The 55,726-nt window shown below is 68.0% G+C and carries 50 protein-coding genes (1 of these 50 only partly in view); 24 read left to right on the forward strand and 26 right to left on the reverse strand.

Annotated elements, in window-relative coordinates; all coding sequences use genetic code 11:
• The 7 genes from AC1Q7H_RS08240 to AC1Q7H_RS08270 all read right to left on the reverse strand — a co-directional run.
• On the reverse strand, window positions 1-15 hold the 5' end (the start) of the coding sequence (locus tag AC1Q7H_RS08240; protein ID WP_013953949.1) for a flagellar protein FliT. 327 nt of this gene lie to the left of the window's left edge; the window shows 15 of its 342 coding nt (coding positions 1-15); the start codon lies at window positions 13-15; the stop codon falls past the left edge of the window.
• A 1-nt stretch (window position 16) separates the two neighbouring features.
• Window positions 17-448 carry a flagellar export chaperone FliS gene (gene fliS / locus AC1Q7H_RS08245; RefSeq protein ID WP_492381112.1) on the reverse strand — a complete coding sequence of 144 codons (432 nt, stop codon included), beginning with the start codon at window positions 446-448 and terminating at the stop codon, window positions 17-19.
• Window positions 449-486: 38 nt separating this feature from the next.
• On the reverse strand, window positions 487-1,893 hold the full coding sequence (fliD, locus tag AC1Q7H_RS08250) for a flagellar filament capping protein FliD (RefSeq protein ID WP_013953947.1): 1,407 nt from the start codon (window positions 1,891-1,893) through the stop codon (window positions 487-489).
• A gap of 34 nt (window positions 1,894-1,927) precedes the next feature.
• Window positions 1,928-2,305 carry a flagellar protein FlaG gene (locus AC1Q7H_RS08255; RefSeq protein ID WP_211979458.1) on the reverse strand — a complete coding sequence of 126 codons (378 nt, stop codon included), beginning with the start codon at window positions 2,303-2,305 and terminating at the stop codon, window positions 1,928-1,930.
• A 137-nt stretch (window positions 2,306-2,442) separates the two neighbouring features.
• Window positions 2,443-3,750, reverse strand: coding sequence for a FliC/FljB family flagellin (locus tag AC1Q7H_RS08260; protein WP_211979457.1), 1,308 nt, complete (start codon window positions 3,748-3,750; stop codon window positions 2,443-2,445).
• 225 nt (window positions 3,751-3,975) lie between these two features.
• A complete protein-coding gene (locus AC1Q7H_RS08265; protein WP_211979456.1) occupies window positions 3,976-4,302 on the reverse strand; it encodes an RNA chaperone Hfq in 327 nt (108 codons plus the stop codon).
• A gap of 745 nt (window positions 4,303-5,047) precedes the next feature.
• Window positions 5,048-6,004, reverse strand: a complete 957-nt coding sequence (locus AC1Q7H_RS08270) for an oxygenase MpaB family protein (protein WP_371827363.1) — start codon at window positions 6,002-6,004, stop codon at window positions 5,048-5,050.
• Window positions 6,005-6,239: 235 nt separating this feature from the next.
• Between AC1Q7H_RS08270 and AC1Q7H_RS08275 the strand changes: the two genes are divergently transcribed.
• Both AC1Q7H_RS08275 and AC1Q7H_RS08280 read left to right on the forward strand, forming a co-directional pair.
• Window positions 6,240-6,488 carry a hypothetical protein gene (locus tag AC1Q7H_RS08275; RefSeq protein ID WP_194946805.1) on the forward strand — a complete coding sequence of 83 codons (249 nt, stop codon included), beginning with the start codon at window positions 6,240-6,242 and terminating at the stop codon, window positions 6,486-6,488.
• 287 nt (window positions 6,489-6,775) lie between these two features.
• A complete protein-coding gene (locus AC1Q7H_RS08280) occupies window positions 6,776-7,216 on the forward strand; it encodes a BON domain-containing protein (RefSeq protein WP_013953942.1) in 441 nt (146 codons plus the stop codon).
• A gap of 70 nt (window positions 7,217-7,286) precedes the next feature.
• Here AC1Q7H_RS08280 and ku read toward each other — a convergent pair whose 3' ends face one another.
• The 4 genes from ku to ligD all read right to left on the reverse strand — a co-directional run bounded on the left by ku (window position 7,287) and on the right by ligD (window position 14,120).
• Window positions 7,287-8,306 carry a non-homologous end joining protein Ku gene (ku, locus tag AC1Q7H_RS08285; RefSeq protein WP_211979455.1) on the reverse strand — a complete coding sequence of 340 codons (1,020 nt, stop codon included), beginning with the start codon at window positions 8,304-8,306 and terminating at the stop codon, window positions 7,287-7,289.
• 214 nt (window positions 8,307-8,520) lie between these two features.
• Window positions 8,521-10,530 carry a response regulator gene (locus AC1Q7H_RS08290; protein ID WP_492381113.1) on the reverse strand — a complete coding sequence of 670 codons (2,010 nt, stop codon included), beginning with the start codon at window positions 10,528-10,530 and terminating at the stop codon, window positions 8,521-8,523.
• A 311-nt stretch (window positions 10,531-10,841) separates the two neighbouring features.
• Complete coding sequence (locus AC1Q7H_RS08295; protein WP_153954115.1) at window positions 10,842-11,237, reverse strand: hypothetical protein; 396 nt, start codon at window positions 11,235-11,237, stop codon at window positions 10,842-10,844.
• A gap of 144 nt (window positions 11,238-11,381) precedes the next feature.
• A complete protein-coding gene (ligD, locus tag AC1Q7H_RS08300; protein ID WP_492381114.1) occupies window positions 11,382-14,120 on the reverse strand; it encodes a DNA ligase D in 2,739 nt (912 codons plus the stop codon).
• A 255-nt stretch (window positions 14,121-14,375) separates the two neighbouring features.
• Here ligD and AC1Q7H_RS08305 point away from each other — a divergent pair, with 255 nt between their 5' ends.
• A complete protein-coding gene (locus tag AC1Q7H_RS08305; RefSeq protein WP_013953937.1) occupies window positions 14,376-15,383 on the forward strand; it encodes an SDR family oxidoreductase in 1,008 nt (335 codons plus the stop codon).
• A 189-nt stretch (window positions 15,384-15,572) separates the two neighbouring features.
• Entirely contained in the window at window positions 15,573-17,579 is a 2,007-nt protein-coding gene (locus tag AC1Q7H_RS08310) for a hybrid sensor histidine kinase/response regulator (RefSeq protein ID WP_153954117.1), read from the forward strand.
• On the opposite strand, the gene AC1Q7H_RS08315 is transcribed toward AC1Q7H_RS08310, so the two are convergent.
• A complete protein-coding gene (locus AC1Q7H_RS08315) occupies window positions 17,564-18,625 on the reverse strand; it encodes a sigma-54 interaction domain-containing protein (protein WP_013953935.1) in 1,062 nt (353 codons plus the stop codon). The genes AC1Q7H_RS08310 and AC1Q7H_RS08315 overlap by 16 nt on opposite strands.
• 356 nt (window positions 18,626-18,981) lie before the next feature.
• Here AC1Q7H_RS08315 and AC1Q7H_RS08320 point away from each other — a divergent pair, with 356 nt between their 5' ends.
• From AC1Q7H_RS08320 to AC1Q7H_RS08350, 7 genes are all read left to right on the forward strand, one after another.
• Entirely contained in the window at window positions 18,982-20,382 is a 1,401-nt protein-coding gene (locus AC1Q7H_RS08320) for a sigma-54-dependent transcriptional regulator (RefSeq protein WP_013953934.1), read from the forward strand.
• 141 nt (window positions 20,383-20,523) lie between these two features.
• A complete protein-coding gene (locus tag AC1Q7H_RS08325) occupies window positions 20,524-21,330 on the forward strand; it encodes a sensor histidine kinase (RefSeq protein WP_041228732.1) in 807 nt (268 codons plus the stop codon).
• 200 nt (window positions 21,331-21,530) lie between these two features.
• Complete coding sequence (locus AC1Q7H_RS08330) at window positions 21,531-21,905, forward strand: hypothetical protein (RefSeq protein ID WP_013953932.1); 375 nt, start codon at window positions 21,531-21,533, stop codon at window positions 21,903-21,905.
• Window positions 21,906-21,990: 85 nt separating this feature from the next.
• Window positions 21,991-22,464, forward strand: coding sequence for a PRC-barrel domain-containing protein (locus AC1Q7H_RS08335; RefSeq protein WP_010810663.1), 474 nt, complete (start codon window positions 21,991-21,993; stop codon window positions 22,462-22,464).
• Between the two features lie 745 nt (window positions 22,465-23,209).
• Window positions 23,210-23,776, forward strand: coding sequence for a low affinity iron permease family protein (locus AC1Q7H_RS08340; protein ID WP_013953931.1), 567 nt, complete (start codon window positions 23,210-23,212; stop codon window positions 23,774-23,776).
• A 54-nt stretch (window positions 23,777-23,830) separates the two neighbouring features.
• A complete protein-coding gene (locus AC1Q7H_RS08345; RefSeq protein WP_492381115.1) occupies window positions 23,831-25,024 on the forward strand; it encodes a DUF3182 family protein in 1,194 nt (397 codons plus the stop codon).
• Window positions 25,011-25,865 (forward strand): alpha/beta hydrolase family protein, encoded by an 855-nt coding sequence (locus tag AC1Q7H_RS08350; RefSeq protein ID WP_013953929.1) that lies wholly within the window; start codon window positions 25,011-25,013, stop codon window positions 25,863-25,865. Before AC1Q7H_RS08345 ends, AC1Q7H_RS08350 begins: the two co-directional genes overlap by 14 nt.
• A 37-nt stretch (window positions 25,866-25,902) precedes the next feature.
• On the opposite strand, the gene AC1Q7H_RS08355 is transcribed toward AC1Q7H_RS08350, so the two are convergent.
• Both AC1Q7H_RS08355 and AC1Q7H_RS08360 read right to left on the reverse strand, forming a co-directional pair.
• Window positions 25,903-26,538, reverse strand: coding sequence for a ParB-like protein (locus tag AC1Q7H_RS08355; protein WP_492381116.1), 636 nt, complete (start codon window positions 26,536-26,538; stop codon window positions 25,903-25,905).
• 7 nt (window positions 26,539-26,545) lie between these two features.
• A complete protein-coding gene (locus AC1Q7H_RS08360; RefSeq protein WP_013953927.1) occupies window positions 26,546-27,598 on the reverse strand; it encodes a BON domain-containing protein in 1,053 nt (350 codons plus the stop codon).
• A 343-nt stretch (window positions 27,599-27,941) separates the two neighbouring features.
• On the opposite strand from AC1Q7H_RS08360, the gene AC1Q7H_RS08365 reads away from it, so the two are divergent.
• The 3 genes from AC1Q7H_RS08365 (at window position 27,942) to AC1Q7H_RS08375 (ending at window position 30,081) form a co-directional block, all read left to right on the forward strand.
• The gene (locus AC1Q7H_RS08365; RefSeq protein ID WP_492381117.1) at window positions 27,942-28,799 is read left to right on the forward strand and encodes an SDR family oxidoreductase; all 858 of its coding nucleotides are present in this window, start codon (window positions 27,942-27,944) and stop codon (window positions 28,797-28,799) included.
• A gap of 174 nt (window positions 28,800-28,973) precedes the next feature.
• Window positions 28,974-29,393: a hypothetical protein gene (locus tag AC1Q7H_RS08370; protein WP_041228949.1), complete on the forward strand. Its 420-nt coding sequence runs from the start codon at window positions 28,974-28,976 to the stop codon at window positions 29,391-29,393.
• Window positions 29,377-30,081, forward strand: coding sequence for a ParB-like protein (locus tag AC1Q7H_RS08375; RefSeq protein ID WP_041228731.1), 705 nt, complete (start codon window positions 29,377-29,379; stop codon window positions 30,079-30,081). The genes AC1Q7H_RS08370 and AC1Q7H_RS08375 overlap by 17 nt, the downstream gene beginning before the upstream one ends.
• Window positions 30,082-30,172: 91 nt before the next feature.
• On the opposite strand, the gene AC1Q7H_RS08380 is transcribed toward AC1Q7H_RS08375, so the two are convergent.
• The 4 genes from AC1Q7H_RS08380 to AC1Q7H_RS08395 form a co-directional block, all read right to left on the reverse strand.
• Window positions 30,173-30,361, reverse strand: coding sequence for a DUF3008 family protein (locus AC1Q7H_RS08380; RefSeq protein ID WP_010810654.1), 189 nt, complete (start codon window positions 30,359-30,361; stop codon window positions 30,173-30,175).
• A gap of 161 nt (window positions 30,362-30,522) precedes the next feature.
• Window positions 30,523-30,681, reverse strand: a complete 159-nt coding sequence (locus AC1Q7H_RS08385; RefSeq protein ID WP_013953922.1) for a DUF3309 family protein — start codon at window positions 30,679-30,681, stop codon at window positions 30,523-30,525.
• Window positions 30,682-30,881: 200 nt separating this feature from the next.
• Entirely contained in the window at window positions 30,882-31,538 is a 657-nt protein-coding gene (locus AC1Q7H_RS08390) for a response regulator (protein ID WP_013953921.1), read from the reverse strand.
• The gene (locus AC1Q7H_RS08395; RefSeq protein WP_153954120.1) at window positions 31,535-33,559 is read right to left on the reverse strand and encodes a type IV pili methyl-accepting chemotaxis transducer N-terminal domain-containing protein; all 2,025 of its coding nucleotides are present in this window, start codon (window positions 33,557-33,559) and stop codon (window positions 31,535-31,537) included. Before AC1Q7H_RS08395 ends, AC1Q7H_RS08390 begins: the two co-directional genes overlap by 4 nt.
• A 313-nt stretch (window positions 33,560-33,872) precedes the next feature.
• Between AC1Q7H_RS08395 and AC1Q7H_RS08400 the strand changes: the two genes are divergently transcribed.
• On the forward strand, window positions 33,873-35,267 hold the full coding sequence (locus AC1Q7H_RS08400; RefSeq protein ID WP_211979451.1) for a hypothetical protein: 1,395 nt from the start codon (window positions 33,873-33,875) through the stop codon (window positions 35,265-35,267).
• Window positions 35,268-35,361: 94 nt separating this feature from the next.
• On the opposite strand, the gene AC1Q7H_RS08405 is transcribed toward AC1Q7H_RS08400, so the two are convergent.
• Window positions 35,362-36,531 carry an NAD(P)H-dependent flavin oxidoreductase gene (locus AC1Q7H_RS08405; protein WP_013953918.1) on the reverse strand — a complete coding sequence of 390 codons (1,170 nt, stop codon included), beginning with the start codon at window positions 36,529-36,531 and terminating at the stop codon, window positions 35,362-35,364.
• A gap of 270 nt (window positions 36,532-36,801) precedes the next feature.
• Here AC1Q7H_RS08405 and ubiU point away from each other — a divergent pair, with 270 nt between their 5' ends.
• From ubiU to ubiT, 3 genes are read left to right on the forward strand one after another with little or no spacing between them, the layout of a single operon-like run.
• Window positions 36,802-37,848, forward strand: a complete 1,047-nt coding sequence (gene ubiU / locus AC1Q7H_RS08410; RefSeq protein WP_013953917.1) for a ubiquinone anaerobic biosynthesis protein UbiU — start codon at window positions 36,802-36,804, stop codon at window positions 37,846-37,848.
• A 47-nt stretch (window positions 37,849-37,895) separates the two neighbouring features.
• Window positions 37,896-38,828, forward strand: a complete 933-nt coding sequence (locus AC1Q7H_RS08415; RefSeq protein WP_013953916.1) for a U32 family peptidase — start codon at window positions 37,896-37,898, stop codon at window positions 38,826-38,828.
• The gene (gene ubiT / locus AC1Q7H_RS08420) at window positions 38,825-39,289 is read left to right on the forward strand and encodes a ubiquinone anaerobic biosynthesis accessory factor UbiT (protein ID WP_013953915.1); all 465 of its coding nucleotides are present in this window, start codon (window positions 38,825-38,827) and stop codon (window positions 39,287-39,289) included. The genes AC1Q7H_RS08415 and ubiT overlap by 4 nt, the downstream gene beginning before the upstream one ends.
• Before the next feature lie 9 nt (window positions 39,290-39,298).
• Here ubiT and AC1Q7H_RS08425 read toward each other — a convergent pair whose 3' ends face one another.
• The 3 genes from AC1Q7H_RS08425 to norR all read right to left on the reverse strand — a co-directional run bounded on the left by AC1Q7H_RS08425 (window position 39,299) and on the right by norR (window position 43,224).
• The gene (locus AC1Q7H_RS08425) at window positions 39,299-40,873 is read right to left on the reverse strand and encodes a histidine kinase N-terminal 7TM domain-containing protein (RefSeq protein WP_013953914.1); all 1,575 of its coding nucleotides are present in this window, start codon (window positions 40,871-40,873) and stop codon (window positions 39,299-39,301) included.
• Window positions 40,874-41,083: 210 nt separating this feature from the next.
• Complete coding sequence (locus tag AC1Q7H_RS08430; protein ID WP_013953913.1) at window positions 41,084-41,512, reverse strand: polyhydroxyalkanoate granule-associated phasin; 429 nt, start codon at window positions 41,510-41,512, stop codon at window positions 41,084-41,086.
• 146 nt (window positions 41,513-41,658) lie between these two features.
• Entirely contained in the window at window positions 41,659-43,224 is a 1,566-nt protein-coding gene (gene norR, locus AC1Q7H_RS08435) for a nitric oxide reductase transcriptional regulator NorR (RefSeq protein WP_041228948.1), read from the reverse strand.
• 150 nt (window positions 43,225-43,374) lie between these two features.
• On the opposite strand from norR, the gene ytfE reads away from it, so the two are divergent.
• Both ytfE and AC1Q7H_RS08445 read left to right on the forward strand, forming a co-directional pair.
• Complete coding sequence (gene ytfE / locus AC1Q7H_RS08440) at window positions 43,375-44,091, forward strand: iron-sulfur cluster repair protein YtfE (protein ID WP_013953911.1); 717 nt, start codon at window positions 43,375-43,377, stop codon at window positions 44,089-44,091.
• A gap of 34 nt (window positions 44,092-44,125) precedes the next feature.
• The gene (locus tag AC1Q7H_RS08445) at window positions 44,126-46,414 is read left to right on the forward strand and encodes a nitric-oxide reductase large subunit (protein WP_013953910.1); all 2,289 of its coding nucleotides are present in this window, start codon (window positions 44,126-44,128) and stop codon (window positions 46,412-46,414) included.
• Between the two features lie 72 nt (window positions 46,415-46,486).
• Here AC1Q7H_RS08445 and AC1Q7H_RS08450 read toward each other — a convergent pair whose 3' ends face one another.
• Window positions 46,487-47,395, reverse strand: a complete 909-nt coding sequence (locus tag AC1Q7H_RS08450; RefSeq protein WP_013953909.1) for a LysR family transcriptional regulator — start codon at window positions 47,393-47,395, stop codon at window positions 46,487-46,489.
• A gap of 51 nt (window positions 47,396-47,446) precedes the next feature.
• Here AC1Q7H_RS08450 and AC1Q7H_RS08455 point away from each other — a divergent pair, with 51 nt between their 5' ends.
• The 3 genes from AC1Q7H_RS08455 to AC1Q7H_RS08465 are packed head-to-tail and all read left to right on the forward strand — an operon-like array spanning window position 47,447 to window position 53,375.
• On the forward strand, window positions 47,447-50,920 hold the full coding sequence (locus tag AC1Q7H_RS08455) for a molybdopterin-dependent oxidoreductase (RefSeq protein ID WP_013953908.1): 3,474 nt from the start codon (window positions 47,447-47,449) through the stop codon (window positions 50,918-50,920).
• A gap of 30 nt (window positions 50,921-50,950) precedes the next feature.
• The gene (lhpI, locus tag AC1Q7H_RS08460) at window positions 50,951-51,895 is read left to right on the forward strand and encodes a bifunctional Delta(1)-pyrroline-2-carboxylate/Delta(1)-piperideine-2-carboxylate reductase (RefSeq protein ID WP_492381118.1); all 945 of its coding nucleotides are present in this window, start codon (window positions 50,951-50,953) and stop codon (window positions 51,893-51,895) included.
• A gap of 31 nt (window positions 51,896-51,926) precedes the next feature.
• The gene (locus AC1Q7H_RS08465; protein ID WP_013953906.1) at window positions 51,927-53,375 is read left to right on the forward strand and encodes a short-chain fatty acid transporter; all 1,449 of its coding nucleotides are present in this window, start codon (window positions 51,927-51,929) and stop codon (window positions 53,373-53,375) included.
• 57 nt (window positions 53,376-53,432) lie between these two features.
• Here AC1Q7H_RS08465 and AC1Q7H_RS08470 read toward each other — a convergent pair whose 3' ends face one another.
• Window positions 53,433-54,095, reverse strand: a complete 663-nt coding sequence (locus AC1Q7H_RS08470; RefSeq protein ID WP_211979448.1) for a DsbA family oxidoreductase — start codon at window positions 54,093-54,095, stop codon at window positions 53,433-53,435.
• A gap of 157 nt (window positions 54,096-54,252) precedes the next feature.
• Complete coding sequence (locus tag AC1Q7H_RS08475; protein WP_041228726.1) at window positions 54,253-54,654, reverse strand: hypothetical protein; 402 nt, start codon at window positions 54,652-54,654, stop codon at window positions 54,253-54,255.
• A gap of 178 nt (window positions 54,655-54,832) precedes the next feature.
• Between AC1Q7H_RS08475 and AC1Q7H_RS08480 the strand changes: the two genes are divergently transcribed.
• Entirely contained in the window at window positions 54,833-55,213 is a 381-nt protein-coding gene (locus AC1Q7H_RS08480; protein WP_153954123.1) for a c-type cytochrome, read from the forward strand.
• Here the strand turns inward: AC1Q7H_RS08480 and soxR are convergent.
• Window positions 55,176-55,691, reverse strand: coding sequence for a redox-sensitive transcriptional activator SoxR (gene soxR / locus AC1Q7H_RS08485; protein ID WP_049800654.1), 516 nt, complete (start codon window positions 55,689-55,691; stop codon window positions 55,176-55,178). The genes AC1Q7H_RS08480 and soxR overlap by 38 nt on opposite strands.
• Between the last annotated feature and the right edge of the window lie 35 nt (window positions 55,692-55,726).

Raw genomic sequence — 55,726 nt, forward strand, 5'->3', positions numbered from 1 at the left:
GGGAAGGGAAGCCATGTCAGTTGTCCTGCAAGGCGGGTTGCTGATCCGCGGCCGCGGCCGCGGCCGTGTCGTCGATCTGCGCCCAGGCCGAAGCCAGGCTTTCGAGCAGCGTGTCGACCTCGGCCAGCAGGGCTGCGTCGCTGCGCAGGTTGGCCAGCATCAGCCGGCGCACCATGTACTCGTACAGGGATTCGAGGTTGGCGGAGATCTCGCCGCCAGCCTCATGGTCGAGCACGGCGCGCAGGCCGTTGTCGATGATGTCGATGGCCTTGGAGATGGCGTTGCCGCGTTCGGCAATACTGCCGCCTTCCAGGTGGAACTTCGCCCGCGCAATCGCCGCGCGCGCGCCGTCGTACAGCAGGGTGATCAGCTTGTGCGGACTGGCGCTCATGGCACCGGTCTGGACGCCGACCTGGGCGTAGGCATTGGCGGATGCGCGGGCGAACATGGTTGGGTTCCTTCAGGCTGTGGGATGCGGCGGGACGGTTACTTTTTGGCGCTGTTGTTCAGCGCATTGAACTGCTGCGTCAGGTAGCTGCTTGTGCGGTTCATCTGCGCGACCACCAGGTCCAGTTGCGTGAACTGGGCCTTGTATCGAGCAACCGTGGCAGTAACGCGGTCCTGGACGCGGTCATAGTCGTCTTCCAGGTCCTTCAGCGTCTTGGTGATGCCATCCTGAGCCACCTTCAGCGCGCCATCGGTCTTGCTCAGGCCCTCGATATAGGTGCTGGCGCGCTTGCCGATTCCGCCGTCGCCGGTGGTGCTGGAAAACAGGGACGTGACGCGGCCCAGGTTGTCGTTTATCGCCTTGGTCAGCTTGGTGTCGTCCAGCTTCATCGTGCCGTCTTTGTCGAAACTGATGCCGACGTCGATCAGCGTGATCGTGCCGCCGTTGCCGTCATCCATGGCGCCGCCCAGCATCGACCGCAGGCCGGACTGGATCGTGCGCAGCGTGCCGTCGCCAGTCAATGCCGCGGACGTACCGGCCTTGGTATCGAATGCCGTCAGCGACTTGGCGGAACTCTGAATGTTGTTGTAGGCGGTGACAAAAGCCTGGACGGCGGCCTTGATTGCGACGTTGTCACGGGTCACCACCAGCGATGTCGTGCCTGGCTTGACAAGGTTCATGGTCACGCCCTGCGCTGCGTCCACCACTGAATTGCTCTGGCTGACCACGTCGATGCCGTTGATCTTCAGCGTCGCATTGGCAGGCGGCACCTTCTGTTCCATCTTGTTGGCGGCGGGCGCCGCGGCCGGGTCGAACGCAACCACGCTGTTCAGTGCAGCATCGGTCGACGACACGCGCATGGTGGCTTGCGTTCCGGTCTTGTCCGACGTCAATACCAGGCGGTATGGGCTGGCGCTGCCGTCATTGACGATGCTGGCGGTCACCCCGATGCCGGCCTTGTTGATGGCATCGCGCATCCCTTCGAGGGAAGAATCCGCGGGGATGGTGACCTTCTTGGTGGTAGTGGCGGCGCCACCGGTGGCCAGCGCTTCGCCGAAGTCGAACACGAGCTCGCCGCCGCCGATCGCGGCCTTCTGGTCGGCAACGTTGCTGCTCACCAGCGACTGCGCGGTGGCCAGCGTGTTGACAGTAATGCTGTAGCTGCCAGGCACGGCGTTGGCAGCGGTGGTGACGGTCATCACGTCCGTGTTGCCGACGCTGGCCTTTACGGCGCCGAAGGTGGCAGCATCGGACAGCTTCTTCGCCGCGCCCTGGTAGGCATCCAGCACGCTTTGCACCTGACTGTAGGCCGACAACTTGGTCTGGTAGCTCTTGGCCTGCGCATTGATGGCGTCAAGCGGTGCCTGCTCGGCCTTCTGCAGCTGGTCCAGCAGATCGCTCAGTTGCAGGTTGGAACCGATGCCGATGGAGGAGATCGTTGCCATATTATTGTCTCGTCTTCAACTGATATTCAGGGGCTCAGGCCGCGTGGTTGATGAACAACCCCTGCAGCTTGTCGATGGCGCGGGCAATGCGCAGCACCTCTTCGGTGGGCATCTGCCGGATCAGGTCGCCGGTTTCCTTGTCGATCACCTTGGTGATGACGCGGTGCGTGGCGTCGTCGATCTCGAAGCGCAGGCCGATGGTGGTGGTCTTGAGCGCGTCGACCAGCTCGCCGATGGCGGCGCTGGTTTCCAATCCCTGGGCGGCTTCTGTGTGGTCGCTGGTTACGGCACGATCCTGTCGCTGCGTAGCCTGGCTGGCCATGGTGGTGGCGCCGCCAGACGGCATGGCAACGGCTAAGCCTTCGGCTGGCATCCGCACGGTAAAGGGGTTCACTGTCGGGGGAGGCGCCATCGAATACTCCGTCCGGGTTGGGAGGGTTCAGTTCCAGGAGAAACGCTTTGCAGGCAGTCGGGCTGCCTGCGAAATGCTCCTCGGGCAAAAAGGCCGGGCCTTGCGGCCCAGCCTTCTTGCGCGTTTCGCCGACGCGATTAACGCAGCAGCGACAGCACGCCTTGGGTGGTCTGGTTGGCTTGCGCCAGGACCGACGTACCAGCCTGTTGCAGGATGTTCGCGCGGGTCATGTTCGACACTTCCGTTGCGTAGTCAGCGTCCTGGATGCGCGAGCGCGACGAGGACAGGTTGGTCACGGTGGTGCCCAGGTTCGAGATGACGGAGTCAAAACGGTTCTGGACTGCACCCAGCGAGCTGCGCAGGTCGTCGACTTGCTTCAGCGCGGCGTCGATCTTCTTCAGCGCGTTGCCGGTGGGAACGCCCGTGAATTCGGCCGTGGGGGTGGCGCCGCTCAGGGAGATCGTGCCAACGGCCACGTTGAGCGTGGGGGCTGCACCGCCGTCGACCAGCGTATTGGCAGCGACGTAGTTCTTGCCCTGCACGGTGACGTAGCCCGTGGCAGCGCCTGTAGCATCGTTGGCAACGCGCACCAGTTGGTCTTGCAGCGTGACGGCGGCGCTGATGCCATTGGCGGTGTCGTCGAACGCAACATCGGCTTCGTTGAGCTTCACGGCCCCGGTGGTACGGTCGACCGAAGCGGCAAAGTAGTCGTCACCAGCCTTCACGACGAACTGGCCCGAGTTCGCACCGGCAGCCGTCTTGACTTCGTGCAGTTCGAGGTCCGCTGCGGCGAAGGTCTTGCCGGTTGCGGCGTTGATCTTGGTGACGTCGCCTGCAGCGAAGCTCACGTTGAACGAACCGGTACCAGCGGCAGCGTTGATCGTGGTGATCTTCGGGCCAACGTCCAGCGAGTTCTTGGCCACCGAGAAGCCGCTCAGGCCCAGCGTGGTCCTGTCGATCTGCTTCAGATCGATGGAGATGGTTTCGCCGTCGTTGGCGCCAACCTGGACGGACAGCTTGTTGCTGCCGGCCAGAACCTTGACGCCGTTGAAGTCGGTCTGTTGCGACGTACGGTCGATTTCAGACAGGCGCTGGTTGATTTCATCCTGAATCGACTTCAGGTCAGACGACGAGTTCGAACCCGTGGCCGCCTGGACCGACAGTTCACGAATACGTTGCAGGTTGTTGTTGACTTCGGTCAGCGCGCCTTCCGTCGTTTGTGCCAGCGAGATGCCGTCGTTGGCGTTGCGCTGGGCTTGCGTCAGGCCGCGGATGTTCGAGGTAAAGCGGTTGGCGATGGCCTGGCCGGCGGCGTCGTCCTTGGCGCTGTTGATGCGCAGGCCCGACGACAGGCGCTGGATCGCCGTGTTCAGCGACGATTGCGACGTGTTCATGTTGTTCTGAGTCATCAGAGACAACGAATTGGTGTTAATGACTTGCGCCATGGTACGACTCCTATATGCAAAGTTTTGGGCATTCCGGCTAGTGCCGTAACGTTGGCGGCCTGCTTTGCAGGGCGTAGAGTGCCTCCGTTGCTTGGGTTATCGACCGGGCAAGGGAAAGGTTTAGAGTGATCTCCGCGATAGTTTCGCGGGGTGCCGGCAGGGCGGGCGGAGGCCCGGCGCGGCAGGGGGCGCCGGAGCGGGAAGGCGTGTGGGGCGGGCGTTGGCCTAGCGGCGCTTGCGGGTGCGGGGGATGTAGATCGGCAGGAAGTCCGGCGCCGGGGCCGGATCCGGTGCCACCACCGGCGCGTCCGGCGCATTGGCCAGCGTGACCAGGCAGATGGCCCGCTTGTAGACCACCGTGGGCCGGATGTCGTCCGGCTGCCGGCCAAGCAGCACCACGTAGTCGTCGGACGCCAGCACGAGGCCCTGCAGTCGCGCGCCGTTGGACAGGTGGACTATCACAGGCGCCTGGCTGGTGCTGTACGCTGCAAATTGCTGGTGCTGCAGTTGCTTTCGGCTCGGTGACCTGGGCCGGGTTTCCTTCTTCTTCACAACGACTCCGGAAGAGCCCACTAGGGTTCTGGCGGCTGATAATGGTCCGTTGGCCGGCGGCTTGGGGTGCGGCGCGGCCAGGGCGGCAGGGGAAACATCCGCTCTCGGTAGCTGCGGCGTCGCCGGTTGGTGCTGCCAGAAGAGAAGGGGAATACTTCGGGGCTGAGAGTAACAAAGTTCTACAAGCGTTGACGAACCGCGCGCCAATTCGGATCTAGAGTCTTTGCTCTATAAAATGTGTTGCTCTCGAAGCTTGGATATTGTAACAGATTGTGCGCTGCCGCATGCTGCGGCGAGGGATGCAGGCCGGCAGGCCCGGTGTGGACGGGGCCCGTGAGGAAATTGCCAGCCCATGCGAAAAATGCCCTGATGTAGCGTCAGGGCCCAAATTATCAAAAGTGCGCAAACGATCTCATATCGTCATGAGGGAATCCCCTGATAGAAGCGGGATTTACACCTCATGTAAGCGCGTTTATATTCTTGGCAAGAGCCTTTCGGCTCGAGCAGTCCTGGAAAGCCTACGAGCACCCCGCGCGTAGGCTTCTTTTTTGCCTGCGTCGTTTGAATCGCGCTCTGTGGCGCTGTGGCTGGTGCGGCTGGTAAATCCGACCGGCCGTTCGGAATGCCGAGGCAGATTTAACGCCACTTTCGCGGCGCGCAATCCTCCGAAATGCGAGGGTTTTTGCCGCCAATTCTCATTTCCCTTCAAGAAGTGTCCGCTGAACGCCGATAGCCGGCGCGGCCCTCAGCCGGCCGTGGTGGCGGTGCCGCGGGCCACGCGCCGCCGTGCACGCGCTGCCAGGCCGGCGCCCAGCACCCAGCGAAGCGCCGGTGCCAGCACATGCATGCCCGCGAGTGCGGCCGGGCGCCGTATCGAAGGGCCGTCCAGATCGAGCTGGTGCCGTGCCCACGGCGGCAGGAGGGCGATGCCGCCGTGGGCCATGATGCGCACCGCCGGCTGCAGCAGCGGGTTGGCCACCGGCATCTTCCGCACCAACCGCACCACTTCGCTGGTGCGTTCGCTGGCCAGCAGCGCAGGCCGCATGGCCTCAAGGTAGGCCGTGACTTCGGCGCGCGAGCGCGGCACGTCGGCCGCGCCCAGCATCTCGGCGATGCGCGCGACCTCGTCGTAGTAGCGATCCTGCTCGGCGCTGCTCAGTGGCCCGACATAGCGCAGGTAGCCAGCCAGGAAGCTCGAGACCTCGGCCACGTGCACCCACGTCAGCAACGCCGGATCGGAGGCTGCATAGTGCCGCCCGTCCGGAGCCACGCCAATCACGCCGGCATGGATGCGCCGTACGCGCCCGATCAGCGCCATGGCATCGGCACGGCTGCCGTAGGTGGTGCCGGCGATGAACTGCGCGGTGCGCCCCAGGCGCCCCTGCATGTCGGTGCGAAAGCTGGAGTGGTCCCAGACCCCGGCCAGCGCCAGCGGATGCAGCGTCTGCAGCAGCAGCGCGCTGACGCCGCCCGCGAGCATTGCCGGAAAGTCGGCGTGCACGCGCCAGCAGACCGCGTCGGGCCCGAACAGGCCGGGATCGCCCGGTGGGTTGTCGTAGTCGAGGGTCAGGCCGGAATTGCTGCGGGTCAGCGCGCGCACGTGCGCGCCAGCGCGCTCACGCAGCCTGGTGGAGAGATGGTTCAGCGGCCCGCGTCCTGGCTGCGCAGGGCGGCCGGCGGCGGGGTCGGTAAAGCTGGACAAGGCCGGTGGTGCCTGGATGGGGAAGTCAGGGCCAGCATACACGGGATGCGGGACGATGTGCGCGCGGTCATGCCGGTGCGCTTGCCGCAAAAAGGGCCGGAGCCCCCTTGCGGGAGTCCCGGCCTGCCAATCTCCGGCGTATGCCCCTGCGGCCGCACCGCATGTTGCTGCCGCACATACCCGGAAAGCTGCCTGTTGTCGTGGCTGTCGCTGGTTACGGCTGGCGTTGTCCGCCTTGCTGGCCACCCTGGCCGCTTTGCTGGCCGCTGCGTTGGCCACTTTGCTGGCCCGGTTGCGAGCTGCCGCGATCCTGCTGCTGTTGTTGGTCCTGCTTGCGGTCCTGGTTACCCATTTGACCGCCGCCTTGTTGTTGTCCCGGCTGTTGCTGGCTGCCGCGTTGGCCAGATTGTTCCTGCTGCTTCTGATCCTGCGGCTTCTGGCCCGACTGCGATTGACCCGGCTGTTGCTGCTGTCCCATTGCTAGCTCCTTGACGCGGCGAACTGCCGCGTTCCCTGATTCGCAATCGCCGTGCCAAGCATGGAAGGACCCGGGTGCCGCCGGCATCGGCCTGTAGCGCGCGATGCAGCACACCGTGCGGCGGGCGCTTTTACAACGGGCGGCCCGATTTACACACCCTGGGTCCCGTCAGGGACGCCTGGCGCGGCCTGGCCGGCAGGTATGGAGCTTGCTGAAAAATGGCTTACCAGTGGTTCCGCGTGCCAGGCAAGGCACGGCAGCGGATGCGCTGGTGACCCGAACAGGAGGCAGCCATGCGTTTTTCCCGAATCCCCGCGCGCACGGTGCGGATGGTCTGTGTTGCTGCGGCGCTGGCGGCGGCCGGCAGCGCGCTGGCGCTCGACAAGAGCGGCCTGATCTTGGTTGCGGCGGACAATACCCCTGCGGCGCCCGTCAATTCCGCGCCGGGCATGCCCGGCCGTGCCGACCCTGACCGGGGCGCCGCCTCGGACATGAGCGTCGACAAGACCAAGCGCGCCGTCGAGGACAGCGCCATCACCACCAAGATCAAGACCAAGCTGCTCACGACCAAGGACCTCAAGTCCACCGCCATCCATGTGAAGACCCAGCAGGGCACGGTCGACGTGAGCGGCACGGTGCCGAGCCAGCAGCAGCACGACATGGCGCTGGACGCGATCCGCAGCGTCGAGGGCGTGACGTCGGTCAATGACAACCTGAAGGTGTCGTCGCGCTGAGACATTGCTCCCTCTCCTGCAAGCGGGAGAGGGAGAACCCCATCGGGATTTGGCGAACCGCAGCGCCGGCCTAAGCCGCGTGCTTCCTGCGCGTAGTGCCTGCACTCTTGCGCGCGGCCGGCGCGTGCGACTCGCGCTTGGCCGGTGCGCGCTTGGTCTTGGCGGCAGTGCTGGCGCCCTTGGCAGGCGGGGTCGCAGCCCGCTTTGCAGCGGGCTGCTTACTGGCGGCGGCATGCCGCGCAGGGGTCTTGCGGCGCGCGGGCGCGGCGCCTTCCTTGTCTTCCTTGCCGCGCTGGCCCAGGCTCTGGCGCAGCAGCGCCACCATGTCGATGACCTTGGCGCCCTGGCGCGGCGCTTCTTCCTCTGCCGCAGGCGGGGTCAGCTGGTGGGTCTTGCCGGAATCGATCTTTTCTTCGATGCGCGCCATCAGGTCGTCACGATAGCTGTCGCGGTACTGTTCCGGCTCCCAGTCTTCGCTCATGTCGTCGACCAGCTTGGTGGCCATCTCGATCTCGCGCGCGTGCGCGCCGGTGGGTTTGCCGGTGGCTGCCTTGGGCAGGCGCAGTTCAGAGATGGGCAGCACCTCGTCGGCAAAGCGCATAGTGTTGAGCACCAGCGCGTCGCCGTGCACCAGCATCGCGGCCAGGTGCTGGCGGGCGCGCAGCACCACCAGCGCCAGCGCGGCACGCCCGGTGCGGCGCATGGTTTCATGCAGCAGCGCGTAGCCGCGCTCGCCGCGCTTGTCGGGCTCGAGGTAGTAGGGCGTATCGAAGTAGTACGGCGGGATGCTCTGCGCGTCGACAAAGCTGACGATATCCACCGTCTGCGTGGCCTCGACATTGGCCTGGCGGAAGTCTTCCTCGTTCAGCAGCACGTATTCGTCCTTGGCGTACTGGTAGCCCTTGACGATATGTTCCTTGTCGACCGGCTTGCCGGTGCTCTTGTTGATGCGCTGGTAGCCCACCGGCGCCATGTCGCGCACGTCCAGCAGGTCCAGGTCCAGCGTCTGGCTGCGCGACGCGGGCCGCAATACCACCGGGATGTTGACCAGGCCAAAGGTTATGGCGCCTTTCCAGATGATGCGTGACACGTGACGGCTCCTTTGCCAACCGCACGGGCACGTTGCGGCGGCGGTGGCGGCAGATCGCCCGGAGGCGGGTCTGCCACCGGCTCGGGCGGGCCCGGCGGAGGCTCCGGCGGCGGGGTTTCAGGCTTGCGCTGCGGGATGTCGGGGTCGGGCGTGGTATGCACGGAGCTTCCTTGTTCAAGGGTGGACGGGATCGGCGGCTGGCATTGGCATCGCGCTAGGGGTGGCCCGCGCTGAGGTCGTCCAGCAGCCGTGTCAGCGCGTCCAGGTCGGCCGGCTTGACCAGATGCTGGTCGAAGCCCGCTTCCAGCGCGCGGCGGCGGTCCTCTGGCTGGCCGAAGCCTGTCAGCGCCACCAGCGTGGCGCCGCGCATCTCGGGCAGCGCGCGCAGCCGGCGCGCGGTCTCGAAGCCGTCCATGGCGGGCATGCCCAGGTCAAGCAGCACTACCTCCGGACGGGCGTCGGTGGCGCACGCCAGCGCGCTGGGGCCGTCGGCGGCGGTCACCACCGTATGGCCGAGCGTCTGCAGCGTCATCATCATGGCTTCGAGCGCGTCAGGGTTGTCGTCCACCACCATGATCCGGCGCGGCACGCCGCGGTGCGGCGCAGCGCGGCCGGAGCCTGGGTGCCACTTCTGCCACGGCTCCAGTGGCAGCGTCACCGTGAAGGTGCTGCCCTGTCCGGGGCCGGGGCTGTCGGCGCGGATGGTGCCGCCATGCAGGCGCACCAGCTTTTGCACCAGCGTCAGGCCGATACCGGGTCCGTCCTGCTGGAACGCGCTGCGCGGCGACTCTGGCTCGGTGCCGTCGTCATGCGGGGCCAGCGGATCGAACAGCTGCCGCTGAAGCGCCTCTGACAGGCCGGCGCCGTTGTCGCGCACGCGCACGCTGACGCGGCCACCGGACGCGGCATCGGGCACAGTGTCCGCCGCGCTGTCTTCAAGACTGGCATCGACGGCGATCTGGCCGCCGGCGGGCGTATAGGCTGCGGCGTTCTGCAACAGGTTGCTGAAGATCTGCGTCAGGCGCACCAGGTCGCCCCGTACCGGCAGGGGCTGCTCGGGCAGCGACAGGCGCAGCGTATGGCCGCAGGCCTCCATCGTGGGGCGCACGGCTTCCACCGCGGTACTGAGCGCGGTGCGCAGTTCCACCAGCTCCTCGCGCAGCGTGATGCGGCCCTGGTTGAAGCGCGAGATGTCGAGCAGCTCATCCACCAGCCGCGTTAGGTGGTGCAGCTGCCGGCCGATGATGTCGCGCGCACGGAACATGTCCTCGCGCGACGGCGAAAGCTGCTGCAACAGGTCCGCGGCGCTGCGCAGCGGCGCCAGCGGATTGCGCAGTTCATGCGCCAGCATGGCCAGGAACTGGTCCTTGCGCCGTTCCTCGTCGTGCAGCGCGCGTTCGGCGCGGTTTTGCAGCGTCACGTCCTGGCAGGTGCCGGCAATGCGCGACGGCGGCGCGCCGGCCTCGGCCGGCGGGCCTTCCGCGCTGCGCACCGGAAACGCCTGCGCGCGGATATCGCGCAGCTCGCCGTCCGGGCGCGTCAGGCGGAACTCGATGTCCAGCCTGCCGTCGCCCAGCATGCTGGCAAAGGCCGCTTCCACGCGCGCACGGTCGGCCGGGGCCACGCGCTCCAGGCAGCGGCGCGGCGCTTGCACCAGCTGCTCGGGTGTATGGCCGCACAAGGCGGTGAGCGAGGGGCTGGCGAACAGCAGGCGGGGCTCTGCCGGGTCGAGGATCCACACCACGTCGGCCAGCGATTCGGCAAGCTGGCGGAACATGTCTTCATGCGCATGCAGTGCCCGCGAAGTGCGGTGATAGGCGTCCTCAGCACCGCGCAGCCGCAGCAGCGCCTGGATCCTCGACAACACCTCGTCCGGCTCCGCAGGCTCGACCAGGTGGCCGTCGGCGCCGCAGTTCAGCAGCTCTGCGCGCTGGCGCGATTGCGCCAGCCCCGGCGAGGTCAGCAGCACCAGCGTGTGCGCGGTCTGTGGATCGGCCTTGAGCAGCCGGCAGACTTCCAGCCCGCTGATATCGGGCAGGCGTGCTGCCAGCAGCACCAGCACGGGCGCATGCTGTCGCACCAGCGACAGCGCCGAATGGCCGGTGGCGGCCTCGATCACGGAATACCCGCCGCGGTGGAGGATGCGGCTCTTGACATAGCGCGGCCCCTCGCGGTCATCGACATTCAGGATCAGCGGGGCCGGGTTGGCGACGTGCGGCTTCATGGCATCACGCTGACAGGCGCTTGCGCGCCGGCGCGGAGGGTTGCTCGGGAGCAAGGCCTAGGATGGTCCGCGGCTCCGTGTAAAACCGCGCCGGCCGCGCCGCACCGCTTGCAAGCTTTGCCGCGCCGGCGCGGCTGCCGGTTGTAGTTATTACATGCGTGCAGAAGTCGTCCATCGCCGTTCCCCCTTTTGCATCGGTACGCCTGCGGTCTGTGCCAGGCTGTTGCGCTGGTAGTGGCAAGAGACGTGCCGGGCAGGCGTCGCCCGGCACGCAGCGCGGCAAATGAACTGCGTGGCATGCGCTGCGCGCTTCAGTGGCGGGCCGCCTCGCCGCCATGCGCTTCCGCGCTGGGGGAGGTGCCGCCATGCGGTCCGGTTGAGCCGGTCGCTTCGGCAGCCTTCTGCGGGATCTTGCCGGGCTCGGTGGCGCTGCTACTGGCGGCGCCCTTGCCAAAGCGCGCGGCGATCCGGTCCTGGACCTGGCCCAATGCCTCGGCCTGCTGTTTGGCCGCTTCGGCTTCCTTGGTCTTCTTGGTTTCGGCGGCCTGCTGCTGCTCGGGCGTTGGCGCCGGCAAGCGTGCCTGCACCGGGCTGGCGGCGAAGGACAGCATTGCGCAGGAAACCAGCAGGTGACGCAAGGCGCGCTGGTTGCGTGGCGCGGCGGTGGCGGCTCGAATCTTCGCGGCGATCCTGAGTTGGCTCATCATCACGTCTCCATGTCGTCGCTGCACTGGCAGCAGTGCAACGCGGCGCACGCGGCGGGTGCGCCGGGCCGTGTGCCAATACCGGGATGCGGCAAGAAATGTGCCGCTTGGCGTTAGCTGCGGAATCCGGCAGAACGGGCGGGATGGCTAGCCGGTGCGAGCCAGTCGCGCAGCGGCGCGCGTGATCGCCTGCCGGGTGTCGGCGTAGTCCGCCCATGGGTCGTCGGCGGCCAGGGCGTCGAGCCTTGGGCCCGCATTGGCGACGGTCCACTGCGCCGCGCCTTGCAGGGTATCGAGTTCTTCCCACCACACCGGCATCGACACGCCCAGCCCCGGGCGTGCCCGCGCCGAGAATGCCGCCGCTGTGGAGGCACCGACGCCATTGCGCAGGTAATCGATGAAAATCTTGCCAACGCGGTTGCGTGGCCCGCTCTTGGCCACGAAGCGCTGCGGAATGGTCTTGGCGACATGGCGCACCACGTCATGCGCGAACGCCTTCACCTCGTCCCAGCCCGCGCGCGGCGTGATCGGCACCACCACGTGCAGCCCCTTGCCGCCGCTGGTCTTCAGGAAGCTGGCGAGGCCGAGTTCATCGAGCAGCGCCTTCATCAGCGTGGCGGCTTCCTGCATTTGTGCCCAGGGCACGCCTTCGCCCGGGTCCAGGTCGAAGACGATCCGGTTGGGGCGGTCGATGCTGCGTTTGCTGGCGTTCCAGGTGTGGAACTCCACCACGTTGAGCTGTGCCGCGGACACCAGCGCTTCGGCTGACGCGATTTCCAGCAGCGCGGGATGCCCGGGCCACAGGCCCGGATCAAGCACGTTGAGGCCGTCCACCCGCAGCGTGTCGCCATGGCGCTGGAAGAACTGCTCGCCGCCCACGCCCGACGGCGCGCGCACCATCGCGATCGGACGCCCGCGCAGGTGCGGCAACATCAGTGGTGCGGCGCGTTCGTAGTAGCGCACCAGGTCGCCCTTGGTCAGGCCGGATGCTGTGTCGATGACGCGCCCGGCATGGCTGATCGCGACTTTGCCGCCGGCGGCGGTTGCACGCTTTGCGGCGGTGCCGGCCTTCGGCTGTGTCCCGGTGTGCTTTGCTGCTTTTGGCGCCGGCTTGCCCTTGGCTGCCGGCGTTGCCGGCCGCTCCACCGACACCGCGCGCGCGGGCTTGTCGGTGCGCAGGCCGTGGAAGACGGCATGGCGCACGCGGCCTTCGCGGGTCCAGCTGCCGAACGAGACTTCGGCCACCAGCTTTGGCCGCACCCAGTGCCCTTTCACGCCTGCCGGCACGCTCTCAAAAGGCGCGGAGTCGGTGCGCAACGCGTCCAGTTGCGTGCGCAGCGCAGCCAGGGTGCGCGTGTCGAAGCCGGTGCCGACATTGCCCGCGTAGCGCAGCCGCCCGCCGCTGTCGTGCACGCCAAGCAGCAATGAGCCGATGCCGGCGCGGCTGCCCTTCGGGTCGGTGAAACCCGCCACCACGAACTCCTGGCGCAAGGTGCATTTCAGCTTGATCCACGTATTGGTGCGCGCGCTGACATAGCTGGCGTCGGCGCGCTTGCCGATCACGCCTTCAAGCTTCATGCGGCAGGCTGCCTCTAGCATGTCGGCAGGGCTGGCCTCGAAGTCCTCGCTGAACTGCAGGCGCGGCGAGGTGTTGTGCGCGAAGATCCGGCGCAGCAGGGCGCGGCGCTCCACCAGCGGCACCTTGCGCAGGTCATGGCCGGCAAAGTAGGGCAGGTCGAACACGAAGTACTGGATGGCCTCGACGCGCGCGGTATCGAAGGCGTTCTGCAGCGCCTGGAAGTCGGTCGCGCCATGCTTGTCGAGCACCACGATCTCGCCATCGAGCCAGCCGTCGGGCAGGCCCAGGGTGCCGACGTCGCGCGCCAGCGCACGCAGCTTGCTGGTCCAGTCGTGGCCCTGGCGCGTGAACAGGCGCACATCCTTGCCGTCGATGCGGGCCAGTAGCCGGTAGCCGTCGAACTTGATCTCGTAATGCCAGGCCTGCGCGTCCGACGGAGGCTGTTCCACCAGCGTGGCCAGCTGCGGCGCCAGCGCCAGCGGCAAGGCCGCGCGCGGCGCGCCGCGCGGCGGCTTCAGGGACCTCGCCGTGCTGCGCGCATCTGGTGCGGCTTCGTCAGGCGGCTGGGCGGTCTTTGCGCGCTTTGCCGCAGGCTTGCGCTGCGTGCCGCCCAGCACGCTGTCCGGCAAGGCCTCGACCACGTCGAACTCCGATGCCGGCACGGCGGTCTCGTCGCGCTCCTTGATCAGCAGCCAGGCGTCCTGCTCCTTCTGCCGGCTGCCGTGCATGCGCACCAGGGTCCAGTGGCCGTGCAGCTTTTCACCGCGCAGCTCGAACTTCAGCTTGCCGGCGCGGTAGCCGGCCTCGGCATCGCCCACCGGCAACCAGGTGCCGCGGTCCCAGACGATGACCGTGCCGGCACCGTAGTGGCCGGCCGGGATCACGCCCTCGAAGCCGGCGTAGTCCAGCGGGTGGTCCTCGCCATGGATGGCCATGCGCTTGTCGGCAGGGTCCAGGCTCGGGCCCTTGGGCACGGCCCAGCTTTTCAGCGTGCCGCCAAGCTCAAGGCGAAAGTCATAGTGCAGCCGACGCGCCGCGTGCTTCTGGATCACGAAGGACAGTTCGCTGGCGCGCGTGCGCGGCTGGCCGCGGGTGCGCGCGGCGCCGCCGGCGGGCTCCGGCGTGGCGCCGAAGTCGCGCATGCGGCGGTATTTATCGAGTGCGGCGGGGGCCTTGGCGGCTGGCGCGCCGCGTGCCGCCGGGCGCGCCGTGCTGGCGCGCTTGCCCGTATGCTTGCCGGCGCCTTTTGCTAAGGCGCGGCGTTTGCCTGGATCCTGTGGCGCTGTCGGTCGCGTGGTCTTGGCCATGGCTGTCGCCGGTTACGTGGGATGTATCCAGCTTAGGCAGCACATGCCGCCGCTGAAATCGGCGCCCGTCCTACAGTGCCCTGTGGCAGCCCCATGCGCGCGCCGCGCATGTGCTTCTTACCGGGCGTTGTAAATCTGCGGCGGCTAGCCTGTCGTGGCGCCGCCACCCAGGGCCGCGCCGGACAGGAACGCTCCTTGCGACTCCCCAGCGGCATGCCCGGCACCGTGCCGGGCCTCCCCGAGGAGGAAGCGGCGATGAAACCAACCCTGAAGAACATTGGCTCGCAGGTCATCGTCCTGACCGGTGCCAGCAGCGGCGTGGGCCTCGTGACGGCGCGCAAGGCGGCGCAGCAGGGCGCACGGCTGGTGCTGGTGGCGCGCAGCGAGGGTTCGCTGCACCAGCTGGCCGAAGAGTTGCGAGAGCATGGCAATGAAGTCATCACCGTGGTGGCCGATGTCGGCAAGCATGAAGAGGTTGGCAAGGTGGCGCAGGCTGCCATCGAGCGCTTCGGTGGCTTCGATACCTGGATCAACAACGCCGGCGTGACCATCTTCGGGCGCCATTGCGATGTGCCGCTGGAAGACCAGCGGCGGCTGTTCGATACCAACTACTGGGGCACCGTGCATGGCTCGCTGGCGGCGGCCGCGCATCTGCGCGAGCACGGCGGCGCCATCATCAACATGGGCAGCGAGGCGGCGGACGGCCCGCTGCCGCTGCAGAGCGCCTACGCGGCCTCGCAGCACGCGATCAAGGGCTTTACGGATTCGCTGCGGCTGGAACTGGAGCAGGAGCAGGCGCCGGTCAGCGTGACGCTGATCAAGCCTGCCGGACTGGAAACGCCGCTGGCGATGCACGCCAAGAATTTCCTCGATGTCGAGCCGCGCCTGCCGCCGCCGCTGTATGACCCGGCGCTGGCCGCTGACGCAATCCTGTTTGCCGCCGCGAACCCGCGCCGCGAGCTCTTCGTCGGTGCGGCCGCCAAGGCGTTCTCGGCCGCGGCGTACCATGCGCCGCACACCTTCGACCGCTTCATGCGCCGCTTCATGGGCCGCGCGCAACAGACGCACCACCCCGCGGGTCCGCTCGAGGACAACGCGCTGTATGGCAGCGGAAGCGGCCTGCAGGAACGGAGCGGCAGCCACAACGCGCTGCAATCCTGCCCCTACACCACTACGGCGCGCCACCCGATGCTGGCCACTGCACTGGTGGTGGGCGCCTCAGCCGCGGTTGCCGCGGTGTACCAGTTGCGGCACAAGCGCTAAGGTCTGTTCCCATATGGAACAGACCCTGCTGTCCGGTGCCGCGCACATTGGTGGCGCATGGGCCGCGAACACCTATCATTGACTCGAATGCCCGCATTTGCGGGCATTCGGCCCTCCGCCTCGCGGCGCCGCCAGGCCGCCCGCGCACGGGGCCTGCTGGCTTCACCCCATCACACAGAAGGTGTGCTCATGTCCGAGCCGCGAGCGGCAAAAGGTGTCCGTGCGTCACCCGTCGGCGAGCCGGACGGCACCAGGGTGGACGATGCCGGCGTCCCGCTGGCGGCACGGTACGGGCGCCTGCTCGACGCGGTGGAAGACTGCGCCGTGTTCGAGACCGATGCGCGCGGGTGCATTGCAATGTGGCCGAATGCCGCGCGGCGCGTGTTCGGCTACAGCGCCGGGGAAATCACCGGCCGTCACTTTTCCTGCCTGCATCGCCCTGAAGATGTCGCTGCCGGCCTGCCGCAGCAATGGCTGCAGGCGGCCGCACTTGGCGGCAGCGCGCGCGACCAGGGCTGGCGCGTGCGGCGCGACGGCAGCCTGCTGCAGGCGTCCTGCCGCATGCGGGCCATTGGCGCGACCGACGAGCCGGGCGCGGCGCTCAAGCATGCCGATGCCTTGTCCGGAGAGTCCGCAGCGGGCCAGGCCACCGGCTTTATCGTGTCGTGCCGCGACATTACCGTGCAGCAGGCCGCATCCGAGCACGCCGGGCTGGCCGATACCCGGCTGCGCCTGCTGGCCGAAAACCTGCCCGGCACCGCGGTGTGCGACCTTGACCTGGACGGCACCATCCGCACCTGGAACGTCGGCGCGCAGGCCCTGGCCGGCTACGCCGAGGCCGAAGCAGTCGGCCAGCCGCTGGCACTGCTCTATTCCCGCCAGGATGCCGCCGCGGGGCGCGACCGCGCGGCGCTGGAAGCCGCGCACGCCTGCGGCCAGTGGGCCGGCGACGAGCGCGTGGCACGCAAGGACGGCTCGGTGGTGCGTTGCCATACGCGCATGGTGCTGGTGCGCGACGCCGCCGGCTGCCCGACCAGCCTGCTGTGGACTGCCCGCGACCTGAGCGATGCGCTGCGGCTGGAAACGCTTGAGGCCGGCAACCGCCGGCTGCAATCGTTCCTGGCCATCCTGGCGCATGAACTGCGCAATCCGCTGGCGGCGGTGCGCAACGCGGTGGAAGTGATCGCGCTGACCCCGGATGCCGACACGCGCGTGGGCCGCTGCGCGGGGATCATCGACCGCCAGCTGCATCAACTGGAGCGGCTGGTGAATGACCTGCTCGACGTGGGCCGCGTGACCGCCGGCAAGCTGAAGATGGAACTGACGCCAACCTCGTACAACGACGTGGTGACCACCAGCATCGAAGCAATCCGCCCGGCGCTGGAGGCGGCCGGCCAGCAGCTCGTGGTGGCGCTGCCGGCAAGCTCGCCTTACGTGCGCGCCGATGCCGCGCGGCTGGGGCAGGTGCTGCTGAACCTGCTCAGCAACGCGGTCAAGTACACCCCGCGCGGCGGCACCGTCAGCGTGCACGTGAGCGTGGAGCCAGCGCGCGTGATCACCGCCGTGTCGGATACCGGCCGGGGTCTCGCGCCGGCGGCGCTGGACCGCATCTTCAACCTGTTCGCGCAGGAGGGCGACGCCGACAGCCGCAGCGGCCTGGGCATCGGGCTGGCACTGGCCAAGGCCGTGGTGGAGGCGCACGGCGGCGCGATCCAGGCCGACAGCGGTGGCGCGGGCAAGGGCAGCACCTTCACCGTGATCCTGCCGCGCGCCACCGCCCGCCGGCGCGAGGCCGCCACGCCGCCGCGGGGGCCGGTGCCGCGACGGCGCGTGCTGGTGGTGGACGACAATGCCGATTCAGCCGACAGCATGGCCGAGCTGCTGGGCCTGCTCGGCCATGAGGCGCGCGCGGCCCATGGCGGCCAGCAGGCACTGGACATGGTCGCCGAATTCCGCCCGGATTGCGTGCTGCTCGACCTGGAGATGCCCGAAATGTCGGGCTTTGACGTCCTGCCGGCATTGCGCCAGGCGTGCGGCCCGCGCTCGGTGCAGTTCCTGGCGCTGACCGGGCGCTGCACTGCTGAACACCAGCGGCGCAGCGAACTGGCCGGCTTCCATGCGTACCTGACCAAGCCGCTGGCGATCGAGGCCCTGTCGCGCGTGCTGGCCGCGCCGGCGCCTTACAAGGAACGGTAGGCGTCCAGCCGGTTGTACAGCGTCTTCAGGCTGATGCCGAGCGCGCGCGCGGCCTGGCGCTTGTCGCCGTCAAAGCGCGCCAAAGTGGCCATGATGATCTCGCGCTGGGTGTCGGCCAGCGTGGTACCCACGCGCACGCTGACCACACCGTCCACCGTGGTGGGTCGCGGCGGCTGCGTGGCCAGGTTGGGGTTGCCGATTTCCACGACCTTGTCCGCCAGGATAAAGGCGCGGTAGACCGCGTTCTTCAGCTCGCGCACATTGCCCGGCCAGTCATAGCGCACCAGCCGCTCCAGCGAGGCGGCGGAGAAGGCCTTGTCGGTGCGCTCCATGGCGTTGTATTCGGCCAGGAAGTGACGTGCCAGCGGCACGATATCATCGGGCCGGTCGCGCAGCGGCGGGATATGCAGCGGGAACACGGCCAGCCGGTACAGCAGGTCTTCCCGCAACTGGCCGGCACGCGCTGCCTCGACCGGGTCGCGGTTGGTGGCTGCCAGGATGCGCACGTCCGTGGTGATGGGCGTGTCGCCGCCGACGCGGTGGAAGGTGCGGCCTTCCAGCACCCGCAACAACTTGATCTGCATGTCGAGCGGCATTTCGGTGACTTCATCGAGAAATAGCGTGCCGCCATGGGCCTGCTCGAAGTAGCCCGCCTTCTGCTCGATCGCGCCGGTAAATCCACCTTTCTCGTGGCCGAACAGCTCTGATTCGATCAGCGTGGGCTGGATCGCGCCGCAGTTGACCGCGATGAAGGGGCCCTTGCGGCGCGCGCTGCGCTCATGCACCGCGCGTGCCACCACTTCCTTGCCGGAGCCGCTTTCGCCTACCGCAAGCATGGTGACATCGGTGGGCGCTACGCGCTCGATCTGGGCCAGCAAGCGCTGCATGACGGGCGACGCGCTTTCCCACAGCAGCGAGACCTGCGAAGGGATGGCGCGGCGCGGCGCGGCCTCGCGCGCCTGCTCGGATAGGCTGGCGGCGTGGCTGGCGGGCTGGCCAGAGGGAGCGGCGTTGCTGCGCCGCGGTGTGCTGGCGGTCACGGGCACAATGAAGGCCTCGGTCGAGATCGGGCTTGTCGTGGGAAGTTCCTATGCTAGCCTTTGGCGCAGTGGCTTGCCATAGATGCACAACCCCGCGCGGAAACATCCGACAGCTGTGTCAGACGGACACCGGCAACGACCGTGCCCGCCCGCGCTTAGACTGGGATTACGCAGTGGACTTGTGCAACCGGCTGACCATGTCGCAGTCGAAATCCTTGCCGCCCCTGTGCCCGTCGCGCCACGCCTCGCATGGAGCGCGCCGGCGGGCGTCCTGAGCCCGGCAGCAATGGCCGCCGTGGCGCGCGAACGCAGGTGCCAGTGGATTTCGCCCAAGTTTCCAATAGGTCTCACTGACGGATCGTATGCCCCACATCCTGATTGTCGATGACGACGAAAACGCATGTGCCGCGCTAGCCGAGATCGTGGCCATGGAAGGCTTCAGTTCCGCCACCGCCGGCACCCTGCGCGAGGCACGGCTGCAGATCGGCTGGCGCATGCCGGAGGCGATCGTGGCCGACCTGCGCCTGCCGGACGGCAACGGCATGGAGCTGTTCGACGAGGTTGGCGCCTCGGGCGTCGAAGTGATCCTCACGACCGGCTATGCCAGCGTCGAAAGCGCGGTCGAAGCGCTGCGCGCTGGTGCCACCGATTACCTGGTCAAGCCCATCAACGTGGCGCGGCTGCAGACCGTGCTCAGGCGCCTGGCCACCACCGGCGAGTTGCGCGCCGAGATCCATTCGCTGCGCGGCGAGTTGCGCCGCTACGGCCGTTTTGGCCGGCTGATGGGCAGTTCCGAAGTGATGCAGGTGGTCTACGACCAGCTCGCGCGCGTGGCGCCGACTGAAGCCACGGTATTGCTGATCGGCGAAAGCGGCACCGGCAAGGAACTGGCCGCGCAGACCGTGCATGAGCTCTCGTCGCGGCGGCGCCAGCCGTTCCTGGCGGTCAACTGCGGCGCGATCTCGCCCACGCTGATCGAAAGCGAGATGTTCGGCCACGAGCGCGGCAGCTTTACCGGCGCGGACCGCCAGCACAAGGGCTATTTCGAGCGCGCCGACGGCGGCACCCTGTTCCTGGACGAGATCACCGAGATGCCCGCCGAGCTGCAGGTCAAGCTGCTGCGGGTGCTGGAGACCGGCACCTTCATGCGCGTGGGCACCAACCGCGAATGCCATGCCGATGTGCGCGTGCTGGCCGCCACCAACCGCAACCCCGAAGATGCGGTGGCCGACGGCAAGCTGCGCGCGGACCTGTTCCACCGGCTGAACGTGTTCCCGGTAGAACTGCCGCCGCTGCGCGCGCGCGGCGACGACGTGATCCAGATCGCCAACCTGATGCTGGAGCAACTCAATGCCGAGCAGGGCACCCGGCGCCGCTTCGCGCCCAATGTGCTGGACAGCCTGCGCCTGCACGCCTGGCCCGGCAATGTGCGCGAGCTGCGCAACTTCGTGCAGCGCGCCTTCATCATGTCCGACGACGATCTCATCACCGAGGTGCAGGTGCCGTTGCAGGTCGCGGCCACGCAGGCGCCGGGCGCGGCGGTGGTGTCGGTGCCGGTGGGCATGTCCCTGGCCGATGCCGACCGGCAGCTGATCTTCGCCACGCTGGAGCAATGCGCCGGCGTGAAGAAGCACGCGGCCGAGATCCTCGGCATCAGCCTGAAGACTTTGTACAACCGGCTGGAAGATTATGCCGCGCGCGGCGAATTGCCAGAGTGGCTGCGCGCCTCGCGCAACGACACCGGATCGTCGGCTACCGGCTGACGGCGCGAGCCAGTGCCTGCGTTTGCGGGGATTGCGCCGGTGCCTGCGGACCGCAGCGCCCTGTGCAGCACGTTTCTTGCTTCCGTCCAATGCATCCAGCCCGGCCAATGCGGCCGGGGACGTGCCAATGCCGAGCCGCACATGACGCAGCAACCCGCGCAGTCCGCGATGCCGGACGCTCCGCTTTCTTCGCCAGCCGCTGCCGTGCGCAGCGTGCAAGAGGTGAGCGCGCTGATCGAGCAATCGGCGCATGACCTGCGTTCCGCGCTGAACGCCATCCAGAGCTGGGCCTACGTGCTGGACCGCGCCTTCGATACCACGCCGGCGCCCGCGCAGCGCGCGCTGGACGGCATTCGTTCCGGCACGCAGCAGCAGCTGGCGCTGATCGAGGAGATGGAAGAAGCCGTGCGGCTGCTGGCCGACGAGGGCGCACCGCGCTGGCAGCGCCTGGACCTGCTGGCGCTCACGGCCCAGGCCGTCGCCGACCGTCGCCCCGCGGCCGAAGCCCGGGGCGTGCTGCTGTCACCGGTCGCCACCGACGGTACGGTCGAATCGTCCGAATCGGCCTACCTGATCGATGGCGACGCCGTGCGGCTGGCCCCGCTGCTGCGGCACCTGCTGGTGCACTGCATCTGGCGCGCGCCGGCCGGCGGCTCGGTCGCCGTGCATGTTTTCAGCGAGCCGGATCACGTGAAGCTGCGCATCACCGAGAGCCCGCCGCTGGACCAGCAGCGCAGCGCCAGCCGGCTGGCCGCGCTGACCGATTTCTTCGGGCGCCGGGCGGCACCGGACGGTGCGACCCCGGCCCGGCAGAGCAGCGCGCTGCTGCTGACGCGCCGCATGGTGGAAATGCACGGGGCGGCGCTGAGCGCGGAAAGCGATGGCTGCGATAGTGACAGGATCAGCGTCTGCATTGTTGTCAGGTTCCCGCGCCACATGCAGGCCTGACGCGGCGCGGCGCATTGATGTAGTTTTTACCGGCATGTCGCATGCGCTACGCGTAGCGCTTGCCGGCCGGCCTTTGCCGCACTCGCCGCCGCCGCGGCGTTACGGCAGCGCCCGCACCGCTCCCGGCCGCTCTGCTGGCCTCTCCCGTTTCTGGCCCGCGCCTTGCATGGATGAATGACCCAACCAAGGAGGGTACAACCATGCCCAAAGCCAGCCGCAAATCCGACAAGGCCGCGCAGGTTGCTCACAAGCCGTCCGGCGCGAAATCCGACAAGTCTCGGGCTGCCCGCATGAGCGGGCCATCCGCAGGCAAGGCCGGCGCAGGCAGCAAGGCCGTCGCCGGCGACAAGCAACGGGGCAAGGAAGCCAAGACCTACCAGGCCGCCGTGGACGACTCACTGGAGATGACGTTCCCGGCCAGCGACCCGATCTCGCCGAGTGCAGCCATGCACGCTGAGAAGAAGACGCAGACCGCGCGCGACGACGTCGACTGGAAGCTCAAGCGGGGCAGCGAAAAGCAGCCCGTGGGCGCCAAGCCGGCCAGCCAGCGCAAGGGGTCGGCCACGAAGCGCTGAAGCGCATGTCCGCAACCCTGAAGTCCAGGTGCCGCGGCGCGGCGGCTCAGTGCCCTGCGCCGCAGCCCGCCAAACGGAGATAGCCATGACCCGAGTCCAACCTGAACCCCCTGAAGAACGGCCGCCGCACGGCGCATCCATCGTCGGCGGCATCGACCGCGATTCCCCGGGTCCCGGCCCGTTCGTGATGGCAGCCGACACGCTTGAGGGCAACAAGGTGGTTGACCCCGCTGGCGATGATATCGGCACCATCGACCACATCATGATCGACGTGCTGGGCGGGCGCGTGGCCTACGCAGTGCTGGCCATGGGCGGCTTCCTTGGCATTGGCGAAAAGCTCTTCGCCTTGCCGTGGTCGGCGCTCACGCTCGACACGCGGCGCAAGTGTTTTGTGCTTGGTGTTGAAAGGGACCGGCTCAAGGCCGCGCCGGGGTTTGACAAGGACCACTGGCCCAGCATGGCGGATTCGCAGTGGGCTACCAGCATTCACCAGTATTACGGGATTTCGCCTTATTGGGAGGCGGATCGGTATGACCCTTGGGATGAGAGGAGGAGGTGAGGGGGAAGGTGGGGTATGGCTCTTGGGCTCTTTAGCTTTGCGCCATGCGGCTGCTTGTCGTTCTTGGCGGGCGTCGCTGTTTCGCCGGCGTAGCCGGCGAGTCACTTTTTGTCCGAGCGACAAAAAGTAACCAAAAAAACGCGTCGCCTGAGCGGCTGGCAATCAATTCCACGGCGTTGGTGGTTCACACGGTGGTGCTTGACGTTAGGCTTGGGTGCCCGTTCGACCCTGCTACGCCATGTGAGTGTGGGACAGTGCCTCCGTTAACCCACTATTGAACGATCCCCATGCAGGGCGTAGGCCGCATGCTGCAAGCGGCATCGCGGGGACGCCTACGGCTGCTGCGCTGGCCCAAAATGCGCTGACGGTCATTGGGCGCTTGCGCGAAGCGCAGCCGAAGGCGTTGATGCGATATCGCTCGAGAGCGCGGGCCACCGCCCGACTTGGGGATCGTTCAAAAGCCGGTTATCGCAGGCACTGTCCCACACTCACATGGCGTTAGCAGGGTCGAACCGCGACCAAAACGGCAAGCACCGCCGCCCATATGACCAACGCCGCGTAATTGATTGCCAGCCGCATAGGCGACGCGTTTTTTGGTTACTTTTTGTAAAGCTAAAGAGCCACGCCCGCCAAGAGCGACTAGCGACCGCATGGCGCAAAGCCAAAACCACCCACGCCCGCCAAACACCCTAAACCAACCACATGAAGGCCATTCCAAACATCCACACTTCATGAGAGCGCAACAATGAACAATTCCAGCCCAATCCCGCCAGGCGTTAGCCATCGCACCGGGTCCAGCAAGCATGGCGTGCTGCATGCCTTTGACCGCTTCGCCGGCGCCGCCACACGCCAGGCCGGATCGCCCGTCGCATTCGTGCTGGCCGTCGCCGTGATAGCCGCATGGGCCATCACCGGCCCACTGTTTGCCTATTCCGAAACCTGGCAACTGGTCATCAATACCGGCACCACCATCGTCACCTTCCTGATGGTGTTCCTGATCCAGCAGAGCCAGAACAAGGACGCGGTCGCGGTCCACCTGAAGCTCAATGAACTTCTCGCCTCGCACCGCGAAGCCAGCAATATGCTGGTGTCGATCGAGGACCTGGATGAGGAAGAACTGCGCCAGCTGGTGACCTTCTATCGCCACCTGGCCGAGTTGGCTGACAAGGAAGACGGTATCAAGTCGAGCCATTCGCTGGACGAGGCGCGCGAGAACCACGCCGCCAAGCGGCAGGCGCGCGCAGCGCGCGGGCGCCGGCTGGCCGGCAGCGATGCCGGGAGCCGCTCACCCACCGTGGCGCCCAGCTCTTAGCCCATGCGGCCCCTCCCACGCCATCGAGCGAGAGCTACCAGCAAGGAGCCGCCCGTGTCCGAACCGAGCAAGTCAACGCATCGAAAACGCGCTGCCCCGGGCAACCCGCCGGCACGCAGCCGCGCGGTGATGGTCTACGGTTGCGAGTCCCTGGGCAAGGCCGACAGCCACCTCGGCACGACCCTTGCCAATATTGCCCGCAAGGTCGCTGACATCGCGGGCTTTTCCTTTGCAGGCCCCTACTCCGCGCCGGATGCGGGGCTGCCTGCGCCATACCTGGTGCCCGCGCAGACTCTGGTAGGCCGTACGCTGGCGCAGGACCTCGGCGTGCGGGACGCGGGCGACCTGTTTGGCGGGGTGGTGCCCTACGCCTTCGTGGCCACCAAGGCGATCACGCACGGCCTGGTGGCGCCCGGCGCCGCAGCGCCGCGGGGCTGGTCCGAGGACTTTGTGCGGCGCGTAGTGGGCGCCACGCTGCCGGGCTTTACCGCCTTCACGCTCAGCGATGCGCGGATTGCGGCAATGCGCCTGCTGGCGCTGGGGCCGGTACGGCTGAAGGAACCGTGCGGCATCGGCGGGTTGGGCCAGCGCGTGGTCTACGACGAACGCTCGCTGGACGAGGCGCTCGCCGCGATGGCGCCCGATGTGGTGCAAGCCCATGGCCTGGTGGCGGAGCGCGACCTGGACGCGCCGCAGACCTACAGCGTGGGGCAGGTGGAGCTGGCGGGCCTGCGGGCCAGCTATTGCGGCACGCAAGGGCTCACTGCCAACAACCACGGGCAGAAGGTCTATGGCGGCTCCACGCTGACGATGGTGCGCGGCGGCCTCGAGGCGCTGCTGCAGCATCCGTTCGACGCCCGCACGCTGGCCGCGGTGCGGGCCGCGATGGTGTACCACGAAGCCGCGCTGGCCTGCTATGGCGATGCCGGGGGCATGGTGCTTTCTCGCTGCAACTACGACGTCGCCTTCGGCCCGCCCGCGGGCAGCGCCGGCCACGGGCAAGTGCTTGGGGGCGTGCTGGAACAGTCCTGGCGGGTGGGCGGCGCGACCGGCGCCGAGCTGGCGGCGCTGGCCGCGCTGCTCGAGGATCCGCGCCGCACCCGCGTGGTGGCTGCCACGCGCGAGGTCTATGGCAAGGGCGTGCGCGTGCCGGACGACGCCGAGATCTACTTCCAGGGAGAGGACCGGCACGCCGGTCCGTTGACCAAATACGCACGACTGGAGCCTGAATCCGATGGCAACGCATGAAGACCTAGTGCAGATACAAAGCGAAGGCGGCACCATTGCCGGCACCTTGATCAGCCCGCAGACCAGGCTGCCGGGCGTGCTGTTCGTCCATGGCTGGGGCGGCAGCCAGCAGCAGTACCTGGCCCGCGCGCGCAAGGTGGCGGGGCTGGGCTGTGTCTGCCTGACCTTCGACCTGACCGGGCACGCCGGGACCCAGGCGCAATACGAGACGGTCAGCCGCATGCGCAACCTGGCCGACGTGGTGGCCGCCTACGATGTGCTGGTGCGCCAGCCCGAAGTGGACCGCAACGCCATCGCGGTGGTGGGCAGCAGCTACGGCGGCTACCTGGCTGCGTTGCTGAGCACGCTGCGCCAGGTGCGCTGGATGGCGTTCCGCGCGCCGGCGCTGTACATGGACTCGGGCTGGGAACTGCCCAAGCGCCAGCTGCATCGCGAACAGGACCTGGTGGCCTACCGTCGCAGCGTGGTGCCGCCCGAGAGCAACCGAGCCCTGCGCGCTTGCGCGGAATTTGCCGGCGACGTGCTGGTGATTGAATCCGAGCACGACCAGGTGGTGCCGCACGCCGCGGTGATGAGCTACGTGGATGCCTGCGTGCACGCCAGCTCCATGACCTACCGCGTGATCAAGGGGGCCGACCACGGCCTGACGGAAGAGGAAAGCCAGCGCGCCTACAGCAGCCTGCTGGTCAACTGGCTGCGCGAGATGATTACCGTCGCGCGCGCCGGCCCGGTCAGCGCCGAACGCGCGGAGCCGCCCGCGCCGCAGGTGCCGGCCGACGAACCGGGCATGCCGCTCGCCGAGTCCGCCAGCGCCCCGGCAACGGCATCCGGCGCGCAATAGCGTGTCGCTGACAGCAGGCAAAGACGGCTGAACCCGCTCAGCACCCCAATGAGCCGATATAGCCCGGTAGGCCGCGCGCGCCCGCTGCGTGCGCCAGCCGGAACGCCTGCGCCAGCGCGATGGCAAAGTGATGCGTGGTATCGAACGGGCCCGCCACGTGGCGGCGGAAGTAGTCGGCCCAGCGAAAATCCATGTAGGCGGTCTTGACCTTGCGATAGCCGCCGGCCAGCTGCACGAAGGCCTCCAGGCTGCGATACGGGTCGTCGCGCATGTCGTGGATGCCGCCGGGCAATTCCGTCAGCGGACGGCGGCGCCCGTGCTCGTCGTAAGGGTGGACCATATGCTCGGCCACCATGTGGCGCCAGAACGCCGGCACGTTCATGTCGCTCAGGTCGGCGCGCACCAGGCCCGGCACATGGGTGAGCCCGAGATCGTGCCAGGCGCGCACCCAGTGATGGTGATCGACCACGTACAGGGCCTGTTCCGGACCGATCACCAGGTGTACGCAGTGCCGGTCCAGGAACGCGGCGCGGCGTTCCGGCGGCACGCGCCGGGTGACATGGACCTTCTGCGCGACGTGGTAGCCGCCTACCGTGATTTGGGTGGGACGCAGGGCATCCAGCGGCACCATCAGCTTGCTGCCGGGGCGCAGCTTGCGAGGCTGGCGACGCATGGGCGCATCAGCTCTTGTTCAGCGTGCGCTCGGGCGAGGTCCCCGGAGCCGCCGTGCCGGCGGCATCGTCGCCGCCGACCTCTGAGCCGGCCGCCCACGCGGCGCCTGGCTGGCGCTGTACGCGCAGGCGATTGTCCACCTCGGTGACGCCGAACACAGCATCGGCAATGTCCTCGATCACGTATTTCTCGCGGCGCTCGCGCACGGTGCCGTCCAGCGTCACCACGCCGTTGGCCACTTCCACGCTGACGTCGCCGACATCGACATACGGGTTCATCGCCAGGCGTTCGCACACATCCTCGCGTACGCGCTCATCGGTGCGGCGGTAGCCCTTGGGGCCAACCGGACGGCGCCCGCGCTGGCCGCCTGGCGCTCCCGCTTGCGCTGCATAAGGCGCGTAGCGCCGGTAGCCCGGATCATCCGGGTACACACGCTGGCCGCCGCTGTACGACTGGCCACCGCTGCCGGCGTCGCCAAAGTAGCCGCCGCCATAGCTGGGCTGGCCGGCGCGCTGCGCGCGGTCGCGTTCCATGCCTTCGCGCCAGTGCATGGCGCGGCCGCCGCGTTCACCCCAGTCTTCTTCACCGTGCCAGGCACGGCCAGGCCGGCGCGGGTCGTCCGCTTCGCTGCGGCGTCCGCGCGGGCCGAAGCGGTCTTCATCGCGGTAGCCATAGCCCGATTCGCGTTCTTCGCTGCGGTAGCCGCTGTCCTGCGGGGCCGGCCGGTAGCCACCGTAGCCGCTGCTGTACGGATGGCCGGTGCCGCCTGTGTCGGCCGCGCCATAGCCCTGTTCGCCCCAACTACCGCGGCGCTGGCCGGCAGGCGTGTCCTGCTGGTACCACGGCCCGCCATGGCGCGCGGACTCGCTGTCGCGGCCCGCCGGAGCGGATTGGCTGCTGCTGTCGCCGCGCCAGTCCTCACCCCATTCCTGTCCCCAGTCCTCCGAGCCGCGGCCCTGGTCCTGGTCGCGCATCCGTTGCGCCGGGCCGCGCTCGCGGCGCTGCGTTTCGGTGCCGCTGCGGGGGCCGCTGCGGCTGCGCTCGTTACGGAAGTTGAACATGGTTGCCTCCTGGCTGTGGGGCCCGGGCGTCCTCCGCCGCACTGCCTGGTGCGGCAGGCCGGTGCGGCAACTGCCGCAGGCACGCCGGGCCGGTGACGTTCATGCCTGCAATGGCCGCAATATCCGTGCCCCGGTGCGCGGGCGAGGCCATGCTGGCTGTCGCGCATGGCGCGCTGTAAGGATTGCCGGGCGATGTAAGGTTTGCGGGCGGCGTGCCGGCCATGGCGGCGGGCCGTGGCCACGACGCGCGAACTGCGGCGCGGCGTGGGCTCGCCGCTTGCGGCATGGAACTTGCGCGGCACCTGCAAGGGCCGTAATGCGGCCACGCAGACAGGAGCCAGCCATGTCCACACCGACCAGCATCCCGCCCCAGCACCAGCCACGCCAGCCGAGCCTGGAGGCCGCCATGCGGCCGCAGCCGGACAGTGGTGCCGAGGACTATGTCGGCAGCGGCCGGCTGCGCGGGCGCGTGGCGCTGATCACCGGCGGCGACAGCGGCATCGGGCGGGCCATTGCGGTGGCCTTTGCGCGTGAAGGCGCCGATGTCGCCATCGCCTATCTCGATGAGCATGCCGATGCGCGAGAGACCGTCGAGCTGGTCGAGGCGGCAGGCCGCAAATGCCTGGCAATCGCGGGAGACCTCGCCGACCACGCGCATGCCGAGGCCGTGGCGCGGCAGGCGTTGCAGCAGTACGGCAAGCTCGACATCCTGGTCAACAATGCCGCCGAGCAACACCCCAAGGCCTCGCTGGAAGAAGTCGACCCCAGCCAGGTGGAGGCCACCTTCCGCACCAATGTGTTCGCGATGTTCCACCTGACGCGCGCGGTGCTGCCGCACCTGAAGGCGGGCGCGTCGATCCTGAACACAACCTCGGTGACCGCGTATCGCGGCAGCAAGCACCTGCTGGATTACTCCGCCACCAAGGGTGCGATCGTGTCGTTCACGCGTTCCCTGGCGCTGCAGGTGGTCGAGCGCGGCATCCGTGTCAACGGCGTCGCACCGGGCCCGATCTGGACGCCGCTGATCCCGTCGACCTTCACGGCGGAAGAAGTGGCCGAGTTTGGCAGGAAGACGCCGATGGGCCGCCCGGGACAACCATTCGAGGTGGCGGCGGGCTTTGTGTTCCTGGCCTCCGACGCGGCCAGCTACATCACCGGGCAGATCCTGCACATCAACGGCGGCGAGGTCGTCAACGGCTGAGGCGCCAGGGCAAGGCATGTAGTTCCGGGGCCGCCTTTGCAAATATTGCACGCCGGCGTGCGCGCCATGCAGGCCGTGCGCGCGGCGTGACGCACAGCGGGCGCGGGCGTGGCTCTTGCAATGTGGATGGCAGCAGTCATGACCATCGCCACTATCTCATGGGAGTCAGTCATCATGTCAGCGATCGTAGCCGGACGTTTCGATTCGATTGCCAGCGCCGAAGACGTGGCACGGACCCTGTTCTCGCGCGGCTTCTCCGTGTGGGACGTATCCATCATGTCGGTGGGGCCGGACACTGCGCCGGACCGCGTCATGCTGGCGGCGTGCGTCAACAACGGCCTCGGTTCCGTCGCCGTGGACGTGCTGCGCGAGGCCGGTGCGAGCGGACTGGAACGTGCGCAAGGCAACTGGGAATGCGGCCAGTGGACGGATTTCAATCCCGCCCGCCACGGCGAGCCCGTACATGACGGTGAGGGCGAATACTGGCCGCGCCCGCTCACACGCGAAGCGATTGCCGAAGAGAGCACCGGCAACGAAGACCCGGGCAGCGAGCTTGAGCACTTCGTTGACCAGAAGCGTGCCGAGCACGACTGAGCGCCGCGCTGCCGACAGCGCGGAACACCGCGCGCCGCGCAGCAAGGCCGTTGCCGAACTGGCTCGCCTGCGCCCGACCCAGCTGACGCTGGGCTATGCGCACGTCAGCTACAAGATGGACGTCACGCAGCGCCACGCGGACCCGGACGACCACGCGGCGCTGCGGCGCTTCATGCGCCGCCATCGCATCAAGACCGTCGCCGGGCCGGGCGGCGGCCTCTATATCATCGATCACCATCACTGGGCGCGGGCATGGCTGGATCTCGGCTACGAGCGGGCACCCGTGCGCGTGCTGCATGACTTCAGCCGCCTGAGCCCGTCTGCGTTCTGGAAACGGATGCGCCGTCTCGGCCATGTCCATCCCTATGACGAGCACGGCAGGCTGCTGGGCCCGAAGGCACTGCCGCCCACTGTGCGGGGCATGCGCGACGATCCCTATCGCAGCCTGGCGGCCTTTGCGCGCGAGGCCGGGGCCTACCGCAAGCCTGGCAGCGCGGCTGGCGACTTCTCCTGGGTCCGCTTCCTGCGCGAGCGGGTGGAAGAGGACCTGGGCAGTGTTGCGGGATTCGGGCTGGCGCTGACGGAGTCGATCCGGCTGGCGCGCAGCGCCCGCGCAAGACGGCTGCCGGGCTATTGCGGCGGGCCGGTGAGGGGGAGGGTCGGGGGAAAGAAGGGCGGTGCCGGATAATCAGCCAGTCTGGCAAACCGCTTGGGTGCTCCCTTCTCCCGCAAGCAGGAGAGAGGAGCAAACCGGCAGCATTGCTGACGCTGGTTCCAGATCAACTGTCTGACTTGTGCTTCGGCATGCCCTTGGTCTTGGTCGAAGCCATCTTGTCGAGTTCCTTCTCGCTCATCGACTTATACATTGAGCGGGAAGGTCCCTTGAGCGATCCGGCCTTCTTTTCGCCGCGCTTTGCGGAGAGCGCCGCTCCCGCGGCCTGTTGTTGCGCCTTGGATTTTGCTGGCATCTGAGTCTCCTTGCGAAAGGGGGGAAGGAACCGGGCGATGCGGTGACACACGCCCGCGCTTCGTTATAGGGCGCCGGCGCGGCAGCGACAAGGGTCGCCCCGCGCCGGCGCCGCTGCGTGCGCGTGCCGGCGTGCATCGCCCGCAGGCTGGCCGGGAAACACTAGATCCGGCCAAGCACCACGAGCAGCACCACGATCAGGACGATCAGGCCCAGGCCGCCGCTAGGCCAGTAGCCCCAGCCGGAGCTGTAGGGCCAGGCCGGCAGCGCGCCGAGCAGCAGCAGGACAAGAATGATCAGGAGGATGGTGCCGATTCCCATGGCGTGCTCCTTGTTTGTGGATCTGGCAAGCCGGGGGCTTCCGGACCGGGTGGCCTCGGAGAACCAACTGCTTACTGTTCAACCTAGATCAGGGGGCGCCGGCATCCCCCCGGACTAGGGCTGATATCGGTGTAGGAATCGGACGACGCTGGGGCGCGGGGGGCACATGCAGGGCTGTCGTGGCGGACGCCGCGCCGCGTTCAGCACGCTGCGTTCAGCCCGTGCTCGACGGCATAGACGGCCACCTGCACGCGGCTGGCCAGGTTCAGCTTCTTGAGGATGTTCTGCACGTGGATCTTCACCGTGCTTTCCGCCACGCCCAGGTCGCGCGCGATCTCCTTGTTGCTTTCGCCGCGCGCCAGGCCCTGCACGATCTCGCGCTCGCGCGCGGTCAGCCGTGGCGCTTCGTCCTGGCGCGCCGCGGCCACCGGTGCGGGAGCGCGGAACTGGGCCACCAGCTTGGCGGTCATGCTGTCGGAGATGACCGGCTCGCCGGCCGCGGCACGGCGGATGCCGGCGATCAGCGCCTCGGTCTCGATATTCTTGATCAGGTAGCCGCGCGCACCGCCGCGCAGCGCGGTGGCCAGTTCCTCGGCTTCTTCCGACACGGTCAGCACGATCACGGCGGTCTGCGGCAGGTCCTCCACCAGCAGCTGCAGGGCCTCCAGGCCGGACAGGCCGGGCATGTTCAGGTCCAGCAGGATCACGTCGGGGCGGTGCTGCTTGGCGCGCTTGATGCCTTCCACGCCGTCGGCGGCTTCGTCGACGATCTCGAAGTCGGCCTGCCGCTGCAGCAGCGCGCGGATGCCGGAGCGGAACAAGGTGTGGTCGTCGATCAGCAGGATGCGGATGGTCATGGCTGGGTCTCGGTGGTCGTGGGGGCGGGGCGGGTGTCGGCGAGCTTGCGGGCGCCGGAAGCGCGGCCGGCGGGCAGCACCAGTTCGATGCGAACGCCGTGGCCGGGGCGGGCCTGCACGTGCAGCTGCGCCCCCAGCCGCGCCGCGCGCTCGCGCATGATGTTCAGGCCGATATGCGCTTCGGCGCGCGTGGCAAGTTCCTCCGGATCGAAGCCCTCGCCGTCGTCCTGCACCACCAGGCGGAAATCGCGGCCGTGGCTGAGCGCCACCGCCACGTGTGCCGCCATGGCGTGCTTGCGCACATTGGAGAGCGCCTCCTGCAGGATGAACAGCACCTGCAGCTGCTGCTCCGGCGCCAACGGCCAGGCGCCGCCGCTCTCGTCAATGGAGAGCGTGGCCTCGGTGCGGCATTGGCGGCGAAAGCGGCCTACGGTCTCTTCCACCGCCGGGCGCAGCTCGCCGGTGCCGAGCCGCGAGCGGAAGTTGTTCAGCAGTTCGCGCACGTCCTGGTAGCTCTCTTCCACGCCGTGGCGCAGCATCGGCACGATCTCGCGGGTCTCGGCCAGGTCGTCGCGCTCGACCGCGGCGTCCAGCAGTTGCACCTGCAGGTTCAGGTAGTTCAGGCCCTGGGCAATGCTGTCGTGCAGGCCCTGCGCTACCAGGTTGCGCTCTTCCACCACCGCCAGCTGGCGCGCGGTCGCGGACAGGCGCAGGTGTTCCAGCGCGGTGCCAAGGTGCTGGCCCAGTGTTTCCAGCATCTGGCGGTCTGACGGGGGCAGCGCGCGCGGCGTGCGGAAGTGCAGCGCGAACACGCCGGTGGCGCCGCGCTGGCTTTCGATGCGGAAGGCCGCCAGCGACTGGAAGCCGTTGCGGCTGCAGGGCGTGGCATCCGCGGCGGCGCCCTGGCGCTGCGCCGCGCGCAGGTCGACGATGGCGACCACGGCCTCGCGCGTGGCGTCGCCACAATGGCAGGCGTTGGCCGCCGCGCAGGATTCGGATTCGGCCAGCGCGGCCGGCAGGCCTGCGGCTGCCAGCAGGTGCATCCTGCCGTGGCGGCTGTCCAGCACGCGCACGCTGCCGCCATCGGCATCGAACTGGCGCATCACGCGCTCCAGGAAGCCGCGCGCCATGGCCTCGGCATCGGCGGCCTGGTTCAGGAAGGCGGCCATGTCGTAGAGCGTCTCGAGGTCGCGGTTCTGGCGTTCCAGCTCGGCGGTCTTCTGCGCCACGCGCGTCTCCAGGTCGTGGTACAGCCCCTGCAGTTCGCCGGCCATGCGGTTGAAGCCTTCGCTGAGGGTGCCGAACTCGTCGCGGCTTTCCACCGGCAGGCGCAGCGAGAACTCGCGCGCCGCCATGCGCCGCAGGCCGTCCTGCAGCCGCAGCACCGGCAGGATGATCCACAGGTAGAGCAGGTAGATCACGGCCACGGTGCCCACGCACGCCATTGCCGCCAGCGCGATCTGCGACACGCGCAGCCAGTCGGTCTTGCGCGCGCTGTCATGCTCGATCATGCCGACCAGGCGATCGGCCTGCGCGACGAAGCCGGGCAGTGCGGCGATATAGCGTGCCGGCGCAGCGTCGTTGCCCGCTCCGGCCACTGCCAGCGGGCGCAGCCGTTGTTGCCAGTCCTGCGTGACGCGGGCCATCTGCGCATGAATGGCGGGTTCGTCCGGCAGGAACAGCGGGCGCGCTGCGTCGCCTTTCCTGAGCAGGGCCAGCGTGGCGTCCAGCGCCTGCACCTGTTCGGCCAGTGCATTGTCCTGGCGCGCCTGTGCCAGCGTCAGTTCGATCGCCACGCGGTTGGCGCGCATGCGCAGGCTGCCGGCGTCATTGATGGCGGCACCCGCGCCTTCCAGCTTCCATGACAGCCACAGCGTGCCGGCAATCATGCCCAGCACCACCAGCAGCACGGCCAGCGAGAGCGAGATGATGCGGGTGGAGAGGCGGTCGCGCAGCGCCGGCAGGCCGGCAGCGCCGGAGGCCGCCGTGGCGCTGGCGGCTGGAGGATCGGTTCGGAACATGGCGGTATCGGGGGCTACCAGTCGGGGAAGCCGGGTGTTGGCCCGGCGGCCGGCGCGTGCATGACTGTGCGCTGGCAGTGGAAGCCATTTTCCCTGCGTAGCAGACGGGGCTTCCTGCGCCAGATCAAGAAAGTCCGGCTTTGGTGCAGTGTATGTGCGGTCGGCGGCGCATCGGCGGATCCCACCAGACCTGTCACGTCGTGATATATCGATCCGCCGCATGGGGCGGGGATATGCCGTCAAACTTGGCTGCGGTCAAATCCCCACGACCTGCCCTGGCCTAGCATCCGGTCAACATTGATGGGAGAAGCTCTTGAAGGCAGCCAGTTTCGACTACGAACGCGCCCCGCGCCTGGCCGTGGTGTTCGGCTGCCTGATGCCGGCGCCGTGGCTTGGCGCCGCGGCGGGCGTCTTGCTTGCCGCCGGTCCGCCCGACGGCTTGCCGGACCGCTTTGCGCCACTGGCGCTGGTGGCGGTGCATGTGCTGGCGCTGGGCATGCTGCTGCCGGTCATGGTGGGCGCGCTGTTCCAGATGATGCCGGTGGTGGCCGGCGTGGCCGTGCCGGGTGCGGGGCTGCTTGCGCCGTGCATGGCCGCGGCAGGCGCGGGCGTGGCCACCGCCCTGGGCATTGGGCTGCTCGGCGGCGAACCTGTGGCGATGCAGGCGGCGGTGGCCGTGGCCGTGATCCTGTTGCTGGCCGGGGCCATTCTGCTGGCTGCTGGCCGGCGCGTGGCCGCAGTGGATGCCACCACGCGCACCCTTGCCGGCATCGGCGCGCCGCTGATGGTCGCGGTGCTATGCGGCATGGTGCTGGCCGGCGCCTTCGGCGGCTGGTGGCACGTGCCGGTGGCGCGCTGGCTTGGCCTGCATATGGCGTGGGCGCTGGGCGGCTGGCTGGCCGCGCTTGTGACCGGCGTGGCCACCACCGTGCTGCCGATGTTCTGGCAGGCGCCGCGCCTGCCGGCGGCGATCGGGCGCTGGCTGCCCATGGCGCACTGGTTGCCGCTGGCGCTGTTCAGCGCCGCGGCAATGCTGTGGCCGGATCACCGGGCACTGGCGCATGGCGTGCTGCTCGCGTGGCTGGCGTTCTTGGCGGTGGTGGGAGCATGCGGGCTGGCCGGCACCCTGTGCGCGCGGCGGCGCCATGATCCACTGTGGCTGCTCTGGCCGGTAGCATGCGCCAGCATGATGGGTGCGGCGCTGCTGGGGGCGGCGGCAGTCGTGCTGCCCGCCGCCGGGCTGCCGCTGGCATGGTGGGCCGGGACCATGGCGCTGGTCGGCGTGGGCGTGCTGCCGGTCACGGCCATGCTCGGCAAGATCGTGCCGTTCCTGGCCTGGCTGCACCTGCGCCGGCTGCTGCCGCCGCGCGCGCGGGTGCCGGCCATGCAGGCCATCATCGTGCCGGGCCGGCAACGGCGGCAGGCATGGCTGCTGCTGGCGGCCTACGTGCTGCTGCTGGCGGTACCGCTGGCGCCGGCGCCGCTGGCCCGCGCTGGCGGCCTGCTGCTGGCGGGCGCCAATGCGTGGCTGGGGTGGCAGCTGCTGGGAGCGTTGCGGTGCATGCGGGAGATGAAGAAGCGCGGCGGATTACCGCCGCGCATTGCAGACAAGGTTCCCATGCTGCCGGTTTGCTCCCCTCTCCCGCCTGCTGGAGAGGGGCCGGGGGAGAGGGCAGGCGCTGGCACACCGACGCGCCTCACTTCGTAGACACTCCGGCCCTCTCCCCCACCCCTCTCCCGCAAGCGGGCGAGGGGAGCCTTGTTCGCGCGGCGTTGGGCACGGCACGCACAACAGGCATGCGTCAGGCTGGTGTCGGGGTTTGAGTCAGCCCCGCAGGCTTTTCCCCGGTCAACAGGTAGTGCATCAGCTCCGCCACCGGCCGGATCGCCTCGCCGAAGGGCAGCGCACCCCGGCCGCGGAAGAACAGGCCGCGCTCCACGTCGCCGCGCACGGCCTGCGCCAGCTTCAGGTCGATGCAGAACTGGCCGATGCGGGCAATGCCGTCGCGCAGCCCGCACGCCTGCAGGCAGTCGAAGCCCTCCAGGCATTCACGCGGCTTGGCGCGGCGCTGCAGCCGCGACTCGCTCGACAGGTAGCGCGACAGCCACGGCGTCAGCACCGCGCGCGCGGGCAGCCCGGCTACGCTGGTGAACTCGCGCAGGGTCTCGGGCCGCGCCGTTGCCAGCACCTGTTTGAAGGCCGGGTGGGCATCGCATTCCTCGGTCACGGCGAAGGCCGTGCCCAGCTGCACCGCGGCGGCGCCCTCGCCCAGCCAGTGGCGCACCTTGGCATGGCTGTCGATGCCGCCGGCCAGGATCAGCGGAATGCTGTCCCAGGCCAGTCCCAGCTGCGCAAACAGCTCGCGGCATTCGGCCAGCACGCGCGAAAACGAGAAACGCGGCTCCGACAAGTCCTGGATGGTGGCCGCGCCCAGGTGGCCGCCCGCATGCGCCGGGTGTTCGACCACGATGGCATCGGGCAGCCGGCCCTTCTTCATCCAGCGGCGCAGCACCAGGCCGATGCCGCGTGCCTCGGACAGGATCGGGATCAGCGCCACCCTGGGGTGGCTGGCGGTCAGCTCGGGCAGGTCCAGCGGCAGGCCGGCGCCCATGACGATGGCATCGGCGCCGCTTTCGCAGGATTGCCGCACCAGCGCGGCGTGCGAGCCCACCGCCTTCATCACGTTGACGGCGATCAGCCCGCGGCCTTCGGACGCCGTGCGCGCGGCACGGATCTCGCGATCCAGCGCCTCGAGGTTGGCGGCTTCGATGGCGGGCTTGTCACGGCTGCCGCGGGTGCGTTCCATCAGGTCGGGGTGGTGGTGGCGCAGGTCGATGCTGGCGATGGTGCCGACGCCGTTCTCGCGCGCGACGGCGCCGGCCAGCCGGTGGGCCGAAATGCCGATGCCCATGCCGCCCTGCACGATGGGCAGCAGGCGGCGGCCGGCCAGCTTGAGCCAGGGTTGATTCATAAATACGTCTCCGGGAGAGGATGGGCGCGGGGCCGGCGTGCGGCCAGCCGCGGGGATGACCGGGCAAGCGTGGCACAGCGGCACGCGCCGGCGTTTGCCGCAGGTCAAGCGCGCGGTGGTGGCCTGCCATCGGCCTACGCCAACCGGCATAGGCCAACGCGGGCGGTGTGCCGTTGGCGTGGGTTTGCGCGCGGTCAAGCCCCTGCTGCAAGCGCTTGGCTAGCATCGGCCGCTGTCTTCATCTTCGCGCCGCCGCCGGCGCCATCACCGATGACCCCTGCCTCCCCAGCCCCATCCGCCGCGGCAAGCCTGCCGCGCCGGCCCCAGCTTGTTGCGCCCGCCGGTTCGCTGGCGGCCCTGCGCATGGCGCTGCAGCACGGCGCCGACGCGGTCTACCTGGGCCTGCGCGATGCCACCAACGCGCGCAACTTCGGCGGCCTGAACTTTACCGAGGCCGACATCCGCACCGGCGTGGCCGAAGCGCACGCGTGCGGCGCCGAGGTGCTGTTCGCCATCAACACCTTCGCCCAGATGGGCGCGGTGGCGCAATGGCAGCGCGCGGTCGATGCGGCGGCGGACCTTGGCGCCGACGCGGTCATCATGGCTGATGCCGGCCTGATGGGCTATGCGTGCGAGCGCCATCCTGAGTTGCGGCTGCACCTGTCGGTGCAGGGCTCGGCCACGCATGCCGACGCCATCGAGCTGATGCGCGAGCGCTTCCATATCCGCCGCGTGGTGCTGCCGCGCGTGCTGTCGCTGGCGCAGATCGGCAAGCTGGCGCGCCAGACCAGCGTGGAGCTGGAGGTGTTCGGCTTCGGCAGCCTGTGCGTGATGGCCGAGGGGCGCTGCCTGCTGTCGTCCTACGCCACCGGCGACTCGCCCAACAACAAGGGCGTCTGCTCGCCCGCGCACGCGGTGCGCTGGACCGAGCAGGACGGCACCATGCAGGCTCGCCTGTCGGGCATCCTGATCGACAGCTATGCGCCGGGCGAGCCGGCCGGCTATCCCACGCTGTGCAAGGGCCGCTTCGAGGTGGAGGGCGAGCGCGGCTACGTGCTGGAAGAGCCGACCAGCCTCAATGCGCTGTCGCTGCTGCCGGCGCTGATCGACATGGGCATCGCCGCCATCAAGATCGAAGGCCGGCAGCGCAGCCCGCGCTATGTGGGCGATGTGGTCGGCGTGCTGCGCGCGGCCATCGACGCCGCCTGCGCCGATCCGGCGCGCTTCGTGCCGCGGCAAGAGTGGCAGAGCACGCTGGGGCGCCATGCCGAAGGCGACCAGGTCACGCAAGGCGCCTACGACCGGCCATGGCGGTGACACCCATGACATCGATCTGCGTTGAACCGGCCATGACGGAGCTTCCCATGCCAGAGATTGCCGCGGCCGCGATGCCGCAAGCCGTAGCGATGCCAGACTTCGGCATCGCCCTGGGCCCGCTGCTGTACTACTGGCCGCGCGAGGCCGTGATGCAGTTCTATGCGTCGGTCGCCGATGCGCCGGTCGACCGCGTCTACCTCGGCGAGACCGTCTGCACGCGCCGCCATGAAGTCCGCCATGCGCAATGGCTGGAGATTGCGCAGATGCTGCGCGATGCCGGCAAGGAGGTGGTGCTGTCGACGCCGGTGCTGGTGGAGTCCGACACCGATATCGCCTGGATGCGCCGCGCCTGCGCGCAGGACGACTACCTGGTCGAGGCCAACGACCTTGGCGCGGTGCGCTGCATGGCAGGGCGGCCCTTTGTCGGCGGCCCCCACCTCAATGTCTACCACGCCGATACGCTGGCGTGGCTGGCCGGGCTGGGCGCGGCCGGCTGCGTCGCGCCGGTGGAGATGGACGGCGGCACGCTGGCCGCGCTGGCAGCCGCGCGCCCCACTGGCATGCGTTTGGAAGCCTTTGTCTGGGGCCGCCTGCCGCTGGCATTCTCGGCGCGCTGCTTTACCGCGCGCCACCATCGGCTGCGCAAGGACAGTTGCGAGTTCCGCTGCATGGACTATCCCGACGGCCTGGTGGCCGCCACCGGCGAAGGGCAGGCGTTCTTCACGCTCAACGGCGTGCAGACGCAGAGCGCCACCTGCCTGGACCTGTGCGCGGAGGCGCTGGCGATGGCGCGGATGGGGGTGGGGATGCTGCGCGTGAGCCCGCATTCATCCGGCACGCTGCAGGTGGTGCAACAGCTCGCGGCGATTCGTGCAGGTGAACAGGCACCCGCTGCCAGCGGCATCACGCCGGCCGGCGCCCAGCCGTGCAACGGCTACTGGCACGGCAGCGCGGGCATCGCCTGGGAGGCCCGGGCATGAGCGCGCTGCACAAGCTGATCGCGGGCGTGCACCGGCGCATGCCCGCCCGTGCGCGGGCGTTGCCGCTGGTGGCGGCGCTGGAGCTGGCGCGCCGCGCGGGATGGCTGGAGCCGCCGGCCGCACTGGACGGGCACGCCTTCCTGCTGACGGTGCAGGACCTTGGGCTGGCCGTGCCGTTCCGCTGCGAAGGCGGGTGCTTTCGCGCCGCTGCAGCGGACGCCGAGCCTGAACTGACGCTGCGCGCCTGCGCGGTCGACTACCTGCGCCTGCTGGGCGGCGAGGCCGATACCGACACGCTGTTCTTCCAGCGCCGGCTGGTGATCAGCGGCGATACCGCGCTGGGCCTGGAGGTCAAATACTGGCTCGATGCCGCGCCGCGGCCCGCATGGGTCAGCCAGGCCGCGGCGCGGCTGGTGGCCCTGCACGGGGCCACCGTGGGGCGGGCCGGTGCGGCGTCGTAGCCGTGGCGCTCAGGCGTCGCCGTCCAGCATGAAGCGGTTGCGTCCCGCGCGCTTGGCCCGGTACATCGCGCTGTCGGCGCGGTGCAGCAGCGGCTCCAGCCGCGGCGCTTCCGGCACGGTGCAGACCGCGCCCACGCTGATGGTGACCACCGGCTGCACCGGCGTGCCGTTGTGCGCGATGCGGAGATCGCGCACAACCGCCACCATGCGGCGCGCCACGTCACGGGTCTCGTCGCGCGTGGCGCCGGGCAGCACCGCCGCGAATTCCTCGCCGCCCAGCCGGGCGCAGAACTGCTCGCCGGACAGCGTGCGGGTCAGCGCGCCGGCAATCTGCCGCAGGCAGTCGTCGCCGGCCACGTGGCCATGCAGGTCGTTGTATTGCTTGAACTGGTCCACATCCAGGATCAGCAGGCCCAGCGCCTGGTTGCGCTCGCACGCCCGGGTCACGGCCGCGATCGACTCGCGCTGGAAGTAGCGCCGGTTGCGGATGCCGGTCAGGGCGTCGATGTCCAGGTCGGCCTGCACCTGCCACAACTGCTCTTCGGTCTGGCCGAGCCGCGCGGTCAGGGCCAGCTCACGCGACTGGAAGCGGCTGATGTCGCGCAGGAACAGCAGGCTGCCGATCTGCCTGCCGTCCAGTCGGGCAACCCCTTCCACGGTAAGCTCGAAGGGCGCGCCCGGCGGCACGAAAGGCGTGGCCGCGTGGCTGGCAGTGTCGGCAGGCGAGTGCTGCAGCGCGGCTTCCCAGCCGGAGGGCAGGAGGTCGCCGCGGCGCAGGGCCGGCCAGAGCTGCGCCGCGGCCGGATTGAATTCGACGATGACACCATGGCTGTCGACGATCACGCAGCCTTCGCTGAGGGCATCGAACACCCGCAGGCGGGCGTAGTGGCCGATATCGTCAAGGTGCGTGCGCAGCGCGCAGAACCAGACCAGCGCCGCCATCAGCGAGAACGTCGCCGGCGTCAGGTCCCCGCCCAGCGGCCCGGTCCAGCGGTTGAGGTAGGCGACATTGGCAACCAGGGGCAGGGCCAGGCCCGACGCCAGGATGGCGCGGCCCCGGCGCGACAAGGCCCCGTTGGGCACTTCGGCCGTGACCAGGAAATACAGGCTCACCCCCAGCAGCAGGTATGACCAGACGGCCACTGCGGCATAGCCGATGCCATGGTCGAACACCGCGCCGGGCAATACGCCGGGAGGCATCAGCGTGATGCGCGGCCAGATCAGCCGGTGGCGCTCGTTGGTGAAGACCATCACCACGGTGACGACGGCCACCAGCACGGGCAGCCACAGCCTGGACCAGGGCACCACATAGCGCGGGCGGCTCAGGTGCACCATCGCCACCAGCCAGCCGATCGGCACGGCGACGATCCCGAGGTACTGGATCTTGGCCCACAGGATGCGCCCTTCCAGGTCGGTGGCGCTGATCTCGAGCAGGCGGCCGCCGCTCCAGGTCGCCGCGCCGAATGCCAGCACCAGGAACGCCTGGACGGTCGGATCGTCGCGCCGCGGCCAGGTGGCGATGGCCATGCCGATGCAGGCAACCACGGCGACGGTAAGCAGGAGAACCAGGGAATATGAGGGCATTGAGGGCGGAGCGCGTCCCGAGACCCGGGCGTTGGTTCCGGCGATCCGCGATCTCGTCAGCCAGCATGATACCGGGCTGCGCGGCTGGCTTGGCTGTGGGTGCGCCGATGCAACAGCTGGCAGGCAAGGGACGCGGGGCGCCCCGCTACCTGGCGTCGAGCGAATCGATCGCGATGATCGCCGCGACGGGGCAAGGCGGGGGTGGCCGGGTCATGCCGGCCGCGGGGTTTCGCGGACCAGCCAGAACGGGATATCGGTGACGTCCCTTTGCATGCCTTGCCAGTCAGGCATCAGGCCCTGAGTCAACAGGTGGCCCCAGCCATCGATCCACTTCTGCTGGGCCCGAGCGCACAGCTCCAGCATGGCCGACGCATAGTGCAGCGGGCCGCCGATCAGCGGCAGCTCGCAGGCAATCTCGCGCGCGTAGAAGGCCTCTGGCTCCGGCGCGAGGATCGGGCCCATGGCATCGAACTGGAGTTCTTCATACATGGTGCGGGCGAAGTCCAGGTTGAGCTCGGCCATGCGGCGCCAGTTGTCCGACAGGTCGGCTTGCATGGCCTCAAACTGGTGCGCGCCGGAGTAGAAGGTGGGAAACGGCCAGAAGCCGAGCGGCCAGAAGACTTGCGTTGCGGTCATCATCACGGGAACCTCCGGTGGTGGGCGTGCGCGCAGCGGGGCGGCAGTTGCTGCACACGGCGATGCCGCGATGCGGGCTGCACCCGGACTAGCTTATGCGGTAACGGCGCGCATCGCCATGCCGGCATCCTGGCACCCGAGTGTGTTAATCACTTGCACCCCAGCCGCTTGGCCAGCTTGTGCAGGTTGCTGGCATCGATACCCAGCTGGCGCGCTGCCTGCGCCCAATTGCCGCCCTGGTCCGTCAGTGCCTGTTCGATGCAGGCGCGCTGGGTTTGTTCCACCGCGTCGCGCAGGGTGATGCCTGCGGCAAGTGCCGGGGCGGCGAACGCGCTGGCCATGCCGGCGCCGGCATGGTGTGCCGCGGGCACATCCAGTCCGTAGAGATCGAGCAGTTCAGGCTCCAGCGTCACGATGTCGTTGCGGCCCGCGCCGCGGCTGACGGCACGCAGCGCCGCGCGGCTGATCACGTGTTCCAGCTCGCGCACGTTGCCGGGCCAGCGGTAGCTGCGCAGCGCATCCTGCGCACCACCTGACAGCCGCAGGCTGCGCAGCCCCAGGCGCGCGCGGTTCAGCTCCAGGAAGCGCCCGGCCAGCAGCAGCACGTCGTTGCCGCGCTCGCGCAGCGGCGGGATCGGGATCGGGTAGACCGACAGGCGGTGGTACAGGTCGGCGCGGAACGAGCCGTCGCGCACATGCTCGCGCAGGTTGCGGTTGGTGGCGGCGATCACGCGCACGTTGACGCGGCGCGGGCGGTCCGAGCCCAGCCGCTGGATCTCGCCGTTCTGCAGCGTGCGCAGCAGCTTGGCCTGGATCGCCAGCGGCAGTTCGCCGACTTCATCGAGGAAGAGGGTGCCGCCGTCGGCGGCCTCGAAGCGCCCCGGGCGCTCGCCGGTCGCGCCGGAGAAGGCGCCGCGCGCGTGGCCGAACAGCTCGCTTTCAGCCAGCGACTCCGGCAGCGCCGCGCAGTTGACATGCACCAGCGGCTGCGCGCGCCGGCGCGACTGGCGGTGCAGGCGGTGCGCGAACAGCTCCTTGCCCACGCCGGTCTCGCCCAGCAGCAGCACCGGCAGGTCGGTATCGGCCACCACTTCCAGCTCATGCAGCAGGTTGGCGATGGCCTCGCTCTGACCGATGATCTCGCCGCCGATGTCGCCATGCTGGGCCGTGCCTTCGTCGGCATCGGGCGTGCCGCGCGCCAGCTGCAGCGCGCGGATCTCGCCTTCCAGCCGGGTGGTGCGGATGGCCGCTTCGACGATCACCGTCAGCCGCTGCAGCTCGGCCTGGGCCGCCGCATCGAAGGTGCCGATCGCCAGCGCGTCCAGCGTGAGCGCGCCCCAGGGTTGGCCGTCCACGGCCAGGCTGGTGCCCATGCAGTCATGCACCGGCAGCGGCTCGCCGACGTGCTCGTCGATCAGGCCGTCGTACGGATCGGGCAGCACGCTGTCGTGATGAAAGCAGGTCACGCCGCGCCGCGCCAGGATGGCGGCCAGGCGCGGGTGCAGGCCGACTGCAAAGCGCCGGCCCAGCGCATCGCGCACCAGGCCATCGACCGCGACGGGGCGCAGGTGGTCTTCCTCCAGCCGCAGCAGCGCCACCGCGCCACAGCGGAAATGCGTGCGCAGCATGCTGACCAGCCGCTGCAGGCGCACCGCATGCGGCAGGTCGGTGACAAGGTCGGCCAGCAACTCGGGATACATCGCGCTCGGTAGCATGGTGAAAAACACCGTCAGGGTAATTAGTACCACGAGAAGTATAAGGTATTAATCACCATCACTGTTTCAAGTCATTGATCCGGATAGGTTTTTTTCAGGCACGCTCCTCGCTAAGTCATGCAGGCATAACTTCGACACGGAGCAACCATCATGACTTTGCAGGACCACTCGCTTGGCCAACTGGCCCGTCTGATCCCCGGTGCCACCCGGATCTTCCACGACTACGGGCTGGACTTCTGCTGCGGGGGCAAGCAGACCCTGCGCGACGCCGCGCAGCAAAAGGGTCTCGATGCGGCTGCCGTCGGCACCATCGACGCCCGGCTGCGTGCGCTGCAGGACGAAACCGGGCCGTCGGCGCAGGACTGGAACACGGCGGCGCCGGCCGAGCTGATCGACCATATCCTCACGCGCTTCCATGCGCGCCATCGCGAGCAGTTGCCCGAGCTGATCCGCCTGGCGCGGCGCGTAGAGCAGGTGCACGGTGACCGGCCCGATTGCCCGCTTGGCCTGGCCGACCACCTGAGCGAGATGCTGGGCGAGCTGGAAATGCATATGCAGAAGGAAGAGCAGGTGCTGTTCCCGATGTTGTCGCGCGGCCTGCATGCCGCCGCGGGCCGGCCGATCATGGTGATGCGCGCCGAGCATGACGACCACGGCGTGGCCTTGCAGCGGCTGGCGGCGCTGACCAACGACATCACGCTGCCGCGCGCGGCCTGCAATACCTGGCGCGCGCTCTACCTGGGCCTGCGCACGCTGCGCGAAGACCTGATGGAACACATCCACCTGGAAAACAACGTGCTGTTCGAGATCACCACGGCACCCGCCGCCGCGCAAGCCACCGGATGCGGTTGCTCGACGCACGCCTGAGCCCTCCCGCCACCATAACCAACGACTTCGCATCATGGGTTCCTACCGCAGACTCTGGTTCCTGCTGATCGCCGTGCTGGCGGTCACGTTCTCCCTGCTCGGCTACTACGGCGTCGAGGTGTACCGGCAGGCCCCGCCAATGCCGGCCAAGGTCGTCACGACCGAGGGCCGCACGCTCTTCACCGGTGAAGAGATCCTCGACGGCCAGACCGCCTGGCAGTCCGTGGGCGGCATGCAGCTTGGCTCCATCTGGGGCCACGGCGCCTACCAGGCGCCGGACTGGACCGCCGACTGGCTGCACCGCGAACTGACCGCGTGGCTGGAGCTGGCCGCGCAGGACGCCTACGGCCGGCCCTATGCGCAACTTGACGCGCCGGCGCAGGCCGCGCTGCGCGAGCAGCTGCGCACCGAGTACCGCGGCAATGCCGCCGATCCGGCCACCAAGGTACTGACTGTGTCGAAGCGCCGCGCGCAGGCCATTGCCAATACAGCCGCCTACTACGACAAGCTCTTCTCCGATGCGCCCGCGCTGCACACCACGCGCGAGCACTACGCGATGAAGGAGAACACGCTGCCCAGCGCCGAGCGTCGCGAACAACTCACGCACTTCTTCTTCTGGACCGCGTGGGCCGCATCGACCGCGCGCCCGGGGCACGAAGCCACCTACACCAACAACTGGCCGCATGAACCGCTGATCGGCAACCAGCCCACCAGCGAGAACGTGGTGTGGTCGGTGATCAGCGTGGTGGTGCTGCTGGCCGGGGTCGGCTTCCTGGTATGGGCGTGGGCCTTCCTGCGCGGCAAGGAAGATGCGCCGCCGCAGGCGCCGGCGCGCGATCCGCTGCTGTCCGTGGCGCTGACGCCGTCGCAGCGCGCGCTCGGCAAGTACCTGTTCCTGGTGGTGGCGCTGTTCGTGTTCCAGGTGTTGCTGGGCGGCTTTACCGCGCACTACACCGTCGAGGGCCAGAAGTTCTACGGCATCGACGTCTCGCAGTGGTTCCCGTACGCACTGGTGCGAACCTGGCATATCCAGAGCGCGCTGTTCTGGATCGCCACCGGCTTCCTGGCCGCGGGCCTGTTCCTCGCGCCGCTGATCAACGGCGGTAAGGACCCGAAGTACCAGCGCCTGGGCGTGGACATCCTGTTCTGGGCACTGGTGGTCGTGGTGGTGGGATCGTTCACCGGCAACTACCTGGCGATCGCGCAGAAGCTGCCGGCCCACCTGAACTTCTGGCTGGGCCACCAGGGCTATGAGTATGTCGACCTGGGCCGGCTGTGGCAGATCGGCAAGTTCGCCGGCATCCTGATCTGGCTGGTGTTGATGATGCGCGGCATCCTGCCGGCGCTGCGCGCGCGCGGCACCGACCGCAACCTGCTGGCGCTGCTGACCTCGTCGGTGGTGGCGATCGGCCTGTTCTACGGCGCGGGCCTGGCCTACGGCGAACGTACCAGCCTGACGGTGATGGAGTACTGGCGCTGGTGGGTGGTGCACCTGTGGGTGGAAGGCTTCTTCGAAGTCTTTGCCACCACCGCGCTGGCCTTCATCTTCTCCACGCTGGGCCTGGTGTCGCGCCCGATGGCAACGGCCGCCAGCCTGGCCTCGGCCTCGCTGTTCATGCTCGGAGGCATTCCCGGCACCTTCCATCACCTGTACTTTGCCGGCACCACGACGCCAGTGATGGCGGTGGGCGCCGCATTCAGCGCGCTGGAAGTGGTGCCGCTGATCGTGCTGGGCCATGAAGCCTGGGAGAACTGGAGCCTGAAGCAGCGCGCGCCGTGGATGGCAGACCTGAAGTGGCCGCTGATGTGCTTTGTCGCGGTGGCGTTCTGGAACATGCTGGGCGCCGGGGTGTTCGGCTTCATGATCAACCCGCCGATCGCGCTGTACTACATCCAGGGGCAGAACACCACGCCAGTGCACGCCCATGCCGCGCTGTTCGGGGTGTACGGGTTCCTGGCGCTGGGCTTCACGCTGCTGGTGCTGCGCTACGTGCGTCCGGCCTACCGGCTCAGCCCAACACTGATGAAGACCGCCTTCTGGGGGCTGAACATCGGCCTGGTGCTGATGATCGGCACCAGCCTGCTGCCGATCGGCATCATCCAGTTCCTGGCCAGCGTGGAGCATGGCACCTGGTATGCGCGCAGTGAGGAATTCATGCAGCAGCCCATCCTGCAGACCCTGCGCTGGGTGCGCACCTTCGGCGACGTGGTGTTTATCGTCGGCGCGGTGTCGTTTGCCTGGCAGGTGGTGCTGGGGCTGGCGAATCGGACGCCGCTGGCGGCGGACGCGGTGCCGGCGCGGATGAAGACGGCGGTGCGCTGACGGCCGGTTTAACGAGAAGCAATGCTTGGCCCGCCGGGGGTACGCGGCGGGCTGCTTTTTTTGCCAACACGTCTAACGCATGGTCTCCAGCAGCGCGATCCTCAGGAACTCCCGCAGCGCATGCGTGTGCTCGTCAGGTCCTGGATCGAGTCTCCAGATCAGGCCGACGTCCATGGATGGGACCCGGTCGGAAAGGCTGCGGCGCAGGATGCGCTGGCCCTCCAGTGACCACAGCCGGTAGACCAGATCGGACAGGATGGAGACGCCGCGTCCCGCCGCTACCAGGCTGCGGACGGCTTCGATCGAGCAGCTTTGCAGGCGGACGCTCGGCGTGAGCCCGTACTGCCTCCAGTACTTGATCACGGTGGCAATATGCTCGTCCATGTCGAGCAGTATGTAGTCGTGCCGCGCCACGTCCGTCAGGCTAATCTGCTCGAGCTGCATCAGAGGATGGTCAGGATGGCCCCAGAGTTGCCGCGGCGATCGAAGCAGGGTTTCGCAGCCGATGTGATGCATCTCCGGCAGGTTGGAAACCAGCAGCAATGCCAGGTCGAGCTTGCCGGCCTGGATATCGGCCTCGATATCGCCGCGAGGCCTTTCCAGGATTTCGAGTTCGAGTAGCGGAAACTTTTGTTCAAGCGCCGGCAGCAGCTTGGGCAGCACGTACGCCGTGATGGTTTCGGTGACACCGAGGCGGATGGCGCCTGTCACCGTGCTGGGGGTCACCGCCGCAGCGCTGACGGCATCCCGTACCGCAGCCTCGATCTGCTGGGCATGCCGCAGGAAGCGGATGCCGGCCGCGGTCAGCTTTACGCCGGCTGCGTGCCGGGAGAACAGCGGGGCGCCTACGACGTCTTCCAATCCCTTGAGTGAGGCGGTCATGGACGATTGCGAAACATTGCAGCGTTGCGCCGCTCTCGATACCTGGCCCGTCTCAGCAATCGCCACAAAGTGCTGTATCTGTTTCAAGGTTGGGAGCATCGATTTTTCCGATATTGCAATGTCAGAACTATGAATTAGCTATATCGCCCCATGCTAGCTAGCATCCAGCACAAATACAAGTTGCTGGAAGTGGCGATGAGCGAAGTCGAAAAGAAGGGGTTTTGCACGCTGTGTCGTTCCCGCTGCGGAACGATCAATGTCGTGAACGGAGACACCCTCGTTGCGGTCCGCCCGGATGGCGAACACCCCACGGGCAAGGCGATGTGCCTCAAGGGAAAGGCAGCGCCCGAACTCGTGCACAGCGCCGAGCGGCTGTTGCATCCGATGCGCAGGACGAACCCAAAAGACGCAGCGGATCCAGGGTGGGTGCGCATTTCATGGGAGGAGGCGCTCGATCAGATCGCGGCGCGCCTGATCGAGGCGCGCACCACGCTGGGTGCGGAGTCGGTTGCCTTCGCCGTGACCACACCCAGTGGCACGGCGCTGTCGGACAGCATCGACTGGATCGAGCGTTTCGTCCGCCTCTACGGCAGCCCCAACATCTGCTACGCCACCGAGATCTGCAACTGGCACAAGGACTTCGCGCATGCCTTTACCTTTGGCTGCGGGATGCCGACGGCGGATTACCGCAATGCCGAACTGATTCTTCTGTGGGGACACAATCCCGCCAACACGTGGCTGTCGCAGGCAGAGGCAATCGGCGCCGGACGGGCCGCCGGCGCCAGGCTGATCGTGGTCGACCCGCGGCAGACCGGACTGGCGGAAGAAGCCGATCAATGGCTGCGTGTGAAACCTGGCAGCGATGCCGCGCTGGCCATGGCATTGGCCAACCTGCTGATCGAGGCCAATGCCTTCGATATCGATTTCGTGCGGCAATGGACCAACGGTCCGCTGCTGGTACGCAAGGACAATGGCGCCTTCCTGCGCGGGCGCGACATCGGTATCGGGCAGACAGACGCCTTTGTCGTCTGGGACGCCCACCAGCGCATGGCCGTGCCGGCGGGCGGCCAGTGCCATGTTCCCGGCCGCATCGCGCTGCGCGGAACCTTTGAGGTGACCGTTGGCGATCGCCATGACCAGTCCATGCTGATGTGCCAGCCGGCGTTCGAGCTCTATGCGGCGGAATGCGCGCGCTATCCCGCCGATCGCGCGGCCCGGCTGACGTGGATTCCGGAGGGCGATATCCGCCATGCCGCGAGCATGATCGGCACGGCACGGCGCGTTGCCTATCACGCCTGGTCCGGCGTCGGGCAGCATGAGAACGCCACGCAGACCGAGCGTGCGATTGCCTGCCTCTACGCCCTGACGGGCAGCTTCGACCGGCGCGGTGGCAACCGCATTTACCAGAAGCCGCCGTTCAATGCGGTGAGCCGCCTGGACCTGCTGAGTCCGGAGCAGGGGCGCAAGGCCCTGGGATTGTCAGAACGCCCGCTGGGGCCGCCCGCGCAGGGCTGGATCACCGCGCGCGACCTGTATCGCGCCATTACCGACAAGAAGCCCTATGCGGTGACGACGCTGATCGCGTTCGGCACGAATCCGCTGCTCTCGCAGCCGGATGTGGCAATGGGGGAGCGGGCACTGCGCGCGCTGCCGTTCTACGTGCATTGCGATCTCTTTGAAAATCCGAGCGCGAAGTATGCGGACATCCTGCTGCCCGTGAGCACGCCATGGGAACGCGAGGGGCTGCGCATCGGCTTCGAGGTTTCTGCCGAGGCTGAGAAGTTGGTGCAGCTGCGTCAGCGCATGGTCCCGCCGCGCGGCGAGGCGCGTTCGGACAACGAGATTGTGTTTGCGCTGGCGGCGCGCATCGGGCTGCAGGAAGCATTCTTCGGCGCAAGCCTGGAAGCCGGCTGGGACTACATGCTCGCGCCGATGGGGCTGACCGTGGCAGCGCTACGCGCCAAGCCAGAAGGGGTTCGCATCCCGGTCGAGGACACCGAGATGAAATACCGCATGGGCAAATCCGCCAGGCCTTTCAATACGCCGACAGGCCTGGTCGAGCTGTACTCCGAAGGGCTGCTGGCGCATGGCTATTCGCCTTTGCCCGGCTACCAGGAACCTTCGATTGAACAGGGAGATGCCGCGCGATCTGCGTTCCCCTATTTGTTGACGTCGGCGAAGAATGGCTACTACTGCCATAGCCAGCAGCGCGGTGTCGCGTCTTTGCGGCGCAAGGCGATGCTGCCGCGGCTGGATATCTCCAGGGAAGCCGCCGCGGCACGGGACATCCGCAGCGGCGACCCCGTGCGCATCTCGACGCCGGGCGGCAGTGCATTGTTCACGGCACGCATCGATCCGGGCCTGCATCCCGCCGTGCTGGTGGGCGAGTACGGCTGGTGGCAACGCTGCGACGCGATGGGGCAAGCACCGCTCGCCGTGTGTGGCGCGGACAGTGTCAACTTCAACGGGTTGATCGACGCGCAGCGCCAGGATCCGGTCAGCGGCTCGTCGCCGTTGCGCGCCTATCGCTGCAGCATCGAGCGCGAAACCGCTTTCGATATCCGGCGCCGGCCGTGGGAGGACTTCCGCGTGTTCCGCGTGGTGGCGCTGTGCAAGGAAGCCGCCGATGTCACATCGGTGTACATGGCACCCACCGATGGCGGCCGCCTGCCCGACTTTCTGCCGGGCCAGCACGCGACCATCCGGTTGTTCATCGGCGGCGGGGGGCAGGAGGTGATCCGGTCCTACTCGCTGACCGGACCCGCGATCATGGCAGACCGCCAGTGCTATTCGATCTCGGTGCGACAGACAGTGGCGCGGCTCGCCAATGGTGAACTGGTGTCCGGCCGCGCCTCATCGTTCATCAACCAACAGCTCGCAGTCGGCGACGTTGTCGAACTGCGCGCGCCCGGCGGCACCTTTGTCATGCCGACCCGTACCGCGCGGCCCCTTGTGCTGCTTGCCGGCGGCATCGGCATCACGCCTTTCATCAACTTGCTGGAGTCATTGGCCGGCCAGGCGGAGCCGCCCAGGATCCTGCTGCTCTATGCGAACCAGAACGGTGCGACGCACGCCTTCAAGCGCAGGATTCGCGAACTGGAAGCGGCGATTCCCACGCTGTCGGTGATCAATTACTACGATGCGCCGGCTGACGGGGACATCGCGGGGCGCGACTTCCACGTGCATGGGCGCGTATCCGCCGACGCGGTCCCGCAAGCGCTGCTCGCCATGCGCCCGCTGATCTACATGTGCGGCCCGGTCCCGATGATGACTGCCTTCGCCGAGGGCATGGCCGCCAGAGGCGTGCCGCACTTCGATATCCACAAGGAGATCTTTCGCTCTCCGGCTGTCGCGAAGATCGAGCACGGACAGGCATTCCAGGTGCATTTCCGCAAGTCGGGGGTCGTCCACCAATGGCGTTCCGAGGACGGCGCTCTGCTCGGCTTTGCCGAGGCGCGTGGCGTGCGCTTGCCCAGCGGATGCCGCGTCGGGCAATGCGAAAGCTGTGCCGTCAGGATCGTTTCCGGGTCGGCGCACCACTTGCAAGGCGAGGTACCTGATGACCCCGGTATTTGTCTCGCGTGCCAGGCCGTACCGGCCAGTGACCTGGTGATCGATGCCTGACTCCCTTTCTACTTCTGACCCGATAACGCCATGCTGAATATCGATGCAGAGAGCGCCCGCGCGTCGCTCCCTTTTGACCGGCTTGTTGATGCACTCAAGGAAGCGTTTGCCTCTGGCTGCGAGGTGCCGCTGCGGCATAACCATACCGTCACCACCGCGCAGGGCCAGCAGGGGACGCTGCTGCTGATGCCGGCCTGGGGCCCGTCGCAGGGATACCTTGGCGTCAAGACCGTCTCGATCTATCCCGGCAACTCCGCGCGCTCGCTGCCGGGACTGTTCTCGACCTACATCCTCTACAGCGTGGAGACCGGCGAGCCACTGGCGCTGATCGACGGCAACGAGATCACGTCCCGGCGCACCGCGGCCGCGTCGGCGCTCGGCGCATCCTTCCTGAGCCGCAAGGACGCCAGATCCATGCTCTTGCTGGGCGCCGGTCGGGTGGCCAGCCTGGTGCCGTATGCCTGGCGCAGCGTTCGGCAGATCGAGCGGGTCGGGGTGTGGGACATCAACCCTGCTCAGGGCCGCCGGCTGGCCGAACAGCTTTGCAGCGATGGCTTCGACGCATACGTGGTGGACAGGCTCGAGACGGACACCTGCGCCGTGGACGTCATCAGCGCGGCGACGCTTTCGACCGAACCGCTGATCCGTCGCGAATACCTTCGTCCCGGCACCCATGTCGACCTGATCGGTGGCTTTACGCCAGCGATGCGTGAAACCGATGACGCTTGCTTTGCGGGCACCTCTGTATTTGTCGATACGGACGAGGCGGCAACCAAGGCCGGCGACCTGCTGTCCCCGCTCGGCAACGGCGTGATCGCCCGGGAAGATATCCGTAGCGACCTTGCCGGTCTCTGTCGGGCCCGGCACGCAGGAAGAGTTTCAGACGATGAGATTACGGTCTTCAAGGCTGTCGGTACCGCCCTGGAAGATCTTGCCGCCGCGGCGATGTGTTTCGAAGCCGTGGCAAATAACTAGAACGATCAAGGAAACTGCCAAGGAGTTCAGCATGAAAGAGACAACGAGGATGGCATTTGCCGATGCCGGCAAGCCGCAGCAAGGTGGCCTGGAGAGCCTGGCCGTACGGGTGACGAACTGGTCAGAGCGCTGGTTTCCGGATTCCTACATCTTTGCCGCGATCGCCGTCGTGGTGGTGGCGCTCGGCGCCATGCTGGTCGGGGCGTCGGCACCGGCCGTGGCGAAGGCATTCGGTGACGGCTTCTGGAGCCTGATCCCGTTCACGATGCAGATGGCGGTGGTGGCGATCGCCGGCTATGTGGTGGCGGTCTCGCCGCCAGCGTCGATGCTGATCGCGCGGCTGGCATCGCTGCCGCGTACGGCCCGCGGCGCAGTCGCGTTCGTGGCGCTGGTGAGCCTGCTGACGTCGCTGCTCAACTGGGCCATCAGCCTGATCTTCAGCGGCTTGCTGGTGCGCGCGATTGCCCGACGTGGGGGCTTGCGCGTGGATTATCGGGCCGCGAGCGCGGCGGCCTATCTGGGGATGGGCGCAACGTGGGCGCTAGGGCTCAGTTCCTCGGCCGCGCAGCTACAGGCAAATCCTGTCAGCCTGCCGAAGTCGCTGCTGGATATCACCGGGGTGATCCCGTTCGCTGAAACGATCTTCCTGTGGCAATCGATGGCGATGACCGTCGTGCTGATTGTCGCGTCACTGCTGATTGCATATTTTTCTGCGCCCACCGGGGAGCGGGCCCGCACCGCGGCCGATATGGGTGTAGACCTGAACGATGCCGACGACGGCGTCGCGTGGCCGTCGCGCCCTGGCGAGTGGCTGGAATACAGCCCGCTACTGACGCTGGCGCTGGTGGCGATGGGCGCAAGCTGGCTCTACCAGGAGTTTTCCGCAAAAGACCCGATCCTCGCCATCTCCAACCTGAACACCTACAACTTCCTGTTCTTGCTTCTCGGCATGTTGCTGAACTGGCGCCCGAAGCGCTTCCTGCGCGCCGTGGCCAGGTCGGTGCCGTCGACCTCAGGCGTGCTGATCCAGTTTCCGCTGTATGGCGGTATCGCCTTTATCCTCACCAAGGCGACCGGAGTCGACGGTGCGACGCTATCCCATCATCTCGCGTCGGCCTTTGTTACGATGGCGACCACCGAATCGTTCTCAGCGGTCATGGGCGTGTATTCGGCCGTGCTGGGGTTCTTCGTGCCGTCGGGCGGCGGCAAGTGGATCATCGAGGCTCCGTACGTGATGCAGGCCGCCAATGAACTGCAAGTCCACCTGGGATGGGCGGTACAGGTCTACAACGCGGCCGAGGCGCTGCCGAACCTGATCAATCCCTTCTGGATGCTGCCGCTGCTCGGCGTGCTGGGGATCCGGGCCAAGGATGTGGTCGGCTTCACCTTCACGCAGTTGCTGGTGCACACGCCGCTGGTGCTGCTGATGCTGTGGGCGTTCGCCACGACGCTGCCTTACCATCCACCGGTCATGCCTTGAGTCCCGGGAGGAACGTCGGCAGGGCGACTGAGGTGTCGCCCTGCGATCGAGGCTGGTTCACCCGTTCGCGGGCTGCTGCGGCGCCTCGGCCACGATCTCCCGGATCGCCTGTTCGAAAGCCTCCACCGGCTGCCCGCCGGTAACCAGGTAGCGGTTGTTGAAGATGATGGACGGCACTGACTGGATTCCCATGCGCTGGTACTCCTGGATTTCCGCGCGCACCGCATTGGCATAGTCATCGCTGTCCAGCACCTTGCGCGCCGCCGCGGCATCCAGGCCAACGCCCTGCGCGGCTTCGACCAGTACCTCGTGATTGCTCGGGTCTTTGCCGTCGGCATGGTAAGCGCGCAGCAGCGCCAGCTTCAGCGGCACCTGCTTGCCTTCCAGGCCTGCCCAGTGCAGCAGCCGGTGGGCATCGAAGGTGTTGTAGACATGTGTGCGCTCGCCAAACGGAAAGCCCACGCCGGCGCCGCGCTCGCGGATCATGGCCTGGGTCTCTGCGATCTGCGCCGGGGTGCGCCCGTACTTCCTGCCTAGATAATCGACGATCGCCTCGCCCTCCGGGCGCATCCCCGGGTTGAGTTCAAACGGATGCACGACGATTTCGGCATCCACCGCATCGCCAAGGCGCTGCAGCGCCAACTGCAGTGAAGACAGGCCGATGGCGCACCAGGGGCAGGCAATGTCGGAGACGAAGTCGATCTTGATGGGTTGGGGCATGGCTACTCCTGGCGTGGGCGGGGGCGTGGCCCCGGCCCGGATCTGGAAATTGCCGACAGGGTAGCCTGACTGGCGAATCCTTGCAGGCGGGCGCCGCGGCCGTGGCCGGGCGCCCGCCCCATCAGTCCCATCAGTCCCATCAGTCCCATCAGTCCCGTCAGTCCCAGCGGCGCCCGTGGCCGTGGCCGTCATTGTCGCCATGACGATATGCCCATTCGCGCTCGCGCCAGTCGCGGCGGTTGTCTCGATAGCCTTCCCGGTAGTAGTCCCGGTGGTAGTCCCTGCGATAGCCGCGGTCATAGTCATAGCGTACCGGCACCGGTGCCACCACGACGGGGCGCGGTGCCACCACTACCGGGCTGGGCGCATAGGCAACCGGAGCCGGCGCATATACCGGCGCGGGAGCATAGACCGGGGCCGGACGATAGACCGGCGCCGGCTGGGCCACCACCACGCCCGGCACGCCGATGCCGATATCGATATTCACACCGGCGTGAGCCCCGGCGCTGGCCACCAGCATTGCACCACCTGCTACCGCCATTGCGATGATTCGTTTCATGGTTGCCTCCCAAGGGGCGTTGGACATGGGCTCACTGTAGGGGGCGGGCTTGTAATATGGGGCGCGCGAAGTGTTGCAAGTGTGACGTGGTGTAACCTTGCTGCAGGGCTGGGACGTCTTGGCTACGCCTGTATCATGCAACCCCGTTGCCGAAGCTCTTTCCTTCCTTAGCTGCTCCATGCCCCGTACCGCCCTTGTCCTGCTGGCCCTGACCGCCTTCACCGCCATCCCCACCGCAGCCACTGCCGCCGCCGATATCCAGGCCGGCAAGGCGCTGTTCACCACGCGCTGCGCCTCGTGCCACCACGTCGGCCGCAACGCGCGCGCAGGCTTTGGCCCGCAGCTGAACGGCATCTTCGGCCGTGCCGCGGGCGGCACCAGTGATTTCCAGTATTCGGAGGCAATGCGCGCTTCAAAGATGGTGTGGTCGCATGACACGCTGCGTGCCTTCATCCATTCGCCCGGCAAGGTCGTGCCTGGCACGAAGATGCGCTTCTGGGGTCTCAGTGATGACAAGCAGATCAGCGATCTGCTGGCTTACCTGCAGACATTCCAGTAGGCGGGAAATGCGGCCCCGGCCCTTCCCCGGCCAGCGCGTCATGCGGATTGCGCAACGGACACGCCTTCAACGACAGACACCCACACCCGATACACCCATCTAGCTGGTCACGCAATTGCGTGAGCGTGCGAATGCGTTCATCCAGGTCATCGCGCCAGCTGGCCGACAGCCGGCGCCAGTCGGCCACAGTGGGCGCACGCCCGTCCGGCAGCTTCTGCATGGCATCGGCGATCACCGCCAGCGGCAGCCCCATGCGCTGCGCCACGCGGATCACGGCCAGCCGCCGCAGCACGGCGCGCGCATAGCGGCGCTGGTTGCCCCCGCTGCGGGTGCTGGCGATCAAGCCGCGCGATTCATAGAAATGCAGGGCGGACACGGCGATGCCCGTGCGCGCGGCGACTTCGCCGACGGAGAGCAGTTCTTCTGAGGGCGCGGTACGGCGCCGGCGCGGTGAAGGGGGCTTGTTCGCGGAGGCCATCGGCAGTGGAAGACACCAGTGGAACGGAGGAATGT

The sequence above is a fragment of the Cupriavidus sp. GW823-FHT06D04 genome (assembly GCF_058795055.1).

What these genes read in the sequence shown, in the direction of transcription:
- AC1Q7H_RS08430 (WP_013953913.1), bottom strand. Translation starts at nt 41,512, where the DNA reads ATGATGACCGCAACGCAAGTCTTCTGGCCGCTCGGCTTCTGGCCGTTT.
- AC1Q7H_RS08355 (WP_492381116.1), bottom strand. Translation starts at nt 26,538, where the DNA reads ATGCGTCGCCAGCCTCGCAAGCTGCGCCCCGGCAGCAAGCTGATGGTG.
- AC1Q7H_RS08305 (WP_013953937.1), top strand. Translation starts at nt 14,376, where the DNA reads ATGAAACCAACCCTGAAGAACATTGGCTCGCAGGTCATCGTCCTGACC.
- AC1Q7H_RS08385 (WP_013953922.1), bottom strand. Translation starts at nt 30,681, where the DNA reads ATGGGAATCGGCACCATCCTCCTGATCATTCTTGTCCTGCTGCTGCTC.
- AC1Q7H_RS08405 (WP_013953918.1), bottom strand. Translation starts at nt 36,531, where the DNA reads ATGAATCAACCCTGGCTCAAGCTGGCCGGCCGCCGCCTGCTGCCCATC.
- AC1Q7H_RS08295 (WP_153954115.1), bottom strand. Translation starts at nt 11,237, where the DNA reads ATGATGAGCCAACTCAGGATCGCCGCGAAGATTCGAGCCGCCACCGCC.
- AC1Q7H_RS08290 (WP_492381113.1), bottom strand. Translation starts at nt 10,530, where the DNA reads ATGAAGCCGCACGTCGCCAACCCGGCCCCGCTGATCCTGAATGTCGAT.
- AC1Q7H_RS08360 (WP_013953927.1), bottom strand. Translation starts at nt 27,598, where the DNA reads ATGTTCAACTTCCGTAACGAGCGCAGCCGCAGCGGCCCCCGCAGCGGC.
- AC1Q7H_RS08310 (WP_153954117.1), top strand. Translation starts at nt 15,573, where the DNA reads ATGTCCGAGCCGCGAGCGGCAAAAGGTGTCCGTGCGTCACCCGTCGGC.
- AC1Q7H_RS08320 (WP_013953934.1), top strand. Translation starts at nt 18,982, where the DNA reads ATGCCCCACATCCTGATTGTCGATGACGACGAAAACGCATGTGCCGCG.
- AC1Q7H_RS08340 (WP_013953931.1), top strand. Translation starts at nt 23,210, where the DNA reads ATGAACAATTCCAGCCCAATCCCGCCAGGCGTTAGCCATCGCACCGGG.
- ubiU (WP_013953917.1), top strand. Translation starts at nt 36,802, where the DNA reads ATGACCCCTGCCTCCCCAGCCCCATCCGCCGCGGCAAGCCTGCCGCGC.
- AC1Q7H_RS08370 (WP_041228949.1), top strand. Translation starts at nt 28,974, where the DNA reads ATGTCAGCGATCGTAGCCGGACGTTTCGATTCGATTGCCAGCGCCGAA.
- AC1Q7H_RS08365 (WP_492381117.1), top strand. Translation starts at nt 27,942, where the DNA reads ATGTCCACACCGACCAGCATCCCGCCCCAGCACCAGCCACGCCAGCCG.
- AC1Q7H_RS08330 (WP_013953932.1), top strand. Translation starts at nt 21,531, where the DNA reads ATGCCCAAAGCCAGCCGCAAATCCGACAAGGCCGCGCAGGTTGCTCAC.
- AC1Q7H_RS08390 (WP_013953921.1), bottom strand. Translation starts at nt 31,538, where the DNA reads ATGACCATCCGCATCCTGCTGATCGACGACCACACCTTGTTCCGCTCC.
- AC1Q7H_RS08415 (WP_013953916.1), top strand. Translation starts at nt 37,896, where the DNA reads ATGCCAGAGATTGCCGCGGCCGCGATGCCGCAAGCCGTAGCGATGCCA.
- AC1Q7H_RS08455 (WP_013953908.1), top strand. Translation starts at nt 47,447, where the DNA reads ATGCTAGCTAGCATCCAGCACAAATACAAGTTGCTGGAAGTGGCGATG.
- fliD (WP_013953947.1), bottom strand. Translation starts at nt 1,893, where the DNA reads ATGGCAACGATCTCCTCCATCGGCATCGGTTCCAACCTGCAACTGAGC.
- lhpI (WP_492381118.1), top strand. Translation starts at nt 50,951, where the DNA reads ATGCTGAATATCGATGCAGAGAGCGCCCGCGCGTCGCTCCCTTTTGAC.
- AC1Q7H_RS08255 (WP_211979458.1), bottom strand. Translation starts at nt 2,305, where the DNA reads ATGGCGCCTCCCCCGACAGTGAACCCCTTTACCGTGCGGATGCCAGCC.
- AC1Q7H_RS08445 (WP_013953910.1), top strand. Translation starts at nt 44,126, where the DNA reads ATGGGTTCCTACCGCAGACTCTGGTTCCTGCTGATCGCCGTGCTGGCG.
- AC1Q7H_RS08395 (WP_153954120.1), bottom strand. Translation starts at nt 33,559, where the DNA reads ATGTTCCGAACCGATCCTCCAGCCGCCAGCGCCACGGCGGCCTCCGGC.
- AC1Q7H_RS08425 (WP_013953914.1), bottom strand. Translation starts at nt 40,873, where the DNA reads ATGCCCTCATATTCCCTGGTTCTCCTGCTTACCGTCGCCGTGGTTGCC.
- AC1Q7H_RS08465 (WP_013953906.1), top strand. Translation starts at nt 51,927, where the DNA reads ATGAAAGAGACAACGAGGATGGCATTTGCCGATGCCGGCAAGCCGCAG.
- AC1Q7H_RS08260 (WP_211979457.1), bottom strand. Translation starts at nt 3,750, where the DNA reads ATGGCGCAAGTCATTAACACCAATTCGTTGTCTCTGATGACTCAGAAC.
- soxR (WP_049800654.1), bottom strand. Translation starts at nt 55,691, where the DNA reads ATGGCCTCCGCGAACAAGCCCCCTTCACCGCGCCGGCGCCGTACCGCG.
- norR (WP_041228948.1), bottom strand. Translation starts at nt 43,224, where the DNA reads ATGCTACCGAGCGCGATGTATCCCGAGTTGCTGGCCGACCTTGTCACC.
- ligD (WP_492381114.1), bottom strand. Translation starts at nt 14,120, where the DNA reads ATGGCCAAGACCACGCGACCGACAGCGCCACAGGATCCAGGCAAACGC.
- ubiT (WP_013953915.1), top strand. Translation starts at nt 38,825, where the DNA reads ATGAGCGCGCTGCACAAGCTGATCGCGGGCGTGCACCGGCGCATGCCC.
- ytfE (WP_013953911.1), top strand. Translation starts at nt 43,375, where the DNA reads ATGACTTTGCAGGACCACTCGCTTGGCCAACTGGCCCGTCTGATCCCC.
- AC1Q7H_RS08480 (WP_153954123.1), top strand. Translation starts at nt 54,833, where the DNA reads ATGCCCCGTACCGCCCTTGTCCTGCTGGCCCTGACCGCCTTCACCGCC.
- AC1Q7H_RS08350 (WP_013953929.1), top strand. Translation starts at nt 25,011, where the DNA reads ATGGCAACGCATGAAGACCTAGTGCAGATACAAAGCGAAGGCGGCACC.
- fliS (WP_492381112.1), bottom strand. Translation starts at nt 448, where the DNA reads ATGTTCGCCCGCGCATCCGCCAATGCCTACGCCCAGGTCGGCGTCCAG.
- AC1Q7H_RS08475 (WP_041228726.1), bottom strand. Translation starts at nt 54,654, where the DNA reads ATGAAACGAATCATCGCAATGGCGGTAGCAGGTGGTGCAATGCTGGTG.
- AC1Q7H_RS08335 (WP_010810663.1), top strand. Translation starts at nt 21,991, where the DNA reads ATGACCCGAGTCCAACCTGAACCCCCTGAAGAACGGCCGCCGCACGGC.
- AC1Q7H_RS08380 (WP_010810654.1), bottom strand. Translation starts at nt 30,361, where the DNA reads ATGCCAGCAAAATCCAAGGCGCAACAACAGGCCGCGGGAGCGGCGCTC.
- AC1Q7H_RS08470 (WP_211979448.1), bottom strand. Translation starts at nt 54,095, where the DNA reads ATGCCCCAACCCATCAAGATCGACTTCGTCTCCGACATTGCCTGCCCC.
- AC1Q7H_RS08325 (WP_041228732.1), top strand. Translation starts at nt 20,524, where the DNA reads ATGACGCAGCAACCCGCGCAGTCCGCGATGCCGGACGCTCCGCTTTCT.
- AC1Q7H_RS08450 (WP_013953909.1), bottom strand. Translation starts at nt 47,395, where the DNA reads ATGCTCCCAACCTTGAAACAGATACAGCACTTTGTGGCGATTGCTGAG.
- AC1Q7H_RS08280 (WP_013953942.1), top strand. Translation starts at nt 6,776, where the DNA reads ATGCGTTTTTCCCGAATCCCCGCGCGCACGGTGCGGATGGTCTGTGTT.